At 48.3% G+C, this 44,780-nt stretch carries 43 protein-coding genes and 2 tRNA genes; 8 read left to right on the forward strand and 37 right to left on the reverse strand.

Going from position 1 to position 44,780, the window contains the following annotated elements:
- Positions 1-97 precede the first annotated feature (97 nt).
- The 7 genes from AB1552_11345 to AB1552_11375 all read right to left on the reverse strand — a co-directional run bounded on the left by AB1552_11345 (position 98) and on the right by AB1552_11375 (position 7,159).
- Complete coding sequence (locus AB1552_11345) at positions 98-1,000, reverse strand: PAS domain S-box protein (GenBank protein MEW6054362.1); 903 nt, start codon at positions 998-1,000, stop codon at positions 98-100.
- Between the two features lie 17 nt (positions 1,001-1,017).
- The gene (locus AB1552_11350; protein MEW6054363.1) at positions 1,018-1,269 is read right to left on the reverse strand and encodes a hypothetical protein; all 252 of its coding nucleotides are present in this window, start codon (positions 1,267-1,269) and stop codon (positions 1,018-1,020) included.
- A gap of 15 nt (positions 1,270-1,284) precedes the next feature.
- Complete coding sequence (locus AB1552_11355) at positions 1,285-3,516, reverse strand: PAS domain S-box protein (protein ID MEW6054364.1); 2,232 nt, start codon at positions 3,514-3,516, stop codon at positions 1,285-1,287.
- Positions 3,517-4,569 carry a glycine betaine ABC transporter substrate-binding protein gene (locus tag AB1552_11360; GenBank protein MEW6054365.1) on the reverse strand — a complete coding sequence of 351 codons (1,053 nt, stop codon included), beginning with the start codon at positions 4,567-4,569 and terminating at the stop codon, positions 3,517-3,519.
- Between the two features lie 424 nt (positions 4,570-4,993).
- Complete coding sequence (locus AB1552_11365; protein ID MEW6054366.1) at positions 4,994-5,302, reverse strand: hypothetical protein; 309 nt, start codon at positions 5,300-5,302, stop codon at positions 4,994-4,996.
- Between the two features lie 189 nt (positions 5,303-5,491).
- A complete protein-coding gene (locus AB1552_11370; GenBank protein MEW6054367.1) occupies positions 5,492-6,232 on the reverse strand; it encodes an RNA methyltransferase in 741 nt (246 codons plus the stop codon).
- Complete coding sequence (locus tag AB1552_11375) at positions 6,233-7,159, reverse strand: prenyltransferase (GenBank protein ID MEW6054368.1); 927 nt, start codon at positions 7,157-7,159, stop codon at positions 6,233-6,235.
- Positions 7,160-7,312: 153 nt separating this feature from the next.
- Here AB1552_11375 and AB1552_11380 point away from each other — a divergent pair, with 153 nt between their 5' ends.
- Complete coding sequence (locus AB1552_11380) at positions 7,313-7,864, forward strand: hydrolase (GenBank protein MEW6054369.1); 552 nt, start codon at positions 7,313-7,315, stop codon at positions 7,862-7,864.
- Between the two features lie 42 nt (positions 7,865-7,906).
- Here AB1552_11380 and AB1552_11385 read toward each other — a convergent pair whose 3' ends face one another.
- The 14 genes from AB1552_11385 to AB1552_11450 all read right to left on the reverse strand — a co-directional run bounded on the left by AB1552_11385 (position 7,907) and on the right by AB1552_11450 (position 21,154).
- Positions 7,907-8,530, reverse strand: a complete 624-nt coding sequence (locus AB1552_11385) for a nitroreductase family protein (protein ID MEW6054370.1) — start codon at positions 8,528-8,530, stop codon at positions 7,907-7,909.
- Entirely contained in the window at positions 8,517-9,323 is an 807-nt protein-coding gene (locus tag AB1552_11390; GenBank protein ID MEW6054371.1) for a lysophospholipid acyltransferase family protein, read from the reverse strand. The genes AB1552_11385 and AB1552_11390 overlap by 14 nt, the downstream gene beginning before the upstream one ends.
- 51 nt (positions 9,324-9,374) lie before the next feature.
- A complete protein-coding gene (locus AB1552_11395; GenBank protein MEW6054372.1) occupies positions 9,375-10,478 on the reverse strand; it encodes a nitronate monooxygenase in 1,104 nt (367 codons plus the stop codon).
- A gap of 358 nt (positions 10,479-10,836) precedes the next feature.
- Positions 10,837-12,264: an NADH-quinone oxidoreductase subunit N gene (locus AB1552_11400; GenBank protein ID MEW6054373.1), complete on the reverse strand. Its 1,428-nt coding sequence runs from the start codon at positions 12,262-12,264 to the stop codon at positions 10,837-10,839.
- Entirely contained in the window at positions 12,261-13,799 is a 1,539-nt protein-coding gene (locus AB1552_11405) for an NADH-quinone oxidoreductase subunit M (protein MEW6054374.1), read from the reverse strand. Before AB1552_11405 ends, AB1552_11400 begins: the two co-directional genes overlap by 4 nt.
- Positions 13,800-13,809: 10 nt before the next feature.
- Positions 13,810-15,804: an NADH-quinone oxidoreductase subunit L gene (gene nuoL / locus AB1552_11410; GenBank protein ID MEW6054375.1), complete on the reverse strand. Its 1,995-nt coding sequence runs from the start codon at positions 15,802-15,804 to the stop codon at positions 13,810-13,812.
- Positions 15,805-15,814: 10 nt separating this feature from the next.
- Positions 15,815-16,117 carry an NADH-quinone oxidoreductase subunit NuoK gene (gene nuoK, locus AB1552_11415; protein ID MEW6054376.1) on the reverse strand — a complete coding sequence of 101 codons (303 nt, stop codon included), beginning with the start codon at positions 16,115-16,117 and terminating at the stop codon, positions 15,815-15,817.
- Positions 16,118-16,630, reverse strand: a complete 513-nt coding sequence (locus tag AB1552_11420; protein ID MEW6054377.1) for an NADH-quinone oxidoreductase subunit J — start codon at positions 16,628-16,630, stop codon at positions 16,118-16,120.
- Positions 16,627-17,157 carry an NADH-quinone oxidoreductase subunit NuoI gene (nuoI, locus tag AB1552_11425; GenBank protein ID MEW6054378.1) on the reverse strand — a complete coding sequence of 177 codons (531 nt, stop codon included), beginning with the start codon at positions 17,155-17,157 and terminating at the stop codon, positions 16,627-16,629. The genes AB1552_11420 and nuoI overlap by 4 nt, the downstream gene beginning before the upstream one ends.
- 18 nt (positions 17,158-17,175) lie before the next feature.
- Entirely contained in the window at positions 17,176-18,222 is a 1,047-nt protein-coding gene (nuoH, locus tag AB1552_11430) for an NADH-quinone oxidoreductase subunit NuoH (protein MEW6054379.1), read from the reverse strand.
- A 2-nt stretch (positions 18,223-18,224) separates the two neighbouring features.
- Entirely contained in the window at positions 18,225-19,691 is a 1,467-nt protein-coding gene (locus tag AB1552_11435) for an NADH-quinone oxidoreductase subunit D (GenBank protein ID MEW6054380.1), read from the reverse strand.
- Position 19,692: 1 nt separating this feature from the next.
- Complete coding sequence (locus tag AB1552_11440; protein ID MEW6054381.1) at positions 19,693-20,292, reverse strand: NADH-quinone oxidoreductase subunit C; 600 nt, start codon at positions 20,290-20,292, stop codon at positions 19,693-19,695.
- Positions 20,265-20,786: an NADH-quinone oxidoreductase subunit B family protein gene (locus AB1552_11445; GenBank protein ID MEW6054382.1), complete on the reverse strand. Its 522-nt coding sequence runs from the start codon at positions 20,784-20,786 to the stop codon at positions 20,265-20,267. The genes AB1552_11440 and AB1552_11445 overlap by 28 nt, the downstream gene beginning before the upstream one ends.
- A 26-nt stretch (positions 20,787-20,812) precedes the next feature.
- The gene (locus AB1552_11450; GenBank protein ID MEW6054383.1) at positions 20,813-21,154 is read right to left on the reverse strand and encodes an NADH-quinone oxidoreductase subunit A; all 342 of its coding nucleotides are present in this window, start codon (positions 21,152-21,154) and stop codon (positions 20,813-20,815) included.
- 138 nt (positions 21,155-21,292) lie between these two features.
- Here AB1552_11450 and AB1552_11455 point away from each other — a divergent pair, with 138 nt between their 5' ends.
- Positions 21,293-22,132, forward strand: a complete 840-nt coding sequence (locus AB1552_11455) for a sulfide/dihydroorotate dehydrogenase-like FAD/NAD-binding protein (protein ID MEW6054384.1) — start codon at positions 21,293-21,295, stop codon at positions 22,130-22,132.
- A gap of 1 nt (position 22,133) precedes the next feature.
- Complete coding sequence (gene gltA / locus AB1552_11460) at positions 22,134-23,576, forward strand: NADPH-dependent glutamate synthase (GenBank protein ID MEW6054385.1); 1,443 nt, start codon at positions 22,134-22,136, stop codon at positions 23,574-23,576.
- A gap of 209 nt (positions 23,577-23,785) precedes the next feature.
- On the opposite strand, the gene AB1552_11465 is transcribed toward gltA, so the two are convergent.
- Positions 23,786-23,926, reverse strand: a complete 141-nt coding sequence (locus tag AB1552_11465; protein ID MEW6054386.1) for a hypothetical protein — start codon at positions 23,924-23,926, stop codon at positions 23,786-23,788.
- 505 nt (positions 23,927-24,431) lie between these two features.
- The gene (locus AB1552_11470) at positions 24,432-25,217 is read right to left on the reverse strand and encodes an HD domain-containing protein (GenBank protein ID MEW6054387.1); all 786 of its coding nucleotides are present in this window, start codon (positions 25,215-25,217) and stop codon (positions 24,432-24,434) included.
- 209 nt (positions 25,218-25,426) lie between these two features.
- Here AB1552_11470 and tadA point away from each other — a divergent pair, with 209 nt between their 5' ends.
- The 3 genes from tadA to AB1552_11485 all read left to right on the forward strand — a co-directional run bounded on the left by tadA (position 25,427) and on the right by AB1552_11485 (position 29,464).
- The gene (gene tadA, locus AB1552_11475; GenBank protein MEW6054388.1) at positions 25,427-25,885 is read left to right on the forward strand and encodes a tRNA adenosine(34) deaminase TadA; all 459 of its coding nucleotides are present in this window, start codon (positions 25,427-25,429) and stop codon (positions 25,883-25,885) included.
- A 90-nt stretch (positions 25,886-25,975) separates the two neighbouring features.
- Positions 25,976-26,065: transfer RNA gene (locus tag AB1552_11480), tRNA-Ser, on the forward strand.
- Positions 26,066-26,179: 114 nt separating this feature from the next.
- Positions 26,180-29,464 carry a PAS domain S-box protein gene (locus tag AB1552_11485; GenBank protein MEW6054389.1) on the forward strand — a complete coding sequence of 1,095 codons (3,285 nt, stop codon included), beginning with the start codon at positions 26,180-26,182 and terminating at the stop codon, positions 29,462-29,464.
- A 202-nt stretch (positions 29,465-29,666) separates the two neighbouring features.
- Here AB1552_11485 and AB1552_11490 read toward each other — a convergent pair whose 3' ends face one another.
- The 10 genes from AB1552_11490 to saoD form a co-directional block, all read right to left on the reverse strand.
- The gene (locus AB1552_11490) at positions 29,667-29,954 is read right to left on the reverse strand and encodes an HU family DNA-binding protein (protein ID MEW6054390.1); all 288 of its coding nucleotides are present in this window, start codon (positions 29,952-29,954) and stop codon (positions 29,667-29,669) included.
- Positions 29,939-30,496 carry a DsrE/DsrF/DrsH-like family protein gene (locus AB1552_11495; protein MEW6054391.1) on the reverse strand — a complete coding sequence of 186 codons (558 nt, stop codon included), beginning with the start codon at positions 30,494-30,496 and terminating at the stop codon, positions 29,939-29,941. The genes AB1552_11490 and AB1552_11495 overlap by 16 nt, the downstream gene beginning before the upstream one ends.
- A gap of 168 nt (positions 30,497-30,664) precedes the next feature.
- A complete protein-coding gene (locus tag AB1552_11500) occupies positions 30,665-32,065 on the reverse strand; it encodes an ATP-binding protein (protein MEW6054392.1) in 1,401 nt (466 codons plus the stop codon).
- Positions 32,062-32,736: a response regulator transcription factor gene (locus AB1552_11505; GenBank protein ID MEW6054393.1), complete on the reverse strand. Its 675-nt coding sequence runs from the start codon at positions 32,734-32,736 to the stop codon at positions 32,062-32,064. The genes AB1552_11500 and AB1552_11505 overlap by 4 nt, the downstream gene beginning before the upstream one ends.
- Positions 32,737-33,197: 461 nt before the next feature.
- Positions 33,198-33,524, reverse strand: coding sequence for a DUF5666 domain-containing protein (locus tag AB1552_11510; GenBank protein ID MEW6054394.1), 327 nt, complete (start codon positions 33,522-33,524; stop codon positions 33,198-33,200).
- A 63-nt stretch (positions 33,525-33,587) separates the two neighbouring features.
- Positions 33,588-33,875: an alanine-zipper protein gene (locus AB1552_11515; protein ID MEW6054395.1), complete on the reverse strand. Its 288-nt coding sequence runs from the start codon at positions 33,873-33,875 to the stop codon at positions 33,588-33,590.
- 510 nt (positions 33,876-34,385) lie between these two features.
- Positions 34,386-35,273, reverse strand: coding sequence for a YdjY domain-containing protein (locus AB1552_11520; GenBank protein ID MEW6054396.1), 888 nt, complete (start codon positions 35,271-35,273; stop codon positions 34,386-34,388).
- Positions 35,274-35,321: 48 nt separating this feature from the next.
- The gene (locus tag AB1552_11525) at positions 35,322-35,996 is read right to left on the reverse strand and encodes a hypothetical protein (protein ID MEW6054397.1); all 675 of its coding nucleotides are present in this window, start codon (positions 35,994-35,996) and stop codon (positions 35,322-35,324) included.
- A 15-nt stretch (positions 35,997-36,011) separates the two neighbouring features.
- Positions 36,012-37,862, reverse strand: a complete 1,851-nt coding sequence (locus AB1552_11530) for a VTT domain-containing protein (GenBank protein MEW6054398.1) — start codon at positions 37,860-37,862, stop codon at positions 36,012-36,014.
- Positions 37,863-37,874: 12 nt separating this feature from the next.
- On the reverse strand, positions 37,875-38,207 hold the full coding sequence (gene saoD, locus AB1552_11535; protein MEW6054399.1) for a DsrE-related protein SaoD: 333 nt from the start codon (positions 38,205-38,207) through the stop codon (positions 37,875-37,877).
- A gap of 341 nt (positions 38,208-38,548) precedes the next feature.
- Between saoD and arsS the strand changes: the two genes are divergently transcribed.
- Entirely contained in the window at positions 38,549-40,546 is a 1,998-nt protein-coding gene (gene arsS, locus AB1552_11540; GenBank protein MEW6054400.1) for an arsenosugar biosynthesis radical SAM (seleno)protein ArsS, read from the forward strand.
- A 77-nt stretch (positions 40,547-40,623) separates the two neighbouring features.
- On the opposite strand, the gene AB1552_11545 is transcribed toward arsS, so the two are convergent.
- The 3 genes from AB1552_11545 to AB1552_11555 form a co-directional block, all read right to left on the reverse strand.
- Entirely contained in the window at positions 40,624-41,937 is a 1,314-nt protein-coding gene (locus AB1552_11545; protein ID MEW6054401.1) for a Ni/Fe hydrogenase subunit alpha, read from the reverse strand.
- A gap of 1 nt (position 41,938) precedes the next feature.
- The gene (locus tag AB1552_11550; protein MEW6054402.1) at positions 41,939-42,787 is read right to left on the reverse strand and encodes a hypothetical protein; all 849 of its coding nucleotides are present in this window, start codon (positions 42,785-42,787) and stop codon (positions 41,939-41,941) included.
- Between the two features lie 96 nt (positions 42,788-42,883).
- Positions 42,884-43,306 (reverse strand): DUF488 domain-containing protein, encoded by a 423-nt coding sequence (locus AB1552_11555; GenBank protein ID MEW6054403.1) that lies wholly within the window; start codon positions 43,304-43,306, stop codon positions 42,884-42,886.
- A gap of 257 nt (positions 43,307-43,563) precedes the next feature.
- On the opposite strand from AB1552_11555, the gene AB1552_11560 reads away from it, so the two are divergent.
- A tRNA-Val gene (locus tag AB1552_11560) sits at positions 43,564-43,638 on the forward strand.
- A 298-nt stretch (positions 43,639-43,936) separates the two neighbouring features.
- Here the strand turns inward: AB1552_11560 and AB1552_11565 are convergent.
- Entirely contained in the window at positions 43,937-44,623 is a 687-nt protein-coding gene (locus tag AB1552_11565; protein ID MEW6054404.1) for a DUF4931 domain-containing protein, read from the reverse strand.
- Positions 44,624-44,780: the final 157 nt, after the last annotated feature.

Here is a 44,780-nt window from a genome sequence, read left to right on the forward strand (position 1 = left end):
ACGGCTGTACTGCCCCGGTGATACCCTTTCTCATGGTGGTGTCTCCTTTCTTTTGTTGATTCCAGTTCAACCTTAAAAGGATACACCGCCTACTCATCTATTTACACACTTTTTGATTGTACTCCTTCATTTCCTCCATCTTTTCCTTGAGTTCCTTCATCCTCAGTTCTCTGCCGACAGCCATAGCATAGAAGTCCTCAAGCTCCTGTATCCTTTTCTTAATTTCTTCCTCTGTCTTTTTGCGATCAGTGATATCAGTCAATATAACCAGAATAGCCCTGTCTTCTCCATATGGTATAAGAGAAGCATTTATAAGGCAATCTTTTATCCCGTGGGATTTAGTAATAACCTTTATCTCATACTGTTCAACAATTTCCCCGGCCAATCTCCGCTTCATATTTTTAAAAGTCAACTCTTTTGAATCATCTGCGAGAAATTCAACGATTGATTTGCCCTGAATCTCCTCTCTGGAATATTCTATAAAGCTTAATCCAATCTCGTTGATATAAAGAATTGTGCCTTCTCTGTGGACAAGCACTACATTTGGGGAAGCATTTAGCATGTTACTGAATCGTTCCTCGCTCTTCTTCAGCTCCTCCTGTGCTTTTATCTGTTCCATCCGAATCTTCTTTTCTTTCAACCCATGGAGAACAGCAGGTCCCAGTCGCTTCAGATGTTGTTTTATCACATAATTTGCAGCGCCGGCTTTCATGCAGTCCACTGCGATGTCTTCGTTCATCGAGCCGGTGACGATAATAAAGGGAGTAAGAGGCGATTTTTCCTTTGTTAATCTGAGGGCTGTCATACCGTCAAAGGCAGGCATTATGTAATCCGATATAATCAGGTCAGGCTTAAACTCATCGAGAGCCCGGAGGAAATCCTTCTTGGTCTCCACCCGTTGGAAGACGCAAGGCTTCAATACCTTCCGTATTGCCCTTTCGTTTAATTCCGCATCCGTGAGCACATCTTCCACAATCAGGACACGATATTGAGTATCCACAATGTCTCCCCTATGCCTCAAACTGACCTTAGAAATTCCCTTTCAGGGGCTGATTTATCAAAAGCCAGAACAGTCCAGCATTGCTCATTGCCTGGCTTTCGTTCTGCAAATTTTCTCCGGCAGAAAATAAAATCGCGTGCCTGTGCTCCGTCTTCGACAATATAAATCCTGTTGGCCAATTTCTGTTCCCCCAGCGCCCTGATGGTCAGTTCTGCGTCATTCGGGTTGTCTTCCACAATCAGGATTTCGACTGTATCAAATTGCCTCATGTGGTATCATACCGTTCATTTCGGCAAAGAGAAACAGAACTCTGCTCCTTTATCGACCTCTCCTTCTGCCCATACCTCCCCTCCATGCCTGCGTACAAGTCTCTGTATAATTGCAAGCCCAACCCCGGTTCCAGGAAATTCCTGGTCGCTGTGCAGGCGCTGGAACACTCCGAAAAGTTTATCCTTGTATTGCATATCGAACCCGGCTCCGTTATCCTTAACGCAATACACTGTCCGGTCTTCCTCCTCCCTGCTTGTAATCGAGATAACCGCGTGCTCTCGGTTTGAGGTGAATTTGATTGCATTTGAAATCAGGTTAACCCAGACCTGTTTCATTAATACAGGGTCGCTGCTGGCTTTGTCCAAATCACCGAGTTGCATATCTATCCGCTGCCTTGTTTCCGGTGTAGCCAGTTCAAAATATACTTCATGTGCCATATTCTTCATATCGATTGAGGAAAAATGCATTTCTGCCCGGCCAAGACGCGACAACGCCAGGATATCATCAATAAGTTGCCCCATTTTCTGTGCATTTCCGGTAATTATGGAGCATATCCTCTTTCCTTCGTCATCCAGCTTTGTGCTGTATTTTCTCATGAGGATTTCTGTAAACCCGTCGATCGCCCTGAGCGGCGCGCGCAAATCGTGTGAGACGGAGTAGGAGAAGGCTTCAAGCTCTTTATTTGCAGCTTCTAACTGAGATGTACGCTCCCTGACACGATGTTCAAGTTCTTCATTCAGCTTTTGTATTTCTTGCTCTGCCTTCTTGCGCCCGGTGATATCATTTGCGATGGCAAGAATCAACGTTTCATGATCTAAATAAATCGCTCCTAAAGAAATCTCTACGGGAAATGTTTCACCCTCTTTGCGTTGATGATGACTCTCGAAGACAGCGGGTTCCCCCTCGATCACCCTATCCCAAAGTTTGTCTTTACCCTTCTCAATTTCTTCAGGATCGATATCAGCAATAGTTTTTGAAAGAAGTTCCTCTCTTGTGTAGCCGAGGCTATGGCAAGCTTTTTTATTGACATAAACTATTTGGCCCTGCGTGTTGTGAATGATAAATGCGTCAGGCGCTTGATCCATAATGTCACTAAATCGTTTTTCGCTTGTTCTCAGCATCTCCTCTACCAGCTTTTGCTTCTCTAAACTCTGCTTCATCTCGTTAAAGGAGCGTTTTAGGGCAACAGCCATAGTGTTGTAATGCGTTGCTAAAGTCTCAATTTCATCGCCGGTCTTTGGATTTACAAGATAGTTGAAATCTCCGTCGGTAATCCGCTGTACACCAACGGCAAGATCTTTGATAGGTTTCAGAATCTTTCCGATGACCAAAAATATCAGTGTTCCGGAAATAATACCTCCCGTCGCTAACAAACCCAAGATCATAGCGTTGTTACTTCGAATAGGCTGAATAATATTTTTCCATCTCTCACGGGTAATAACTCCCCAACCAGTACTTGGAACCGGAGCGAAGCCAGATACAACTCTTTCCCCTTTAGGATCATCAAAAAGGACAGCACCGCTTCCTTTCTTTAAAAGCATGACTGGTAAAGTTTTTGCTAGGTCGATGCCCAACTGAGAGCTGTAGCGATGGTAAATAACTTTGCCATTGCCATCCACTAAATAGGCATAGCCATCATAACCTGCTTTAATCTCAAGTACTTCGACGATCTTAGCCCAGATTATGGAGTATTTAATGGTACACATCCCTGCCAAAACTCCTTGGATCTTCTTATCCCTTCCGACGATCGGTAATGCAATCAGGACTACATTTTCGCCAGAAACTTGATCCTGAAAAATATTCGAGAAGGCGGGTCGTAGTGTACTCTGCACTGTAGCGATTTCGTTCATAACAGAAGCTTTCTTTTTCTCTGCTCCGGCAGCTCTCGACTTATACCAAACAACATCCCCTTCTTTGTTGTAGACTACTATTCCGGCATCGAAAACATTGAGCAGATTATTTGATTTTCCTATTGCTGAATCGAGACGTTCAGGTTTCATAGAACGCACCTCTTCCCAGTCTAAACTGCCTTCGAGAACCTTAATAAACCGAATAAGGGTTTCAGAGACCCGGGCAGCTGATATCCTTGCCAACTCAGAATCCCTCTGCTCGACAACATCTTGGGCTATACGGTCAAAAGTATAATTAATAATAATAAGCACAGCCAGAATCGCAAGTATTGCCGGGATAAAAATAGCGAGGAACAACTTCCATCTGATGCTTTTGAAGAAAAACATTCCTTGCATCTACCCTGAGTTTTCATCGAGCGCCTTATTGATCCGCTCGTACACATCTGATGTTACCCAAGTCTTCCAACGGTCTTTATTGTTTTTCAGATAATAGATAGCAGCCTTGTTGAAATCTTTTACTTCATTCTTTCTTTTCCAAGCCATGGTATTGTTAAGTGGTTCAAGTCCTATTACCATATTTCTTAGCATCTCCACTACGTCCGGAGCCTTTTTCAACAGGTTTTTATGAGCAACCTTATCAATAGGTGGAGATGGATAAGCGCAAGCCTGATCTAAAGGGCGCAATTTCTTATCCTTTATTGCCTCCATAATTTTTTTCCAGGTCGAATCATTATATGGCGGCTCTTCGAGGATATGCCACTCGTAGTCCGCCATTATATCGGTCGGGATCCAATAATAGGCAAATATTGGCTGGCGATTCATCTGGGCATGCTCCAGAGCTGCTTTAAGTGCCTCTTGGCTACCAGGGGTAATGGTATTATAGAACTTGGATAACTCGTAGGCTTCGATTTTGACCTCGTTAACCTCTTTACAGGTCCAGCCGATAATGCAGTTGTAAAACAAACCTTTAGAGGGATTTTCAGGGTCTTTAAACAACTCCCAAGAGAACCTCATATCAAACACGGTCTTGATGTCATACTGTTCCGACATCCATTTGGGTATTATGAATACCTGAGGGCTGCTCTCAAACGTCATCCCCAGGTTAACAATGCTCCCCTTCTTAATCTCCTCGTCATACCAAACCATATAGTTCTGCCTCCACATTTCCATGTTCAGATCAATCTCACCATCTTGCATCGAAGCTTGCATCATTGTGCTGGTTTCTTCCACAATTTTCACAGGGTATCCATAACCCTTCTCAATAATGAATCTAACGATGGCATTGTTGATTTTTAGTGAATTCCACTGGCCATCATAGAGTGTTATAAGCGGTTTTGGCCTATCGCCAGATATGAGCGAGAAGATGACCAAAACCCCGATGACAACCAATGCGGCAAGAATAGGAAGTGCCGTTTTTTTCATGAAAAGTGTTTTGGGATTACCTTCCATAGAATCTCACTTCCAGTATATCAAAGGTTTTCTAAATTTCCACGCTTTTCGTCTATGTTTCAGTTTCCTGTGCATATTCAGTATTGCTGAAAGGATGTTATACCTTGATAGTTTTTTAGACAAGCAAAAACAGGACATTTTGCCAAAATGATCATATTACTGTTTTAAGTGTTATGGGTGACCCCATAATGTGTGATCATAGTATCAGGAAGGCGATTATTGCTATGAATATGCACTGCTTTCAAATAAAGCTTTCTTCAGAAAGTGGGTGGCTGTCGAATAGTTGACTACAATGTGTGAGAAATGTTTGCTGAAAAATCATCAATTATGATAAGAAATGATCAGTTGTACCGGCGGTAAGCAACCTTTTACAAGTCAAAAAAGTTTATTGCCAATTCATTGTATTTTCTGTAATGATTTACTTTTAGGGCTGCTCCAAAGATTTCTCAATGTCGCCAGACTCTTGATTGCCTACGGCATTAATAATCGCTTGAGTGATTCCCCTTGACTGCTTACGCACCTCATGCCCATAAGCTAGATAATCCAGACTTCTTGCCACTATTCGCAAGGTAGATGCACCTTCGAAAATCTTCATGCATACATTGGATAGCAAGGTTCTCGCATACGCTGGTTTTTCGAAGATTTCCTTGATATCCACGGGAACCTTATGAATGATACCCTGTAGCGTAGGTGAGATACGTGCCGCTACTATACGGTAATCTATGCTTTTCATCTGCGTGACCATTTCATTGAATGTCCAGTAGTAGGAAGGCGGCTGTGTAAATCTCTGCCACTTGATTTCAATTTTTCCATCTAAAAAGCAGGCGAACCTCTATAGTTATTGGATATAGGCTGGGGTCAGTATATATTTACCTTCAAACTGCTCACTTGCTAGCTACTCAGTTTACTGTACAACTTTATTTTAAAGGGACTTTCCGGAAGTTCTCCCTTTTATCTTTCTCTCCACCTGCGAGCACAATCCCTGCAGCATTTTCAGCTCCCACTCTGTCAGACCCGCCCTGCCGATGAGGTGCCTGAGGTTCTTCATGATCTTCTTTTCGAGATCGGTATCTCCTCTCGGAACGAATTCGAGCAGCCTGAGGGTCGATTCGATCCGTGCATACAGCGGACCAACCTCTTTTTGTGTCATGAATGCAGGCGACGCAGCAGCATAGGTTCCCCGGCTCAGTTCATAGGCAACCAGCAGGACGCTCTGTGCAAGGTTCAGTGAGGGCGACTCCGGGTCTGAAGGGATGGTGACCAGAAATCCGCATTGCGCAACTTCGTGGTTCGTCAAACCGGTCCGTTCCCTTCCGAATAACACCGCAACCGTATTCCTGCGGGCTGCGGTGATTATCCTCCTGACGCTCTCCTGCAGCGGGATGATAAGCCCCCTGCTTTTCCCGAGTCGTCTCGTCGTTCCGATGACGAGATTCTTTTCCCTTACTGCATCTTTGAATTTTGCATGGACTGACGCCTTTTCAAGGATATCAGCCGCATTGCACGCCATCTCCCTTGCCTCATCATTCAGGAATTCACCGGGCTTTACCAGTGCGAAATTCCTGAACCCCATGTTCTTGAGTGCCCGTGCTGAGGCGCCGATATTGCCGGGTTCCTTTGGCTCCACCAGGATAAAGGAAATATTGTCTTTCCAGGATTTCATTCACCGTATGAATTTATCGACTGCAAATGAAAAAATGGTAAGCACTGCCGTGATCATCTGGAACTTGATCGTTCCTGCCTGGGCCGGGATGATCGCCACAGGATCTGCGTGGTGCTTCCACATATGCTGCGAAGCCTTTATTGCCATCGGCAGGGACACCAGTATTGCAAGCGACCAGACAGGATAGAGCCTGAGATACACAAGCAGGAGCACGGAAAGATAAAAAAGCGATTCAAGGATGATATACCCGTACCGGGCGCCTGATGTCCCGATCCGGACCACAAGGTTCCTTTTCCCGGCATTTCTGTCTGCCTCGTAATCCGGAAATTCATTGATCCAGAGAATGTTTGCCACCACAAATCCGTTGGGAGCGCCGATAAGGAAATACTCCGGCCTGAATACCCCGAAATTGATATATCCCATTCCAAGGGTGATGAGGGGGCCAAACGCAAGAAATATGATGATTTCCCCCAGTCCCCGTGACTGAAAAGAGAACGGCTTCATCGAATACAGTATCCCGCAGAGACCGCCGATTGTCCCGATCAGCAAGACCAGCGGCCGGCCAGACAGAATGAGCAGGATGCCTGATGCTCCCGCCAGAAGGAAGAATATCAGCGACATATGGAGAAACGTTTTTCTGGTCAGGATGCGTTCGAGACGGCTCCTGCTTCCTCCGCTGAACGGCGTAGGGAAGCGGTTGATTCTGTCGCTTTCGTCCCAGTCAAAATAGTCATTGAGGGTATTCGCGCCGAGATGCAGAAACAGCACGCCCGAAATCCCCAAAAAGGCGTTGAGCAGGAAAAATCCGTTTCCGTACGCCCAGCACCACACAGAACCCAATATGGCGGGCAGGACAGAAGCAGCCACAAACGGGAGTCTGGTGCCGATGATATATGACTGTTGTCTTGAGAGACTTTCAGCAGACATTCCTTCCCTCCTTCTGCAACACCGGAATTATAACAGAATGCGCATGTTATTCAGCAAGCCGTGCATGTCCGTTTCGGGGCTGCTCCTTGCCAATGGGGAGGCATATAAAGTAATCTAACTGTCACGAAAATTCATTGCAGAAAGGAGCGCCGTATGGAAAAGTTTCTCCTTGACCGTGATAATTCCGCACTGCTGATCATAGACATCCAGGAAAGGCTTGCTGCGGTAATGAAAGCTAAGGAACCTGTCGTACAAAACTGTATTCATCTCATCGAACTCGCAAAGATGCTCGGGATACCGGTCATTGTGACCGAGCAGTATCCGAAGGGTCTCGGGCAGACTGTCGAAGAGATCAGGAGTTCACTTGCAGAATACCGGCCTGTTGAAAAAATGACGTTCAGTTGCTGCGACGAGCCGGCATTTCTGGATGCGATACGGAAATTGAACAGAAAAACCCTTATTGTCACGGGCATGGAAACACATATCTGCGTTCTTCAGACATCACTCGGACTGATCCTGAACGGATTTAATGTACACCTCGTTAAGGATGCGGTCTGTTCACGGGCAAAAGAAAACTGGAAGACCGCATGCGGTTTCATGCGGGATGCAGGCGCGGCAATAACCTGCACCGAGGCAGTCCTGTTTCAGGTGCTGAAAATCGCCGGGACTGAGGAATTCAAATCTGTCGCAAAAAGGATCAAGTGAGCGGGGAAAGGGAATATTCTTCCCCGTAGAATCTGCCGAATCCTATTCCAGATATCTGACTTTCATTTCGACCGGCTGCTTTTGGGGGCCGCTTCCGGATCGTTCCGCATAGCCAACGGGAATAACCGCCATGAACTCTCCCTTTGGCTCGCCGAGAAAATTGAGGACCTCGTCCTTGAGAAGGAAGAGTATCCCGAGCCAGACAGTCGCGAGACCGAGAGAAGTGGCCGCAAGCAGAAGATTCTCCACCGCAGCGGCAGAACTCTGAATCTCCATGGTACGGAAAAAATCCCTCGCCATGTCCTGCTCGATCCTGAAAAGCTGAGTTCCGCGTTCCATCAGCTCACCGGTATTGGCGACCGCAATCACCACAGGAGCGCTTATTATGCTCCGTGCAGCCATCCGCAGCAGGGCTGAAGCGGGTTTTGGAAATTCGTTCGATTTCGCGGTAACAAGCTGTGCCAGTTCCTGCTTCTTCGCGCTTTTCATGATAATGAACCTCCACGGCTGCTGGTTATGCGCTGAAGGCGCTTCATTGGCAGCCCGAAGAAGCATGCTCAGCAGATGATCAGGCACTTCCTTCTTTGCGAAGGAACGGATGCTGTGGCGGTTCTTGATGGTCATCAACGTCTCATTGGCATGAAAGACTGAATCACTTGCTGTCATCTTTGCGATCCTCTTTTCCCCACTCTTTGAGTTTTTCCTGTATGAAATGCAGTATTCTCTCATGCTCCGCAGCCCCCCGTCCCTCAACACTCAGGGGTTTTCCGAATTCGAAATGGACCTTCTTTGTTCTGTCCACAGGACCGAAATCTTTCAGGTGTTTCCCGATGCCCCAGGCGCTGGTCTTCAACGCAAACGGCACGACCGGGACCCCGGCCCTCGACGCGAGTTTCACACCAAGCGTATTGAACTCTTCCGGCCTGAAGACGACTGACCGCGTGCTCTGGGGGAAAATGATTATCGATATTCCTGCCTGCAGTTTCTTTACCCCCTCTTCCAGCACCGCTTTCAGATCTTCACGCGGTTTCGTCCTGCCTACGGTAATCGGGTCCCTCGATCGCATGATGTGCTTGAATACGGGGGTGTCTGTCAAACTCTTTTTTACCACAAACGTAACCGGTCTGAAGGGCCGTATGAGACAGGGCAGGACAAACGTTTCAAGCGCGCTCATGTGGTTGCCGATAAAGACTGCCGCTCCATGGAGGCCGCGGATATTCTCCATGCCGCGAATTTCGAACCTCACTCCGACATTCTCGAGTGACCTCATGACCGCCAGGCTCCCCTCAATCCAGTCGGCATCACTGTATCCACGTGTCGCAGCCCTCCTGCTGTGCACGCATACGTACCAGATCCATTGCGGATAAAACATGAATTCTGGACTGAGAAAAAGCTTTGAGAGGAATGAACGGGGGCGGTTTATATCAGTTGTATATAAGTCTTTGTCCGTAATAGCCATTGTTTACTTCATGCAGCGCACAATACATGCCCTGCTTCTCTGTCAACTGCATCAGTTCCCTGCCGGTGCCTTGCCGGTGAGTTCGTCCATGAGGGTTTTCACAGAGAGTATGGCGTTGATTCTGTAGGCATTTGTCCCAACGGTATAGAGAGGGGCCTCCTTATCGGGATTATAACCCGCAGAGCTCAGAAGTCCGTTGCAGATGCAGAAATGATGCTCATTGCTGTATTTTGCAAGGCAATTGGTAAACTTGCCTTCCTGGTCCTTCACAAGCACGTATCCCTTATCACACTTGGGTATTCTGAGCTTTTTCTGCGCTATCACATACATCGGGGACTGCCTGATAACCCGGAAGGGAAGTCCGCAGGGAGAACCGGGGTCAATCGCGATAATGATGTCTTCCTTCTGCACATCAAGAACCGCCTGCTTATACTCCCTTGTCGCACTGCTCTCCTCGGTCACAAGAAACCGTGTGCCCATCTGGACACCGCGCGCTCCCATATCGAGGAATTGCACGATATCGGCATTTGTATAAATCCCTCCTGCGACGATCACCGGGAAATCACCATATTTCCGTGCGGTGTCCAGAACAGGGGGCAGCAGGTTCTCCAGCTTATTGGAATCGAGGTCTATCTGGTCGCCCTTGAAACCGAGATGCCCGCCTGCAAGCGGTCCCTCAAGCACAACTGCATCGGGTCTGTAGCGCAGCTTCTCCCATTTCTTGCATATGAGCTCAAGCGCCCTTGCCGATGATACGATAGGGATAAGCGCGGTATCTTTCGGGTCCTGAATGGCAGGGAGTCCCAGAGGCAATCCGGCTCCTGAGATTATAAAATCCGCTCCGGCGTCCAGAGCTCCCCTGACCGAATCCTCATAATCCCGCGCAAGGGCGATCATGATATTGATTCCGGTAAAACCTCCCGATGCCTTTGACAGTGAAACCTCTTCGTACGCAGCCTCATAGCTGTTTACTTTCCTGCCTTTGCGTTGTGACACAAGCCTGTCGAGGGCCGCGCTCGAGATGATTCCCACGCCTCCCTCCTTTGCAACAGCGCTTGCAAGGGGGGACAGGGATACACCAATCCCCATGCCGCCCTGAATAATGGGCTGGAAAATTCTTTTGCCTTTAATGAAAAGCGGTGGCAGTTCTGGCAATGTGACTCCTAAAAAAAGCTGCGCACACAACCGTTTGATTGTCAACGAAATCAAAGGGAAGCTTCGGTTTATACGCAAGACTTCTCAGCATATATCGATGTGGTATTGTAGCAGATTTACACAGTTATTTGCAGGAAATACGCGCATTCAGCAGAGGTTGTGAAGAGATTTCTGGTGAATGCGTCTCAACGCAGACAATGTCCGGGAGAAATCCGTGACAGGTCGCGCTCCTGCTGGAAGAACATCAACCAACAGGATGCAGGAAGCAACAGCATATGATGCTGCACATTCATTCATATGGAGGTCTGCATGAAAAGTATCGTGAAAAAATCAGGCTTCGATCTCCGTGAGAGGTGGATCAGAACCCTTTTACCGCTGCTTTGGCAAATTCAACAAGGGCTGTGGGGAATACTCCGACAACAAGAATCACCACAGCAGTCAATGCCAGGGCAACACCGTTTGAAAACGATGTGGTAAGGCTCACGTCAGTCTTTGGTTCCCTCATATACATATACATGATGATCCTCAGATAGAAGTAGGCTGATATGGCGCTGAATATTACTGCCACAACCACAAGCCATGTATATCCTGCGTTGATCGCACTCATGAAAATATACAGTTTGCCGATGAACCCGGCTGTCGGCGGAATCCCGGTCAGGGAGAACATGAAGATAAGCATGAGCATTGCCGCTAAGGGATGCGTCTTCCCAAGTCCTTCATAATCGTAAATACTGTCTCCCCTGAACCCCTCGCTCCTGAGCATGATGATAACCGCAAAGGCACCGATATTCATGAATGTGTATATCATGAGATAATTCATCATGCTGGCGAGCCCTTCGCTGTTTGCTGTAATGATACCGATGAGGGCGTATCCCGCATGGGCGATTGACGAGTACGCAAGCATTCTCTTGATATTCGTCTGTGCAAGTGCAACGATGTTGCCAACTGCCATTGTGAGGATCGAGATGGGAATGAGTATTGCAACCCAATCAACCTTTACCGACACAAAGGCTATCATGAAAACCCTTCCAAGCACCGCAAACCCCGCCGCCTTTGGACCGACAGACATAAAGGCAGTGACTGATGTCGGCGCACCTTCATAGACATCAGGTGCCCACATATGAAAGGGTGCAGCGGCAATCTTGAACCCGAACGCAACCACCAGGAATATGACAGAAAGCAATAATGACATATTGTCTGTCAATCCTCTTTCCGTTACAAACCCTGCGATGGCCTTCAGGTCGGTTGTCCCTGTCAGGCCGTACACAATAGAAATTCCGTACAGCAGGAACGCCGATGAAAACGCCCCGAGCAGAAAATACTTTAACGCCGCCTCATTTGACTTGACGTCATGCCTGATAAACCCGGCAAGGATATACGTGCTCAGCGCCATCAGTTCAAGGCCGAGATAGAGCACGATAAGGTCTCCTGCGGAAGCCATAATCATCATGCCGATCGTCGCAAAGAGGATCAGGCTGTAATATTCGCCATAATTCATCCGCTCAACCGCAATATATTTGATCGATATCAGAATCGTAAGGATAACATTGATAAAGAATATGAGCTTGAAAAAGGTACTGTAGCTGTCCGAGATAAACATGGTGCCGAAGGTTTCGCCTGAGGTGCCGAACAGTGATAGTCCTATCAGCGCCACTCCTGTCATACTGATGATCGCAATGGCCTCCTTTTTCTTGACAAGAAGGTCGATGAGTATGACGATCAGCGCAAAAGCAGTCAGAAGCAGTTCAGGTATCATTGGTGTGAGGTCTGGGAGCTGAAAATTCATCTGACTACCTCCATGATCGTTTTGGCGACATTCACTTCCTGCATGCCGCCGGAATTAACTCTCTCCATAAGATGCTGGACAGAAACATGCATGAAACTGAGGAATGAGCTCGGATACACGCCTATCCAGAATACAAGCAGCAGAAGGGGGATAAGGGTGAGTGTCTCCCTGGTATCCATATCCGGCAGACCAACGACTTTTGGATTGACTTCCATGAAAAAGATTTTCTGATACAGCCAGAGCATATATCCTGCACCGATGATTATTCCGGTACTCGCAAGCACACCGGCCAGTTTGTTGGCGGTGAATCCTCCGAGAAGAATGAGGAATTCCCCGACGAACCCGTTTGTCGCAGGAAGTCCGATTGCCGACAGGGTGAAGACCATGAAGAAGGCTGCATAAATCGGCATCACCGTTGCAAGTCCGCCATAATCTGCGATCTTTCTTGAATGGGTTCTGTCATAGACGATTCCAACCGACAGGAAGAGCGCTCCTGTCACAATCCCGTGGTTCAGCATCTGAAGGATTCCCCCTTCAAGCCCCTGGCTGTTCAGGGCAAATATTCCGAGTGTGACAAACCCCATGTGACTCACGGAACTGTATGCAATCAGCCTCTTCAAATCTGTCTGCGCAAGACATATGACCCCGCCATAAATGATCGCGATGACCGAAAGCGTCATCATCACAGGCACCATCGCGGTAGAAGCCTGCGGGAACAGGGGCAATGAAAATCTGAGAAAACCATAGGCGCCCATCTTGATCAGCACTGCCGCAAGGATGACGCTGCCCGCAGTAGGAGCCTCTGTATGGGCATCCGGAAGCCATGTGTGCACAGGCCACATCGGAACCTTTACGGCAAACGCTGCAAAAAATGCCCAGAACAGCCACATCTGCATCGTGTACGGGTATGTCTTGGTCATTAATTCAAGGATATTGAAGGTCTTGCCGGCATAGAGATAGAGGATGATGATCCCGACAAGCATCAGGACGCTTCCGATCAGTGTATACAGGAAAAACTTTATTGCCGCATATACCCTGTTAGGGCCTCCCCAGACCCCGATGATAAGGAACATGGGGATCAGCATCGCTTCCCAGAACAGGTAGAAGAGGAAGAAGTCGAGAGAACAGAATACCCCGACCATGAACGCGGTAGTAAGCAGTATTGCGATATAGAATTCCTTTACTTTTGTCTTTATCGATTCCCAGGAGATAAGAACGCATAAGATCGCGGTAAGCGTTGACAGGAGGACAAGCAGCACACTGATTCCGTCCACTCCGAGGAAATAGTAAATATTCCAGTTTGAAATCCAGCTGTGCCTTTCGGCAAACTGCATTTTGTACGTTGACTTATCGAAGTGTGTAAACAGCGGGAGTGAGAGGAGAAATGTTCCTATGCTGGTGGCCAGCGCGATCCCTTTGGTCAAAAGTTCCCATGACCTTTTGTTGATAAGGATCAAGAGAGCACCGAGAATAGGCAGAAATATGATCGTACTCAGGATCGGATAGCTTAATTGATTCATGATTACCTGTTCCATATTTCTCCCCTTACCGCAACAATAATGCCAGCGCAACGATAAAGAATGCGCCGGCTGCCATGATAATTCCGTAATGCTGCGCCAGCCCTGTCTGAACCTTGCGCAATTTCTGGCTGAATCTCCCGATTGCTCCCGGGACCCCGTTCACCACACCTTCGATCATTCTTGCATCGGTGATGGCGACGAGAACCTGTTTTGCAATCCATACCGTAGGTTTTACTATGGTATGGTTATACAGTTCATCAATGAAATACTTGTTATACAGCAGCCGGTACACTCCGGCAAATTGTGTTGAGATCTTTTCGGGCAGATCGCTTTTCCTGAGGTACATGAAAGCTGCAAGCACAAGGCCGATCAGCGCTAAGGTCGTTGAAAGACCCATGACCCCCCACTCTTCGGCATGAGTGCCGTGCAATTCGGGATGTCCGACGACCGGCTCAAGGAAATGGGTAAAGTGTGCACCGCCGCCGAGTATCGGGGGGATACCGAACCAGCCTGCTGCAACAGCACCTACAGCAAGCAGCATCAGCGGAATAGTCATGACCTTGGGCGATTCATGGATATGATGTTCACCATGATGCCCTCCGTGGGAATCATGCGCTCCGTGGGAACTGTGTCCCCCGTGGGAAGCTCCATGGCCAGCACTGTGATGCGCCCCGCGAAACTTTCCATGGAAAGTCAGGAAGATAAGCCTGAACGTATAGAATGGAGTGAAAAATGCTCCGGCAAGTGCCAGTATCCATACAAATTTTCCGACTGCGGAGCCGGAGGCGTATGCTGACCAGATAATCTCATCCTTGCTGAAAAATCCCGACAGTCCCGGGAACCCTCCTGCGCTCAGACCTGCGATCACAAAGACCGCATAGGTGATCGGCATATACTTCTTCAGTCCCCCCATCTCCTGGATATCATTGGTATGGACCGCATGAATAACGCTTCCGGCCGCGAGAAAGAGCAGGGCTTTGAAGAATGCATGCGTATAAAGATGGAAAATACCTGCCGCATAGGCGCCGACGCCGCATGCAAGGAACATGTATCCCAGATGACTGCAGGTAGAATAGGCTATGATCCTCTTAATATCGTTTTGCACAATGGCAATGGTTGCAGCAAAAAACATTGTAAGTGCACCGATTACCGCGACTGTATTCATTGCCACTTCAGACAGGTTGAATATGGGGCTGCACCGCGCAACCAGAAAAACACCGGCTGTCACCATGGTAGCAGCATGGATCAGCGCACTGACCGGGGTAGGACCTTCCATGGCGTCAGGAAGCCAGACATGGAGAGGAATCTGGGCAGATTTTCCGACCGCGCCGCAGAAGAGCAGGAGTGCGATAAGGGTCGGGAGATCAACGTTCCATCCCAGAAAATTCACTGTCTGACCGGCTATCCCCGCGGTATTCGCAAAGACAGGGGCATAATGCAGCGTTCCGAACGTCAGGAATACCATAAAAACCCCGATACCGAACCCGAAGTCACCGAACCTGTTTACGATGAATGCCTTTTTACCGGCATCAGCAGCTGATTTCTTGTTGAAGTAATATCCGATCAGGAAATATGAACAGAGGCCGACGCCCTCCCATCCGAAATAGAGCTGGAGGAAATTATTTCCCATGACCAGCATGAGCATGCAGAAAGTAAAGAGGCTGAGGTAGGCGAAGAACCGGTAATAGCCAGCGTCTCCGTGCATATACCCGATCGCATATATATGGATGAGTGACGCGCAGGTAGTGACCACAACCAGCATAACCGCGGTCAGGGGATCGATAAGAAACCCGACCGAGACCTTAAAGGTGCCTGAGACAATCCATGTATAAAGATCTTCATCAATGACCTTGCCCGCCATAACCTCCGGCAGAACCGATGTGATGGTAATAAAGAAAGAGCCGACGATTGCGAGGACAGACGGCCAGTGAGCCTTGTCCTTCAGGGCTTCCTTGCCGAGCAGGATATTGATGATAAACGCTAGGAGCGGCAGAAATGGTATCAAAACATAATATTTCATTGTATACTCCTCATCCCTGCATCTCTTTTATTTCATCCACATGCGCAGTAGCCTTGTTCCTGAATAACGCGATGATTATCGCAAGTCCGATAGCTGCCTCGGCAGCCGCGACTGCAATCACAAAAAAGGCAAGTATCTGTCCCCTGAGATCCTGCAGGTAATGGCTGAGCGCGATCAGATTGATATTGACCGCATTCAGCATCAGCTCAATTGACATAAACATAATAATGATATTCCTCCGTGCAAGGAAACCGAAGACTCCAATTGCAAAGACTATCATGCTGAGAACCATATACCAGCTTAACGGGACCATTTAGGGTTTGAGCCTCCTTTTTGCCAAGACTATCGCACCGACAATCGCGATCAGCAGGATCAGAGATGTCACCTCAAACGGGAAAAGAAATTCCGTGTACAGAAGTTTCCCCAGCGCCTTGGTGTGGGTCTCCTTTTTTATCATCTCTATGGAATAAATGCCGGGAGGTGCAGCAATGAAAGACCTGACCGACATCACCATCACCACCAGCAGACCGACCGCAAATGCAAAACTTGTGGGGGCAGCACCGATATATTTACTAATCCTGATTTCTTCCCTGATGTTCATCAGCAGCACAACAAAAAGGAACAATACGAGTATGCCGCCGGCATAGACTATAACCTGGATCGCTGCCATGAATTCAGCATTCAGAAACAGGTATATACTTGCGATATGGAAGAAGAGCAGGAGCATCCAGAGAACGCTGTGCACCGGATTCTTCCTCGTTACCACAAGAAGCGACAGCACCACTATCGCAAACGCATAATATGCGAAGAATGCCTGTTGGATCATTGCTTTTTCCCTTTAAAGACCGCCTGTCCGGGAGGTGTTTCAAAATCCGCAGACATGGGACACCAGAATCTCTTGAAATACTCATCCCCTTTATTCCCGGGCATATGCTTGTCCCAGGTGGACAGCAGTTTTTCCTTGGTCATATACAGTCTTTCCTTGTAGTATTCAGAATACTCATAATTTTCTGTCAGCACGACCGCGCCATAGGGACATGCCTCAACACAAAATCCGCAGAAGATACATCTCAGGATATCGATCTCGTACTTCTCGACCTGTCCCTTTGCCCTTGTGATATGAATGCACTGTGACGGGCATATCGCGGCGCAAAGCCCGCACCCGACACATTTGGCCTGCCCCTCCTTGTTTTTTGCCAGTGCATGCTGGCCCCTGAACCCCGGAGCGATCGGCCTTCTTTCCTTCGGATACTGTATGGTAACCGCCTTTGAAAACAGTCTCCTCAGGGTCAGGGACATTCCCTGCAATATTTCAATAAAGGTAAACCGTTTTACGATCTCCCTGACAGTCACTCTATGCTCCCTCAGTTATCATAGTAAGATTTTCACCAGACCCGTTACCAGGATGTTTGCCAGCGCCACCGGGATGAGTATCTTCCAGCCGACCGCCATTAGCTGGTCGTATCTGTACCTTGGCAGGGTCGCCCTGATCCAGTAATAGAAAAACATAAATGCATACACTTTCATGAGAAACCATACGATACCGGGAACCATGGTTATGAAAGGCACATATTTTGTGATATACCACGGCAACGTCCATCCCCCGAGGAAACAGATGGTTGCCAGTGAAGCCATGAGGAGCATTGCGATATATTCACCGAGAAAGAAGAGTGCGAATCTGAACCCGCTGTATTCGGTGAAATATCCGGCAACAAGTTCGCTTTCCGCTTCTGGCATGTCAAAAGGTGTCCTGTTCGTTTCAGCCACCGCTGCAATGGTAAAGACAACAAAACCGACTATCTGCGGTATTGCGAAGATCCCGAAGACCGATTCTTCCTGGGCACGGACAATCTCTGTGAGGTTCAGAGAACCCGCCATGATCATGACTCCCACAAGACTCAGTCCGAGCGCAATCTCATAGCTGATGACCTGGGCAGCCGACCTGAGACCGCCCATAAACGCATACTTCGAATTGGATGCCCAGCCTGATACGAATACTCCGTATACTCCGATTCCTGCCATCGCGAAGATAAACAGGAGCCCCACATTGATATCCGCGATGACGAAACCGTAGGAGAACGGAATGACAGACAGGTTCACCATCGATGAGGCCATAAAGATTATCGGAGCAATATAAAAGACGGGCTTGTCCGCCTTATCGGGGATGATATCTTCCTTGAAGAAAAGTTTCAGACCGTCTGCGAACGGCTGCAAAAGTCCGTGCGGCCCTACCCTCATGGGGCCGAGCCTCACCTGCATATGTCCAATAACCTTCCGCTCAAAATATGTCGCATAGGCGACATGCAGTAATCCGATGCCGAGCACCACGGCGATCTTAATAATGATAATAAACACGTTGATCCCGAATTTGATAAATCCGTCGAGCTGCTGGGGCGTTATGATATTTGAGATATCCATGACTATCTGTCACATTCTCCGAGCACGATGTCGATCGTCCCGATCACTGAGATGACGTCGGCGACCAGATGCCCTACACAGAGCCTTGGCAGGCAGCCGGCATGAATGTATGATGGAGCCCTCAGCCTCATCCTGTAAGGCTTCCCGGATCCGTCGCTCACGAAATAGAACCCGAGTTCGCCTTTCGGCACCTCAGTCGCAACATATATTTCTCCCTCGGGAACTTTCGGTCCCTTTTTGATGAATTCAAACTGCTTTACCAGATGCTGGTGCGCTGTCTTGATGTCTTCCGGCAACTGATCGGGCGCCACAGCAAGTTCCGCCAGCTTTTCATCGCTCAGCCCCTTTCCTCCCGGCACCACAGTAAGCGCCTTGAATTTACAGGTGGCCAGACAGGTTGAGCAGGCTACGCAGAGTTCCTGATTGATTTTATGCGGCACTTTTTTCTGGCCGGTTATGGCCTTTGCAGGACATGCCCTGAGGCACATTCCGCAGGCCTTGCAGGCCTTTTCAAGAATAAAATATGTCAGATCCTTTGTCGGATGGGTAATCGCCATCATTTTGTCTTTTGGCTGAAGGGTATATTTGGGCTCATCCGCCATCACAGGCCCTGTCGGAAGTTTTTCGATGCACTGCCTGATGATGTTGTTTGATTGCCTCATCTCAAGCATCCTGCAGCGGTACCGGTCATAGGTATCGCCTTCGGTTCCGATCGGCACATCAAATTCGACCTGGTCATATGCATCATACGGCATATGCTTTCTTATGTCATAAGAAACCCCGGAGCCCCTTAAGGTAGGGCCTGTCATGCCCCAGCTTACCGCTTCTTCCGCTGATATCACCCCGATGCCTTTTGTCCTCTGGAGCCAGATCCTGTTCTGATCGATCAGTGTCTCATATTCAAGAATCCTCGAGGGAAACTCATCGGTAAATTTCCACAGGCTTTCGAGAAATTCCTGGGGAACATCATTTCTCACGCCGCCTATCCTCGGATAGGTTACCGTAAGTCTTGCGCCGCATATCATTTCATACAGGTCGAGAATCCATTCCCTTTCACGGAAACAATAGAGAAATACGGTCATTGCACCGATATCGAGTGCGTGCGTCGCAAGCCATAGAAGGTGGTTTGCGATCCTTGACATCTCGCCGACGATCGTTCTGATGAATTTTGCCCTTACAGGGACTTCGATTCCGAACAGTTTTTCCGCTGCAATGCAATAGCCGATATTATTCGACATCGCAGACACATAATCCATCCTGTCGGTCAGCGGCAGGGCCTGGAAGTAACTCAGACTTTCCCCGAGTTTTTCAATGCCGCGATGAAGATATCCCACATATGGAGTTACCTTCACAATGGTCTCTCCATCCATATCAAGCACGAGCCTCAGGACACCATGTGTGGCAGGGTGCTGCGGCCCCATGTTGACATTGAGTTCCCGGGTTTCGAATATCTTCTCTAACTGTTCCATATTATCCTTCCCACTCAAACTCGCGTAACTCTTTGGACCTCTTGAGAACCTGGATAAATTCCGGCCAGTCATTCTCAAGGGCTGGTCCCTGGAGAGGATAGTCTTTTCTTAACGGATATCCTTCCCAGTCTTCCGGCATAAGGATTCTCCTCAGATCCGGATGACCGGAAAATTCAATTCCGAACATATCGAAACATTCCCTTTCGTGCCAGTCTGCACCGGCCCAGATGGGAACTACAGAAGCTATTTTGGTATCATTTTCAGGGACCTGCGCCCTGATCCGTATATGATGACGGTATCTGATTGAATAAAGGTTATAAACGACCTCGAACCGTATTTCCTTCTTTTTCTGGTAATCAACCGCAGTGAGGTCCTGAAGATGGTCCAGGCTCAGGAGGGGATCATCGTGGAGATATCTGAGAATCTGGAAAATCTGATCCCGTTTCACGATAACCGAGACCTGATCCCTGAATTCGGCGATATCGATCACCTGTTCGGGGAATTTCTCCTTTATTTTTTCCGCGATCGCCTGCGGGGCAAGACCTGCAGGATATACAGATACTCTGACTTCTGTTACCGCCATGGGCTCCACCTCGCGCATTCCTTGCGAATCTTCTCCTGGAGCATCATCATGCCCTCAAGCAGTGTCTCGGGCCTCGGGGGGCAGCCGGGCACAAATACGTCAACAGGGAGGAAGGTGTCGCATCCCTGAACAGTGCTGTAAGTCCTGAACACCCCGCCTGTACACGCGCAGCTTCCCATGGCAACCACATATCTCGGCTCAGGAATCTGATCATATACCCTTCTGACCACTGGGGCCATCTTCTTGGTGACTGTCCCTGCAACGATCATGCAGTCCGCCTGTCTGGGAGACCCTCTGAAAATAATTCCGAACCTGTCAAAATCATAATGGGCTGCACCGACAGCCATCATTTCGATTGCGCAGCATGCAAGGCCGAACGTCGTGGGCCATATGGAGGATAACCTTCCCCAGTTTACGATCTTGTCCAGTGAGGTGATAATGACATTCGGGGGCAGTATTTTTGTTCCTTTTTCAACTTCTACAAGTCCGACTGTTGATGTATCGATCAACATCTCACTACCCCCTTGTGGTTATTGTGTTAATCCCACTGAAATGCCTCTTTTTTCCAGGCATAGATGTAACCAATCAGAAGTATGACGATAAAGAGCACCATTTCTATAAAGGCAAAGATTCCGATATTATCAAATACGATAGCCCACGGATAGATAAAAATCGCTTCGACATCGAACACGACGAAGAGCATGGCGATGATGTAGAATCGTACCGCAAACCGTGTACGCGGTTCACCGGTCGGGGTGATGCCGGATTCATACGGCATGAGTTTTTCAAAATAGGGTTTTTTCAGCCTGAAGATGAGCCCGATTAGCAGGGCGCCAAAGCCAAAGGCCGTAGCGATGATGATAAAGATGAGAACCGGCAAATATTCTGATGGTAAATAGGTTCCAGGCATAAGCGGTTATGTTATACTGAAAAGCAATTGCTCTTGTCAAGAAAAAAATTGCTGGCTTTGCGCATGTGGAAAAAAACTCATTTAATATGAAGAGAGGAAGGATTTCTGATGTTTAAAATCTTGAGAAAAGAGGCAGTCTCGGAACTGGTCACGCTGTTTGAAATTAAGGCAAAAGATATCGCGAAGAAAGCAAAGGCGGGCAACTTCTTCACTCTCAGGATACATGAACACGGAGAAAGGATTCCGCTGACAATAGCGGATTATGACAGGGACAGAGGTACGATCACCACAGTTTTCCAGAAGGTCGGAAAGACCACCTATCAGCTTGCGTCCCTGCGGGAAGGCGACTATATTACTGATGTGATCGGTCCGCTCGGGATGCCTTCCCATATAGAAAAATTCGGGAAGGTCGTCTGTGTCGGCGGCGGAGTAGGAATCGCTCCCATATATCCGATTGCGAGGGCGCTAAAGGAGGCGGGGAATACCGTGATTTCGATAATCGGCGCAAGGTCGAAAAATCTGATCTTCTGGGAAGAAAAGATGCGCGGTGTCTCTGACGAGCTTCTCATCACCACTGATGACGGCTCATATGGAAGGAAGGCTGTCGTTACGGTTCCCCTGGATGAGCTCCTGAAGGAGCACAAGGACGACATCCCGCTGGTCTACGCAATCGGCCCGGCCATAATGATGAAGTTCGTCTGCGTGACAACCGAAAAACACGGGGTAAAAACAATCGTCAGCCTGAATTCCATCATGGTCGATGCAACAGGGATGTGCGGCGCCTGCAGAGTCGAAGTCGGCGGAGAGACAAAATTCGCCTGTGTCGACGGACCCGAATTCGACGGGCACAAGGTAGATTTCAATCTCCTCATGTCAAGGCAGAGAATGTACGCCGAGGAAGAGAAGACCGCGCTGGAAAAGTATAGAGAAACGATGGGAGTTCAATAGCATGGAAAACAACAGAGAAGAAACACAGCCTTCCAGCAGAATACCCTTGAAAGAGCAGGCCCCGCTTACACGGGCAAGGAATTTCATGGAAGTCCCCTATGGATACACCCCTGAGGAGGCGGTCCAGGAAGCGTCACGGTGCCTGTCCTGCCTGAAACCCACCTGCAGGAGCGGCTGTCCGGTAGCAGTCGACATTCCCTCATTCATCAAACTGATTAAAGAGGGAAGGTTTATCGAAGCGGCATGGAAAATAAAGGAAGAGAACGCCCTTCCTGCTGTCTGCGGAAGGGTATGCCCGCAGGAGATTCAATGCGAATCCCTGTGCATCCTCGGGAAGAAGGGAGAGCCTGTCGCGATAGGAAATCTCGAACGATTCGTGGCCGACTATGAGCGCGAAAAGGGAGATGTGCAGGTTCCCGAAAAACCGACCCTGACCGGGCGGAAGATCGCGATAATCGGCTCAGGACCTGGCGGGCTGACCTGCGCAGCCGACCTCATTAAGGCAGGGCATCAGGTCACCCTGTTTGAAGCACTGCACAAGCCGGGGGGGGTTTTGATTTACGGCATACCGGAATTCAGGCTTCCGAAGGCGATTGTCGAAAAAGAAGTTGACTATATCAGAAATCTCGGGGTCAGTGTAGTGGTGAATGCGGTCATCGGCAACCTTTTCACCGTCGATGAACTGCTTACTGAACACGGCTACGATGCATGCTTTATCGCTACCGGTGCCGGTCTGCCGGTTTTCATGGGGATACCGGGTGAAAACCTCAACGGCGTCTATTCCGCGAATGAATTCCTGACAAGGGCAAATCTCATGAAGGCATATCTTTTTCCGGAATATGACACCCCGATAAAAAGGGGGCGGAATGTCGCGGTTTTCGGAGGCGGCAACGTCGCAATGGATTCCGCACGGGTTGCGCTCAGGCTCGGTGCAGAAAAAGTATATCTCATCTACCGGCGCTCCGAGGCAGAGATGCCCGCAAGGAAGGCGGAAATCCATCATGCACATGAAGAAGGAGTGGAATTTCTCATGCTCACCAACCCTGTCCGGTTTGTCGATGACGGCAAGGGAAATGTCTGTGCGGTTGAATGCATGAAGATGGAACTGGGAGACCCCGATGCCTCGGGCAGAAGAAAGCCCGTTCCGGTCAAAAACAGTGAATTCCGGATCGAAATCGATGTGGCAATTCCCGCGATCGGGACACGATCTAATCCCCTTCTGACAAAGACGATGCCTGATCTGTCATTGAACAAGAGAGGCTATATTGTCGCTGATGAAGAGACCGGAATGACTTCGAAGCCGGGCGTATTTGCCGGCGGAGACATCGTCACAGGTTCTGCAACGGTAATCCTCGCAATGGGGTCGGGAAGAAAAGCGGCATCAGCAATCAATGAATACCTCAGGTGGAAGTACTGGGACACGGGCAGATTCATCAGCCGGTAAACACCGTTTTTTACTGCCCGGGCCTTTCTCTGAATGATTCCGGGCGAGAATGATTGCCCTCCATAATGCGCGTTCTTTTTTCCTGCGGGACAGTTGCAGACATATGAACGGCTGGACGACATGAGCTTTGTAAAAGAGGCGGATACCCTCCTGATCTATTGAAGCGGCTGGCAATATAAAAGTATTTACACACCATGAAAACAGAGGCGTTATGTCTTCCTCTTTTTCTTTTTTCTGACTGAAAGCGCCAGTAACGCAGCAGCACCAAGACCGATTGCCCCCCGGGCGATCAGACCTGATACCATACACGCCTTCTCGAAAATCCGCTTTCCCTTCACCATGAATTCCATGTTTCCATGATATCATCAACCGAAGAATAAAGAAAACGTGTCTGATTTTCCTGAGCAGCATACATGCTCAGCAACGATTCGCGCTGATGACCTTGTATCAAAAATTTTTTATGCTATACTTAATGGAAGTTGTATCAAAAACCTTTTAAAGGAGGGACTATGGCAACAGTCAAGAAAGCAGCATGCGCCGCAAAAACCACAAAAGGAACAAAATGCAAGAAGACCGCAGTCGGAAAATCAAAGTTCTGCGCGACTCACAAGAAAAAATAGAGAGCTGAATATTTCCCTGTCTCCGGTATTTTCTCCGGGGACAGGATTTCTTTTCTCTGCCCATACCTCTGTTCACGGCCGGTGCTCATAGCATCTTCCATACAGCATAGCCCTTTTTCCGGCACACTCAATACGATCAATAGATGCGCGCACATCATGTCTGCAATGATTCATCTCCTGTGAGCGAAAATATTCTGTCCTCGGTATATTCAGAAAAATTTATGAATACTATGGATCAGACACTGAGTTTTTGGTCTACAAAATCCTTCAGAAACAAGAAGACATTTTGTATCTCCTCTGTGCGGGGAAGGTTCGAGATCATCCTGTTGAGGTAATCCCGTTCGGAGAGCAGCCGGAAGGATGGCAGGAAGTTAAGATCGAATATCCACGAAAGCTGCAGGAGCTTGAAATCGTTCAGGGTCTGTATCTTTGCAAGTGATATTATCTCCCTTTTATATATTTGGGACAGCACACCCGGTGTATACTCGGGGATATCGGGCAATCCGAGGGCAACTGCGGAAGCCCTCTGGTCTTCAGGGCTTTCATAGTACTCAAGGAAGACGCGCCATATATCGAGCTTGTCCGCATCCCTCACCAGCCTGATGAAAAAGATCACGTCATCTTTTTCTTTTTTCGGAACGGAAAATGCATTGTGAAATTTCACTGACCGGATGATCAGTTCCTGTTCCTCGTCAGGGAGTTTCTGGAGGACATGTGTCTCTTCGAGAGTCTGCGCCCCGAGAAGCCCGTGGTTGACCGAAATACTGTCCCTGAACGTCCTGTACTTCCTGTACTGGGGAAATCTGCCGATGTCATGAAAAAGAGCGGCTGTTTCTGCCAGGAGTGCATTGTTTTTACTGAGTGACAGGCCCCCTGCGAGTATAGTCATGTTGCTGCATACGTTGAAGGTGTGTTTTTCCTTAAGACGGATATTCCTCTGGTCCTCTATATCCCCTGAATGGAAGGACCTGCAGTACTCACCAAACCATTTCTGAAAAAATATCAGATCATCCTTTTTCATGACAGGTCAGTATACATTTTAAACAAACTGCAGAGATGTTATAAAACATTTTCTCAAGCAGGCATCACCAGGGCACGAAAAATAACAGTGTGTTGCATATACCAGGGAACCCTTTTCTTTATGTCCTGCGGTCTGCCGGACAGGCCGTGCATCATGGATAACTTCCGTAATCATGAATTTTTCCCCTCCTTCCGATACAATAGACCCACATGTCTTTGCAGGAAAACGATACCTATTTCATGAGACTCGCCCTGGAGGAAGCTGAAACAGCGTTTCAGGAAGGGGAGGTTCCTGTCGGAGCGGTCCTTGTGAAAAACGGCAACATCGTTATCAAGACACACAACCGCAGAGAAACTGCACATGATCCCGCAGGGCATGCGGAAATTCTCGCACTCAGGTTCGGGGCGCACAAAACAGCAAGCTGGAGGCTGACAGACGCAACGCTGTATGTTACTAAGGAACCCTGCATCATGTGTGCAGGTGCGATGGTCAATGCGAGGCTCGGAAGGCTTGTGTACGGATGCAGGGATGAAAAGGGCGGTGCCGTTCACAGCCTCTATCAACTGCTGTCTGACACAAGACTGAACCATCAGGTGGAAATACTGTCAGGCGTTCTCGAGGATGAATGCGCCTCGCTGCTGAAAAGATTTTTCAGGGAACGCAGATAATCCCCCGCTCACTCTGTATTCCTTATTTATTACATTTTGATTTAAACTAACAGCTGACAGCTGTTCATTTTCGATGTATGAATCATGTCCGGAGGGGTGCCAGAGCGGTTGAATGGGACGGTCTCGAAAATCGTTGTGGGGGCAACTCCACCGAGGGTTCGAATCCCTCCCCCTCCGCCATCTTCACAGTGAATTACCCCGCGTTTGTGATATAGTGAAATTAATCCGGTTCTGCATTTCACGGAAGTTCCCTCCGGAATATACCGGAAATTTTATCGATGGTGACATGCTGGTATGGTCAGGAAAAAAATTTCCCGTCGTGCAACATCTCTCCGCAGAACCGGGAACAGTCCACGAAAAGCTGATGCGACCAGTAAAAAACCCTCCGCAACAAGGAAAAAAAGCCCTCCCGCTTCGTCGGAATCAAGGCTCTCCCTGAAAAAAGAACGCGATTTCATCTCTGCTGTCCTCTCGACCGCAGGAGCGCTTGTCATTGTCCTTGATCCGCAGGGGAGAATTGTCAGCTTTAATAAGGCATGTGAAAAGCTGACAGGATACTCGTTCGATGAGGTAAAAGGCAGGCCGTTCTGGGATTTTCTCCTGATCCCCGAAGAGATGAGCCCGGTGAGGGCCGTCTTTAAGAAACTGGCATCCGGTCATTTTCCCAATACGTTCGAAAATCACTGGATATGCAGAGACGGCTCCCGTCGTCTGATTTCCTGGTCGAACACGGCATTGCTTGACAGCAGGAATACCGTTGACTATGTGATAGGCACAGGGATTGACGTCACCGAACAGAGGCTTGCGGAGGAGGCGCTCAGAAAAGCGCATGAGGTGCTGGAGATGAGAGTCAGCCAAAGGACGGAAGAACTCCGCAGGCTGAACAGGGAACTCCAGGTGCAGCTGACGGAACGGTCAAAAACGGAGAGCGCCCTGGTCGAACATGCAAAGATGCTGGATTCATTTTTCAAGGACACCATTACTCCTCTGGCGCTGCTCGACAGAAATTTCAATTTCGTCCGCGTAAACGAGGCATACGCCAGGTCGTGTGAGAAAAACACAATGGACTTTGCCGGACATAACCATTTTGAGTTCTTCCCTCATGAGGAAAATGAGAAGATTTTCAGGCAGGTGGTCGAGACCAAACGACCATATCAGACACTTGCGAAGCCTTTTTCTTTTCCTGACCATCCGGAGTGGGGAGTCACCTATTGGGACTGGACGCTTACGCCACTGCCGGACGATACAGGCGAAGCAGAGTATCTCGTATTCTCCCTGCAGGATGTGACGCAGAGAACGCGGGCTGAAAAACGCCTGCATGCCACCAACAGGATTCTGCAATTATTCACCGTCAGATCGTCAAGAAAGGAGTATCTCGATTCTGTCGTGCGACTTCTGCAGGAATGGACAGACTGCTGCTGTATCGGCATCAGGCTTATGGACAAAGAGGGAAATATCCCCTATGAAGCATATACCGGGTTTGCCGGGGAATTCTGGGAATCCGAAAACTGTCTTTCTACAAAAGAGCACCAATGCGCGTGTATCCGTGTAGTTCTTCAAAGGCCGGACCCGCAGGATTTCCCTGCAATGACACATTTCGGTTCCTTTGTCACCAACAATTCTGTCAAATTTATGCAAGGCCTGTCGAAAAAAGAGCGGGCGAGATTCAGGGGGAAGTGCATACAGAACGGATTCCTGTCCACCGCCATCATACCGGTGCGTTACGAAGACCAGGTGATCGGAACCATCCAGCTCGCTGACAAAAAAGAGGGAATGATACCACCGGACAGGATCGAATTTGCTGAATCAATAGCGCCCCTGATCGGGGAGGCAATCCACCGCTTCTCTGCAGATGAAGAACTGACACGTTACCGCACCCATCTTGAGGAACTGGTAAAGGAACGCACGGAGCTTCTCGATATCGCAAACAGGGGATTAAGGGAAGAAATTATCGTACGCAGGCAGGCGGAAAGACTTCTGCACGACGCCCTTGAAGAATCAGAGCGAAGCAGGAAAGAGATCGCGGCCCTGCTGGAGGCTGCCCATGCGGTCATGAAATATCAGGATTTTCGGGATGCAGCCAGCGCCATATTCGATTCCTGCAAAAAACTGCTCGGGGCCGGTTCCGGATATATCGCGCTTCTCAGCAAGGATGGTACCGAGAACGATGTCCTGTTTCTGGATGCGGGATCAACGCCATGTACTGTTTCCCCTGACCTGCCTATGCCGGTCAGGGGATTACGTGCTGAAGCATACCGCAGAGCCACCGTTGTCTATGAAAATGCCTTTGCAGGAAGCAGGTGGGAGCAGTTCATGCCTGCCGGACATGTCAGGCTTGAAAATGTTCTGTTCGCGCCATTGACGTATGAAAACAGCGTAGTCGGCCTCCTCGGCCTTGCCAATAAGCCCGGCGGGTTTACCGACAATGATGCCCGCGTGGTATCGGGCTTCAGCGAACTGGCCTCGATTGCCCTCATCAATAAGAGAGCAGAGGAAACGATCAGACGCAGCGAAGAGTATTTCCGGCTGCTCATCGAAAACGCGATGGACGTAGTGACCATCGTCGAGGCCGATGGAACCATCCGGTACCAGAGTCCATCGATTGAACATGTGCTCGGGTACAGCCGTCGGGATCTTGTCGGCAGAAACGCATTTGAGTTCGTCCACCCGGATGATCTGCAGGATGCCAGAAATTCTTTCAGTCACCTGGTCCATAGACCAGGGGCAAATTTCTTCATCCAGATGCGGTACCTGCATAAAGACAGGTCATGGCGCATTCTTGAAGCTTCGGGAAAGAACCTCCTCGACAATCCCGTAGTTGCGGGAATTGTGGTCACTTCCCGGGATATCACCGAACGTAACCGGGCTGAACAGGAACTGATCGAGCTCACGAATGAGCTGAGGCGTTCGAATGCCGATCTCCAGCAGTTTGCCTATGCAGCTTCACACGATCTTCAGGAGCCTCTGCATGTGGTTGCAGGCTTTGTAAAACTTCTTGAAAAGCGCTATAAAGACCGCCTTGACGAAAAAGCACGCGAGTTCATCGATTATTCTTTGGAAGGTGTGGAGAGGATGCAGATGCTGATCAGGGACCTGCTTGCCTATTCGCAGGTCGGGGAAAAAGGAAAAAGATTCACACGTACCAGCGCCTCCGAAGCGCTTGAGACAGCTATCCACAACCTCCATTCAGCTCTCGGGGAGAGCAATGCAAAGGTGACCTATGACCTGCTTCCGACTGTCATGGCCGACGCCTCACAACTGAGCAGACTGTTCCAGAACCTCATCGGCAACGCCCTCAAATTCAGGAGCAGGGAAAGGCCGGAAATCCATATCTCAGCAGAAAGAAAGCCGAATGAATGGGTATTTTCCGTGCGTGACAACGGGATCGGGATAGCACCGAAAAACCTTGACCGCATATTCATCGTTTTCCAGCGCCTGCACAGCAGGGAGGAATATGAAGGCACCGGCATCGGACTTGCCATCTGCAAAAGGATCGTCGAGCGCCATGGTGGCCGAATATGGGCAGAGTCAGAGCCGGGAAACGGTTCGGTTTTCTTCTTCTCCATCCCGGCACACTGAGCCGGGGCCGGGATCAACTGGTTGATATACTTCCCTCAAAGGCGGCGCGAGGCTGCTCCGCATATCCTCCAGCCTCCTCCTTTACCGCATAACCGCAGTCTCCGGTCTCCGGTAAACTGCGTTATCCCGACCCCTCTCACACATAAAAGGCATCTCTCATAGAACGCCTTTAATGAAAAGACTTGCTGTATTGATAACAGATCTATTTCTTGCCGAGGATGGCGTCTTTTGCAGCCTTCGCGACCCTGAATTTCACTACCTTCTTGGCGGGAATCTTGATAGCCTCGCCAGTCTGGGGGTTTCTTCCCTTACGGGCCTTGCGCTGGACAAGCACTACTTTCCCGATGCCGGGAAGAGTGAAAGAATTCTTGGCCTCCTTGTATGCAAGCTTCGCGATCTCATCAAGAATCATGACCGCCTGCACCTTCTTGATATCGGCCTTTTTCGCAATGTGGTCTGCAATCTGGGACTTTGTCATGGGCTTTGCCATAATATACCTTCCTCCTTCAAGTGAAATTTCCCTATTATAAAGTATTGTCCCAAGAATTGCTGCACTGTGTATTTGCTGTGCCGGATTTCCGGGTACGATACCTTGATCTTGCAGTCCTTGGCATATCTCAGGAATGTTTCCGCGGGCTCTATCACAACTCCCCCAATGAAATCCTCCTGCTTCAGCCCCATCATGTCAACCGTCATCTTGCATGCCACAAACTCCACACCCTCCAGCTGGGCCATCTCCAGAAGATCAGGCAACGCAGGTATCTGGGCCTTCTCTATCTTCCCCTTCATCATCCAGGTAGCCAGTGCCGACATGCCGGGTATAGCTGCCATCAGCCCCGGGGGATAGAATTTGGCTTTCTCCGTCCATCCCTTCCGAATCACGTTGATCCCCATGAAGGTATAAAATACCTTGCACTGCATCCCCAAACGGCGCGCGTTAATACCGAGTATCAATCCCGGATATGCGCCGTCAAGTGTGTCGCGTGAAGTAATAAACGCCGAAGTCTCTATCTGTTTGTTCGAATTCTCCATAGTTATTCTCCCTTTCAGTGTATGGAAACACAAAATGTGCTTCCGTTAATGGCACCTCAGGTAAATCTGCGAGGAACTTCCCGGCTGAGCCGGACATCTTTTATGCGTACGATCCCCGGCAAGAAAGGCTGAAGGCTTACGTACGGCATTTTCTTCATGCCGCTGTAATCAGTGAAGGGGCAGACTTATTGTGAAACAACTTCCTTTATCAATCTCGCTGGTCACCCTGATTGTACCACCGTGTGCTTCTATAATCGCCCTTGCAATACTCAGTCCAAGTCCGGTAGACTCCGAACCCCTTGAAGTATCTATCTGGTAGAATCTGTCAAATATCTTCTCCAGTTCATCTTCCGCCATTCCTGGGCCCGTATCTTCCACCATTATCTTGATACCGTCGGTGTCTTTAAAAGTCGATATCCCCACTCTGCCACCTGCCACGTTATATCGTATTGCATTTTCGATAATATTCAGAAATGCTTCAGTCAGCGCGTTTTGATCACCAAGAACAGTTGTCTGTTCTGCAAATACCGCATCAATTGTTATGCGTCGTTTTTTTGCAAGAACTTCTGCCAACTTTATTGCATTGCTCAGGCAAACAGGTATGGAGACAGATTGGAAGCTGGAAGAGAGAATCACCCCTGAATCAAGTCGGGTCAACGAGAGCATGTCATCTATCAGTTTTTTCATGGAACCGGAAATATCCCTGACAGTATTTAAAGCATGCGTATATTCTTCTTTTTCTCTATCTTTTTCCAGGAGCACATCACACTGAGCCCTGATAACAGACAAAGGGGTCTTAAGCTCATGGGATACATCTGCAATCAGACGTTTTTTCATATCAAATGCCTTCTCAAGTCTGTTAAGCATGGCATTGAACGATTTTGCAAGTCCCTTTATTTCTTCAGCCTGCAGTTCGATCTCTATCCTGTCACTCATGGTTTTATGAGTGATTTTTTCAATTTTGGAAGAGAATTCCTTTAACGGGATTAAAGAACGTCTTGTTATCCATAGACTTACTGAAGCAACGACAAAGATACTCACCAGTATTGCACCCAGCAGAAAATTATTGAACCTATCAAGCAGCTTGATTCTGTCTTCAAGCGTTTGCGCTGCGAATATCGTTGCAGGCTTGCCGAATATCTCAAAATCGTGCTGTATTACCATCATCAACTCACCGGCAGGACCGGTTGCCGTGGAAACCCTTTCCTTCAGTTCCCCATTGGAGGATTCAAAGTCTCCGGAAGCAAGATCGTATTCGATTTCAACTAATGAAGGGGAGGTGGCAAGAACCTTTTTATTCACAAGAACTGTATAGTAATGTCCCGACCTTGGGATAGAATATTCGCCCAGAATGACCTCCGCACGTTCCAGCTTGATCTCACCATCCTTTTCAGTCATAAGCCCTTTCAGTATCTGTATTTTTGAGTGAAGCACAAGCTCAACAGAAAGGTAAATGTTTTTCCTGACCTCTTGATAGATCGAAATACCAAGTATGATAAGCAGACCGGTTATGAAGAAAAATATCCACAGAAATAACCTTCCTTTTATGGAGCTCGCGAGGGAATTCATGCGGGCCCCTTCAAAATATACCCTGCCCCCCTGACAGTGTGAATGAGCTTTTTACTGTAGTTCCTGTCAATCTTGTTTCTCAGGAAATTGATGTAAACATCTATTACATTGCTATCAAGGTCAAAATCTTCAGCATACACATGTTCAATAAGTTCGGTTCTGCTTATTATTCTTCCTTTGTTTATGGCGAGATATTCAAGTATGGAATACTCTTTCGCTGAGAGCTTTATCTCTTCATCCGTTCTCCTAACTGTTCTTGCGTTCGTGTCAATTGTCAGGTCATCTATTATGATAAGCGGGGAAGCTTTCCCTTTGGTCCTTCTTATTATTGCTTTCAATCTTGCCAGGAGTTCCGAAAAATCAAACGGCTTCACAATATAATCATCTGCTCCTATGTTCAGCCCCCTAACCCTGTCTTCAACGCTTCCCCTGGCGGTTAGCAAAAGAACCGGCACATCCACCTTGCTTTTTCGCAGATTGTCCAGGACTGTGAGCCCATCGACCTTGGGCAGCATAATATCGAGAATTATTGCGTCATATGTGAATGTTTCAGCCATGTACAAACCTTCTTCGCCGTCAAAAGAGCAATCTATGATAAAAGAATGTTCCTCAAGCCCCTTTTTCAAAATTTTTACCAGATTTTTTTCATCCTCAACAATAAGAATCTTCATATCCCGTTGTCTTCCTGGTGATGATTATTTGAACATTCATGATTTTCCTGCGGTACTGAAATATTATCAGTAATAGGGAAGAAGCTCAAGACAAACGGGGATTGCGTCTTGTGCCTTCAACGGCAACAGAATACTTCAAATGCTTTTTATCCTTATGTCACACATACGGATATTTATCAAACTTGCACATTCTGACCGGACCATACGGAACGGTAGTGGTAAATAATTAGAGATTTTTAAAAATGCTGAGGAGAATATTTGCGCAGATTCTTTTGCTGACAGTCAAATACCCTATCAGTAAATAAAGAGGCAAAAACCTCGCAGGAAGGAACGACTGAGAAACTCCTTCCTCAGTAGAATCAGAAAAATTCATGAATAATAAGGGCAAAGAAACGTTTTTTATTCCACGTTGTCCAGATGATTATGGGCCTGCCTGCGAAATGATACTTGTTCCCGTTTCCTTATTTTTCAATGCTTTCTCTTCTGACTTCAATCTCGTACGCAGTGAAGGTTTCGTCAAGGTAATTACCTTCCACTTCTATATATGCACCTGCTTCTGCTTTGCCATATTTTTCCTCAATCTTAGTCTGATCGGTTACGAGAATTTCCCTGCCATTGACAACCCATATCCCCTTCCAGCTTCTTCCCGGCATCTTCTCAATCACACCATAAAACTTGGCGGGATAGCTATCATGGCTTCTGGTCTCATCACTTTCACTCGCGACCGCGGTCACCGCGAATAATGCGAAGAGTATCCAAGATACCAAGATCTTTGAAATATTTTTCATGTTTTCCGGCAGATTGACTAATTCATGAGGTCTCAAAAAATCAGCCGCAGATTAAGGCAACACTTATTTTGCCTGATGTAATTCGAATGCCTTTCTGGCTCTTTCCGCAGCTGTTTCAGCCTTTTTGAAGGTAGCTTCAGCACGATCTGCAGCAGCTTCAGCACTATCACGGCAATCCTTTGCGGTTTTCATCGCCTCCTGGGACTGCTCTTTGGCTTCTGTAACCAATGATTCCAGTTGGCTAATCCTCTCCTCGAGGGGATCTATCTGCAGTTTTACATAGTCTTTTGTGGCACATCCAAAAGAAAACAGAATTATTGCAACAAATGCCAGCAGAAATATTTTTTTCATTTTGCCATTCTCCTCCCAAAAGAAAGATTGTTGTCCCCAAAAAACTTCACATTCACACGAATTCCACAGCGGAATTCAGAATACCTGCAAAACCAAAAACAGCTGGGGCAGGCACCGATCCTGCCCCGGCTCCAGCACCAGCACCAGAAAAACCAGCACTGTTATTCTGAACAGAGCAAAGCATTTGTCGCGGGAATTCCCTGCATAAAACCAACCCCGAGCCAGAAAAAGAAACCTTTCTTGCTTCGCTCAGGTTGCCATATTGCGAAGGCTTTGAAAACACGCTTACGCAACTTCCGTGCTACCTTGATACTGTAACAAATGAAAGATTAAAGGAAGATTAAAAAATTGCCGCAAAATTATTAATAATGAATGCGCACAAGCAAAGAACGCCTCGAATACCTCACGCGTTAGTCTGACACGGTTCGGCCTTCGTGGCGTATGAATTGCCCATACGCGACCGCCCACACATGGGGACGGTCACGCTGAGATTAGAAGACAGTGAACTGTTTATGCTTTGGTTGAGGACATCCTGTACGGGCCATAGATGGATTTCAGCGCTACCTCCACTTTTGAGCCCACATCCGGCATCCTGTCCCAGTTCACCTTGTAATAATTGACCGTTGTCTTCAGAGGCAGAACATTATCAGTGATAATCCCGCCGTTGCAGTCAGAAGGACAGACGATGCATCCGGACGGAAATGCGATGGCCTCGGCAGTGCCATGGTAAATGAAATGGGGAGTATACGGCTTGAATACTTCCCTCCCGTCGACAAAAATTTTCTCATCAATGAAGTCTTCGAGAGCTGCCTCAACGATAAGCGAGCCTTTCTTGAATCTGACGGTAACAATAATCGGATCGCCCTGGAGATAATCGTCACGCGTTGTTGTAGCTTTCAGTCCGGTACGCGCCTGGACTTCCTCCATCGGAATCTGCCTCCGTGATTTTACCCCGATTTCCCGCAATGCCTTATCGATGTCGGTCCGGGACACATCGGTGGTAAACACAAAGAATGGCTCCATCTTTCCGCCCTTGGTACCAAAAAATGCCTGGAATCTCCGGCCCCAGTCTGCTACAGCAGGTTTAGAACTGTCTTTCGTCACTGTCGCGGAAATACGCAGTTCCTTGTTCTCCTTATCGACAACCATGCGGTCCTGCTTTCCTTTTACTATCCTCGTATTTTTTGTTTTCTGTGTTGCCGCATATGCCTGTGTCCCGGCAACAGAGCTCAACCCGAGGACGCCAAGGCCTATGACTTTCAGAAATTCATATCTGCTCATGCCCTCTGCGCTCTTTTCGTTCGCCTGTTTTTCTGACTGTTTACCCAGAAGAACCGTGAAGGGATCAGCGCAGCAGGAACAATGAGAGTTCTGTTTTTCCTTTTTTGTGTTTTTCATGTCTTCCTCCTTATATGACCGCATTCGGCCGGAAATACAATGTTCCCGCTAAATGAAAATGTCCGGTAATGATATGAGCAAAAGAATGCGTACCGTGAACCCGGCTATCATGATGATGAGTACGGGCTTTACGCGTATCCGGAACAGGGCACTGAGAAATGCAGGGATGACGACAGGCATGAGAGGTACGGAAAACAGGATTCCCGCGATTCCGCAGGCAGCATATTTCTTTGAGACAGACAGGTCATGCACATCCTGTTTTTTCAGGAGCACCGGCAATATATCGCCGAGGAAGAAAACGCCGAGCCCGAAGGCAATCAGTCCTGTCAGGAGAAGACTTGCATAGTTCAACGCCGTACTCTGCGGCAACCCCGCAACAGAGGTTATTGCTGCGACAAGAACAGGGTCGGAGAAGACCACCCAGAAGTTCTGGACAATATGGGCGAATAGAAGCAAAGGCAGTATCTTCGGGATAGTCTCAAGGGATTTGAAGTAATCCACAAGCATTTCCGTGTTTGCGCTCCTGAGATTGTTTTTCATGAAATTCACATGAAACTCTGCTGAATAGTAGTATGAATCCAACAGGTAGAAATAGTGGCTGAAAACCTTCACCGAAACAAGGGCCAGCACCGCAAGGACAGCAAGCGCGACGATTTTTTTCAGCAGTATCCTCTTTCTTGAAATCTCATATTCGCCTGTCCGTCCAGTTTTATTGTAAGTCATCCGTATCTGCATTTGTTATAAAGGGTCTGTTGAGCCTTTCTTTATCTTGTACCGGTTATAGAAAAGGGGGATGAGGGAAACCAGTATAATCATTCCCAGCCCTATGACAAAAGCCGGGGATACTTTTCCGCTGAAAAGATCGAGCAGCGAGCTCGAAAAAACGATGAACGCGATGCACGCCGGCAGCATGCAGATAAAGGTAGTCACCGCATAATGGAGAAATTTGATTTTTGTCAGTCCAAACGCGTAATTCAGGAGATTAAAGGGGAAAAGCGGAATGAGACGCGTGAAGGCGACAATCTTCCATCCGTGCTTTTCAACCCCTTCGTCGAGTCTGCGCCAGCGGGGGCTTTTGAGTTTCCCGTCCACCCAGTCCCGCGCAATGTAGCGTGATATGAGGAACGCCAGACAAGCGCCGGCAGTCGCGCTCGTGATTGTATACACCACACCCCAGAACGGGCCGAACAGAATACCTCCGGCTATGGTGATCGGAAGCCCGGGAAGGAAAAGGGCAGGTGCAACCGTGTACGCAAGCATATATATTACGGGAGCAAGGGCTCCGTATCCCTGGATGAGTTCCCTGAGCGCATCCTGTTCCAGATAGTGCGTGGCGCCAGTGTAGCGGATTGCAAAAATGGCAGCTATGACAAGAAGAAGCACGATACTGCGTGCTATTGTACCGTTTTTTTTCCGTTCATCACCGGTTGCAAGAGTTCTCTCACGTGTTATTCCGCCGTGTGCCATAGTTTTAAAGTAGTTTTTCAACTTCACACGGTTGAGATAGGTAAAAGGAGCCTTTGCCACTTTTGCCTTTCCGGACATCGCTGCCCCAGGCTCAAATATGAGGTCTATGATATGGCTGGTCGGAGTCAGTGCATTCAGGAAATTTGCGCAGCCCGCACAATAGGAAACGAGCATGGTTCCGTTGGTCTCTTTTTTTCTGAGAATCCCCCAGTTTTTTGCCAGATCCTGCGAAAGGAATCCAACAGCTCCCCCCTCACCACAGCAGAGGGTTTTTGCTCCGCTGTGAGGCATTTCCTCCACCGACAGGCCTTTCCGCGAAACCAGGTCCCGTACCGTCGCATGGATTGACTCTTCGTATCTCACTGCGCATGAATCGTGGATTGCAACCGTGCCGGAAGCCCTGCCGGTTTCAGGCAGGCCATTCACTGCCATGAACTCGTATACCGTGCGCACCGAGAGTTCATCGCCGTATTGGTGAAAGACCTTGTAACAATTAGGGCAGGCAACAATGACATTGCGGACCCCGTGTGTTACGAGAAAATCCCTCATTTCGTCAAAGAAGGAATGAAAAAACCCGTCTCTTCCCAGATCATGGGATGGTTTGGTGCAGCAGTCAAGGACGATCCCGAGGGTTGGAACTGTTTTTTTCATATGCTCAAATATTTTTCTCACTTTATCCGGCCTTGTGCCCGGAAGCGTACATCCGGGGAAAAAAACAGTGTCACATCCCTTGGGAAGGGAATAGTACGTATATTTCCGAGAGGTTCCCCGTTTTTCGTATCCAAGGATGAGGCCGTGCTCAGGGTAATTGCCATTCCCCCTGCGTACTGTCTCGCGCCGCATATCAAGAAACATCAGGGCAGGATTGATCTTGACCGGACAGACAGCCGCGCAGAGCTGGCACAGGCTGCATTCAAAGGGCATTCCCTGATGCACTTTGTCCGCCGGATCATATGCATCGGCAATATCCTTCGGCTTGCCGTATTTCCTCAGAAAAGCGCACTCCTTTTCGCAGAGTTTACATTTGATGCACTTTTCCGAGATTGCCATGATCTGCTCTTTCAGACCCTGACTTACCTCAAGCGCCGATACATCTCTGACCTGAACTTCTCCGGTTACCATAATACTCATATCTTACAGAGTGATTGCCTGATCAATCCCCACCTCGCCAAGCGCTTTATAAAGGTCAGGGAAGCAGCCGATCATGGCTCCTTCCACAAGATCGCCGTCAATCTTTCGCTCAATTGCGCACCGGTCACATCCCATGAGCAGCATGCCGGTAGACTTTGCGATTTTCGAAAGGCGTTCACCCACGTCATTCCCCCTCACAAGAAGAAATGTATTATCAACGAAAAAAAACATGCCGACTACCTCCGCAGCGTGTTCACCCTTTTCCATCTGAGGAATGATCATGTTGCTGAGGATATAATGGGCGAGGTTTGTTGAAAATATATAGGCGACTTTCATCAAAAACTCCTTTTTATTATTTCTGCTTTTTTATAATGTAACGTTCACAAGTGACCAATATCCAATTCTTAATTTCTATGAATTGCAGACGATCCATAATACCCGTCAATATTTTTGCGGCATTTGAACCCCGGCTGCATGTTCCTTCCTCGTTGTTGTTGTTTCCGGAAAAAGGGGCGGCCGAAAGAATGCTTCCCTACTATCTCATCAGGAACATCACACCTCCGGAAATCAGATTATATAGAAACTTTCTATGGGAGAATCATGAATTATTGAACCGGCGTATTTGACAATCAAAAAGTATGTTCCTGATAATACAGGAAATATACACAGGGGGAATAATGGCTGTTTTATGGGCTGACAGCAAACTCAGCAAGTCAGGGCTTCAGACCATCCAGATCAATCTCGGGAACAGGTGCAACCAGAACTGTTCCCATTGCCATGTCGGGGCCTCACCAAGCGGCAAGAAGAATATGGATGAATCTGTTGCAGGAAAAATTCTCTCGAAGCTCTCCGATTCTGATATAGCCCGCAGTGATATTGAATTCACAGGAGGGGCTCCGGAACTGAACCCGAACCTCGAATTGTTTCTCACCGAACTCGGAAGGCTCGGCCGACACACCGTGGTGAGAACAAATCTCACGATACTTGATGCTCCGGAATATGCTTTCTACATTGATTTGTACAGGCGTTGCGGGGTAAAGGTTATTGCGTCACTGCCGAGCTGTTTCAAGGATATCACTGACCATCAGAGAGGCAAAGAGGTTTTCGACAGAAGCATCAGGGTACTCCGGAAACTGAATGCGGCTGGATACGGGACCGACGAACTGAGCCTGAGCCTCGTATATAATCCCCAGGGCACATATCTGCCCCCTTCTCAGGAAGAACTTGAAAGGGACTACAAAAAACTCCTGAAGGAAATGTACGGCATCACCTTCAACCGGCTAATCACCATTACGAATACCCCCGTGGGCGGGTTCAAGAGATACCTCCTGAACCAGGACAAATTCGATGATTACATGAACATGCTGGTGAATAATTTCAATCCGGCAACTCTGGACAACATCATGTGCAGACGCCTGCTTTCCGTAGATTATCAGGGACATATATACGACTGCGATTTTAATCTCGCCCTCGGGATAAGGGTTAAAGAGTATGAAAAGAAGAAATTCTGGGATATAGATTTCAGCGACTTCAATCCCGAGATAACATGTGCGGAGCATTGTTATGCGTGCACCGTAAACCGGGGCAGCAGTTGTCACGGAGCGCTGATAAAGGAAGAGGAAGGGTTTGATGTGAAAGGGACTGTGGAACGGTACTATGGTTCTGAATTGAAAAGCACTGCAGACCTGAAGACCGGCGCATGCTGTACGGCAGACTCGCTTCCCGCGCATGTGAAGGAAGTGCTTCCCTACATCGCGGAAGAAATCAGGGAACGGTACTATGGCTGCGGTTCTCCTGTCCCGCCTGTGCTCAACGGGTTGAAAGTCCTTGACATCGGGTGCGGTACCGGACGGGACTGCTACGTCTTTTCGAAGCTGGTAGGAGAGGAAGGAAGTGTTCATGGAATCGACATGACCGCGAGTCAGATAGAAGTCGCCATGAGGTATCAGAACGAACAGGCAGCGAGATTCGGCTACAAGAATTCCAATGTGCACTTCATTCATGACTATATAGAAAACCTTGGAAAGCATTTCTCTGAAGGTTCCCTTGACCTGATCGTCTCAAACTGCGTGGTCAACCTCATCGAAGAAAAAGAAATGCTTATGCAACAGGTTTACAGGATTCTGAAATACGGCGGGGAATTCTACTTTTCGGATATCTATGCAGACAGGAGACTGCCTGAACGTCTGAGAAGGAATCCTGTGCTCTATGGTGAATGTTTGGGAGGCGCACTTTACTGGAAGGATTTCGAAAGGATTGCCCGAAAAGCGGGTTTCGTCGATCCCCGGGCAGTCTCAAAAAGAGTCGTCGCGATATCACACGAAGAAATAAAAACACTCACAGAAAATATCACTTTCTTTTCAATTACCTACAGGCTCTGGAAAATCAAGGGGCTTGAAGATGCGTGTGAGGACTACGGTCATGTCGCGATATACAGGGGAGGGATTCCGGAATCACCTTACAGGCTGGAACTCGACGCAGCCCATGTCTTCGAAAAGGACAAGCCTGAAAGAGTATGCGGCAACACTGCGCGCATGCTTTCCGAGACCAGGTTCTCTCGCTACACCGAGGTTATCGGCAGCTTTGTGCAGCACTTCGGGCTGTTCGAAAGTTGCGGCACTCAAAAAAGCCGGGAACAAGGAAGAGACAGCCAGGGCCAATCCTCATGCTGTTAAGCGGCAGGGACGCTGATGAGGGCATCATGATTGCCCCATGATGCGTATACCTGAAGCGGCCACAGACAGACAAAGGTTCAGTGGGTAGCACATGCGATGCAGGGATCAAACGCCCTCACGACCCTTCCCACTGCACGTTCGATTTCCATATCGATACGGTCAGAATCTATATATCGTTCTACAGAATTCCGCAAAGCCTGTTCTATTGCAATTATGTTGTGCACTGTAGGAAGAATGAATTTCGCCTCGGAAATGATTCCGTTTGTGATCCGATAGTGGTGGATCAGCGGACCGCGAGGGGCCTCAACAAGACCATAGCCTTCGCTATCCCTTGTCCTGTATCCAACCATGGTCTCATCATTATCAAGCGGCTGCCGGAGTATCTCGATTGCACGTTCCAGGGCATATATGAGTTCAATGCCGCGTGCTATGTCGAACAGGAGAATCGCATGTGCAGGTCTTTCAAATGATTCCCTGAACTGCTCAAGATATCTGTCGGCAAGGGGAGTCCCCATATAGTCAGCAAGATTAATCCGTGCAAGACTGTTGGCACGGAAAACCTTTCCCCCGTAACTCGATTTCTCCGAATAACTGTACTCGCTTTCCTCAAACTGTATGTGATTCAAGTACCCGCTCGCAGGAAATGTTGCAAGAATTCTTCCGTCTGGCCCCATTATCCTTATAGAATCACCCGTATAGTCAGGCCTGTACTCCGAGACTGCTGCGATATAGTGCGTTGGGGTATCGTCTCCCCAAGTCCCCAGCTGCTCCTTTAAGGCCACTGACTTTTCGATGTAATAGTCAAAGAGCTCACAGGCCATCGGAAGAGTTTTCATCAGTGTGCCATGCATTGTTTCTGCGAGTTTCTCCTCAATGCCACCGGTGACACCTCCAATGACTGCCTTCACCGGATGAATGAATTGCCCCCCTGCGGTATCGATCAGTTTCGTGCCGGCATTCCGGACCTGAAGAGCCCTGTGCGCCAGACTACTCAGTTGCTCTGCTGAGCCAGCTTCTCCGGCTGCCTCCAGGATGCTGGACAGACCGAGACGGTCGGGCATGGTGAAAAGGAAAAGTGAGGTGGCCTGATTTTGTATCATCTGTCCCAGCATCAGGAGCTCGCGAATGCTCAGGGCAAGCGGAGGGGGAATTACCCCAAAAGCCATTTCCAATGCCTTAACCGAAGCCAGATGGTGAGCAGTCGAACAGACCCCGCATATCCGGGGCACAATGACGACCATCTGCTCCGGCGCCACGCCTTTTACAAAATGTTCAAACCCCCGGTATTCTGTAGCTTTGAATCTTGCTGATACTACCCTGCCTGCGTGCACTTCAATGACAACCTGTGCATGTCCTTCAATACGGCTGACTGGAAAGACAATCTTCGGCATTCTACACAACCTTCTCTTTGGGCCTTGGCAGACGTCCTGTGTGCGCATAGTCAGAAAACTGAAAAAGAAAAAGGGAAAGCTGGGGTGAGCGGAGACCTTCTTCAATGGCATCATCAGGAATGTCTGTAAGTGCAACAAAGACTTTTTTGATACTCTCAAACCATGCATCAGAACCTTTCTCGATCAGGGCATTTGAGGGTCCACGGCATCCTACGCAGGGATGCCCGGCACGTGGACATGGCGCTCCGCAACCATTTCTGGTCGAGGTACCGATGCACAGGAACCCCTGTTTAATCAGACAGACTTCGGGTGAGACTTTTCCCTCCTGAAACCCGGTAATCTGAGCGGGGCGAATCTCCCGGATTTTCTTTCTTCTGCATTCCGCACAGACTGTGGTATTCGTGCGGATCTTTCCATTTTCAGAGAGTACCGAATGGAAAAGTTCCGGTGTCGGAGGACAACCGGGAAGGTAAAGGTCGACAGAAACATATTCATCAATCGGGTATGACCGGGGAAGAAGACGGGGAACATGATGGCGGGCTGACTGTGAAAAGAATAATTCACGCACATTGTCACGATTCCCGAGAGAGGCAATACCGCCTGATATTGCACACGTGCCAATAGCAACAACGTAGCCGGTTTTTCTGACCGCCCGGTGAAGATTATACACATCCTCATCAGTCCGGACGCCGCCGCTTATCAGCAGCCTGTCCGTGTCAGGCATATCATGAACCGAGATCACAAGCGGCATGTAGAGAAGCCTGTATTCATCTATCCAGGCCTGACTGTTCAGGAGTCCGACTTCACAGCCTGCGCAACCTGACAGCTGAAGAACCGCAAACGTCTTCATTGTGCAGATGCCATCCAGAGAAACAATTGAAGCATCATACGTTTACCCTGAGATACGTGGTACACTGCCTGTGCTCCGGGAAAAGACTCTCCCTTATCATTTCGGGACCCATACCTTCCCTTTATCAATAATATGATCGACTTCCCATCCCCTTCTCTGCATCTCCCGGGCGATCCATTTTCTGTGGCACTTCCATGGGAAATGTTCGGCGCAGACGATTACCGAGGTCTTTGCACGCGCGACGGATTCCAGCATATCGATTCCCCTGCTGAAATCATCCGTGATAACATACGCGGGATACCCGCCTTTTCTGAACCCGCCCAGTTCCTTCCCCAGAAAAACATATGCTATCCCTTCACGGCTGAGGATCTTTTCCAGGCTTTCCCTGGTGTAAATCTTCACGCTGCTCCTCGGAAGACTCCGCACGTCAATGAACGCCTGAATGCCGTAGGCGTGGAGGATTTCAACAAAATCTTCCTCGGATCGTCTGCCGGTGCCGAGTGTATATATTCTTTTCAATGGTTATTCCCCGCATTCCTCATACAGCATTTTTGTCGAACATGCGCATATTTTCCGGTCGGTTTGCAGGAATTGTCTCCAAGAAATTATACCACGCATAACCACCAATCCCCTGTGACTCAGTCAGTGCGGGCACCCTTATGAAGACCGGTCTTCAAAAAACAATCAAATTCAGTTAATATACTATGTATTTCCGGGAAGCTTTCGGAATGAATTTCTTATTCACTCGAAGTCTTTTCTCCGGTTTTTTGGCGTGTGGGCGATTAGCTCAGCGGGAGAGCGCTTCCTTCACACGGAAGAGGTCGCTGGTTCGAAACCAGCATCGCCTACCATATAATTCAATAACTTACCTCGATCTCCCATTCAGCTCAGCTCCCAAATTGTGCTAATCGTTTTTTCATTGAGAGTATTATCCAGAATACTTACTGCCTTGACCATGTAAGATGGTGCTCAATAACTGCACCTTAACAGCAGGGATAGCGACAATATTGATAGCCGTGGCGTCACAGAGTTTACAACTTTCGCTACTTGGTTTTTCAAGAGATCTTTCAGGAGAGTCCTTTAGTGATGACGGGTATTCAAGGAAAGTTATTTTCCAGGCTTCTCCGGGATGCCGCGTTAGCCATATTATTAAGTAGAGGGATATCTCAAGAACTCCGCATCCTCCTCCGGAATCGAAGGGTTAATGGTAATACCCGAACCGATTTCAAACCCTGCGCGCGTTAAGAGCCTAGGCAATATTTGCAGGTACCAGTGTAACTGGGGTTCCTTTGCCCGGTACCTTACTGATGTATTGATGACGTAGTTGTAGTCAGGGTCTTTGAGTTTTTCATAATATCTTTCGAATATATTTTTCATAATGCTAGTCAGATCTGTTTTTTCTGTGTCTGAGATGTCCCCGAAATCTGCTTTATGTACTTTGGGCATAATCCAGACTTCGAAAGGGACTTCTGCCGCATATGGGACAAAGGCAACAAATGAGTCATTGTCGGATATAATGCGCTGAACATGATTCAGTTCATATGCAAGCATATCACAGAAAATGCACCTTCCCCATTCATCAAAATAATGTTGGGCTTCCTCTTCGCGCCATCGTATGTGACGGGGCACCATTCCGGTTGCAATGATTTGTGAGTGGGGATGCATAAGCGAAGTCCCCGCACGGAGTCCGTGATTTCTGAATATGATAATCATCATGTTTTCATTTCTTTTCATGAGATCGACATATCGTTTGTGATAGGTCTCGATAACAAAGCCAATCTCACCGGCTGACATTTTACCCAACTGTTTATCGTGCAGAGGCGTCTCGATTACCACCTCATGGGTCCGTATCCCTGCATCGCTAACTAGTTTCTGTTGCGGAAGGCCATATTCCAGCTACCATTCCGCGGTATTTCTTTGATCAACATTCCTTTTTGCCTTTGTCCGACCGTCCAGCTCGATCATTTTTCGAATTTGGCCATACTTCTACTCT

The organism is Nitrospirota bacterium, from assembly GCA_040754395.1.
Lineage (GTDB): Bacteria > Nitrospirota > Thermodesulfovibrionia > Thermodesulfovibrionales > SM23-35 > JBFMCL01.

Bases quoted from the DNA above. Each gene is read 5' to 3' on its own strand.
- AB1552_11350 (MEW6054363.1), bottom strand. From the start codon at position 1,269: ATGAGGCAATTTGATACAGTCGAAATCCTGATTGTGGAAGACAACCCG.
- AB1552_11355 (MEW6054364.1), bottom strand. From the start codon at position 3,516: ATGCAAGGAATGTTTTTCTTCAAAAGCATCAGATGGAAGTTGTTCCTC.
- AB1552_11360 (MEW6054365.1), bottom strand. From the start codon at position 4,569: ATGGAAGGTAATCCCAAAACACTTTTCATGAAAAAAACGGCACTTCCT.
- AB1552_11365 (MEW6054366.1), bottom strand. From the start codon at position 5,302: ATGAAAAGCATAGATTACCGTATAGTAGCGGCACGTATCTCACCTACG.
- AB1552_11370 (MEW6054367.1), bottom strand. From the start codon at position 6,232: ATGAAATCCTGGAAAGACAATATTTCCTTTATCCTGGTGGAGCCAAAG.
- AB1552_11375 (MEW6054368.1), bottom strand. From the start codon at position 7,159: ATGTCTGCTGAAAGTCTCTCAAGACAACAGTCATATATCATCGGCACC.
- AB1552_11380 (MEW6054369.1), top strand. From the start codon at position 7,313: ATGGAAAAGTTTCTCCTTGACCGTGATAATTCCGCACTGCTGATCATA.
- AB1552_11385 (MEW6054370.1), bottom strand. From the start codon at position 8,530: ATGACAGCAAGTGATTCAGTCTTTCATGCCAATGAGACGTTGATGACC.
- AB1552_11390 (MEW6054371.1), bottom strand. From the start codon at position 9,323: ATGGCTATTACGGACAAAGACTTATATACAACTGATATAAACCGCCCC.
- AB1552_11400 (MEW6054373.1), bottom strand. From the start codon at position 12,264: ATGAATTTTCAGCTCCCAGACCTCACACCAATGATACCTGAACTGCTT.
- AB1552_11405 (MEW6054374.1), bottom strand. From the start codon at position 13,799: ATGGAACAGGTAATCATGAATCAATTAAGCTATCCGATCCTGAGTACG.
- nuoL (MEW6054375.1), bottom strand. From the start codon at position 15,804: ATGAAATATTATGTTTTGATACCATTTCTGCCGCTCCTAGCGTTTATC.
- nuoK (MEW6054376.1), bottom strand. From the start codon at position 16,117: ATGGTCCCGTTAAGCTGGTATATGGTTCTCAGCATGATAGTCTTTGCA.
- AB1552_11420 (MEW6054377.1), bottom strand. From the start codon at position 16,630: ATGATCCAACAGGCATTCTTCGCATATTATGCGTTTGCGATAGTGGTG.
- nuoH (MEW6054379.1), bottom strand. From the start codon at position 18,222: ATGGATATCTCAAATATCATAACGCCCCAGCAGCTCGACGGATTTATC.
- AB1552_11435 (MEW6054380.1), bottom strand. From the start codon at position 19,691: ATGGAACAGTTAGAGAAGATATTCGAAACCCGGGAACTCAATGTCAAC.
- AB1552_11440 (MEW6054381.1), bottom strand. From the start codon at position 20,292: ATGCGCGAGGTGGAGCCCATGGCGGTAACAGAAGTCAGAGTATCTGTA.
- AB1552_11445 (MEW6054382.1), bottom strand. From the start codon at position 20,786: ATGTTGATCGATACATCAACAGTCGGACTTGTAGAAGTTGAAAAAGGA.
- AB1552_11455 (MEW6054384.1), top strand. From the start codon at position 21,293: ATGTTTAAAATCTTGAGAAAAGAGGCAGTCTCGGAACTGGTCACGCTG.
- gltA (MEW6054385.1), top strand. From the start codon at position 22,134: ATGGAAAACAACAGAGAAGAAACACAGCCTTCCAGCAGAATACCCTTG.
- AB1552_11465 (MEW6054386.1), bottom strand. From the start codon at position 23,926: ATGGAATTCATGGTGAAGGGAAAGCGGATTTTCGAGAAGGCGTGTATG.
- AB1552_11470 (MEW6054387.1), bottom strand. From the start codon at position 25,217: ATGAAAAAGGATGATCTGATATTTTTTCAGAAATGGTTTGGTGAGTAC.
- tadA (MEW6054388.1), top strand. From the start codon at position 25,427: ATGTCTTTGCAGGAAAACGATACCTATTTCATGAGACTCGCCCTGGAG.
- AB1552_11485 (MEW6054389.1), top strand. From the start codon at position 26,180: ATGGTCAGGAAAAAAATTTCCCGTCGTGCAACATCTCTCCGCAGAACC.
- AB1552_11490 (MEW6054390.1), bottom strand. From the start codon at position 29,954: ATGGCAAAGCCCATGACAAAGTCCCAGATTGCAGACCACATTGCGAAA.
- AB1552_11495 (MEW6054391.1), bottom strand. From the start codon at position 30,496: ATGGAGAATTCGAACAAACAGATAGAGACTTCGGCGTTTATTACTTCA.
- AB1552_11500 (MEW6054392.1), bottom strand. From the start codon at position 32,065: ATGAATTCCCTCGCGAGCTCCATAAAAGGAAGGTTATTTCTGTGGATA.
- AB1552_11505 (MEW6054393.1), bottom strand. From the start codon at position 32,736: ATGAAGATTCTTATTGTTGAGGATGAAAAAAATCTGGTAAAAATTTTG.
- AB1552_11510 (MEW6054394.1), bottom strand. From the start codon at position 33,524: ATGAAAAATATTTCAAAGATCTTGGTATCTTGGATACTCTTCGCATTA.
- AB1552_11515 (MEW6054395.1), bottom strand. From the start codon at position 33,875: ATGAAAAAAATATTTCTGCTGGCATTTGTTGCAATAATTCTGTTTTCT.
- AB1552_11520 (MEW6054396.1), bottom strand. From the start codon at position 35,273: ATGAAAAACACAAAAAAGGAAAAACAGAACTCTCATTGTTCCTGCTGC.
- AB1552_11525 (MEW6054397.1), bottom strand. From the start codon at position 35,996: ATGACTTACAATAAAACTGGACGGACAGGCGAATATGAGATTTCAAGA.
- AB1552_11530 (MEW6054398.1), bottom strand. From the start codon at position 37,862: ATGGTAACCGGAGAAGTTCAGGTCAGAGATGTATCGGCGCTTGAGGTA.
- saoD (MEW6054399.1), bottom strand. From the start codon at position 38,207: ATGAAAGTCGCCTATATATTTTCAACAAACCTCGCCCATTATATCCTC.
- arsS (MEW6054400.1), top strand. From the start codon at position 38,549: ATGGCTGTTTTATGGGCTGACAGCAAACTCAGCAAGTCAGGGCTTCAG.
- AB1552_11545 (MEW6054401.1), bottom strand. From the start codon at position 41,937: ATGCCGAAGATTGTCTTTCCAGTCAGCCGTATTGAAGGACATGCACAG.
- AB1552_11550 (MEW6054402.1), bottom strand. From the start codon at position 42,787: ATGAAGACGTTTGCGGTTCTTCAGCTGTCAGGTTGCGCAGGCTGTGAA.